The organism is Scytonema hankhaensis NUACC26, assembly GCF_045865695.1.
Taxonomy (GTDB): Bacteria; Cyanobacteriota; Cyanobacteriia; order Cyanobacteriales; family Nostocaceae; genus Scytonema.
This window is the reverse complement of the sequence record NZ_BAACAP010000220.1, coordinates 1-57,671: the sequence shown is the minus strand read 5'-3', so window position 1 is coordinate 57,671 and position 57,671 is coordinate 1. Positions and strand designations below refer to the sequence as shown.

Here is a 57,671-nt window from a genome sequence, read left to right as displayed (position 1 = left end):
AGGCTTTGTACGGGCGCGGCGGCCTTGCGCCCCTACCCCTACTCCCTACTCCCTACTCCCTAACTGACTTAAGTGTGCTAGGCTAACTTGGTTCTAGAGTGTTAGAGGTCTTTCATATATGGCAAAGGTGCGGGTAGGATTATTATTTGGGGGTCGGTCGGGAGAACATGAGGTTTCTATCAATTCCGCACGAGCGATCGCTGGTGCGTTGAGTACGGGGCAAAATGGTAGCAAGTATGAAATACTGCCTTTCTACATCCAAAAGGATGGGCGTTGGTTAGCGGGAGATTCGCCACAACAAGTTTTGGCATCAGGACAACCACTACAGTTATCTCAAGGAACTGACGTTGAAGGAGCGGATACCAGTTCTCAATTATTTGTTGCTCAAACTCAGGCTTTGCAGCGTTGGGAATCTCCCGCTCAAGTTGCAGAAGTCGATGTTTGGTTCCCGATTCTTCACGGTCCTAATGGTGAAGACGGTACAATTCAGGGGTTACTCACCTTAATGCAAGTTCCTTTTGTCGGTTCTGGAGTCTTGGGTTCGGCACTTGGGATGGATAAGATTGCTATGAAAACTGCTTTTGCTCAAGCAGGTTTACCCCAGGTCAAATACATTGCTGTTAACAGATCGCAAATTTGGTCAAATCCTTGTGTGTTTCCCAAGTTGTGTGATGAAGTGGAAGCAACTTTGGGCTATCCCTGTTTTGTTAAGCCTGCTAACTTGGGTTCATCGGTGGGAATTGCAAAAGTGCGATCGCGACAAGAGTTAGAAACTGCTTTGGACAATGCTGCTAGTTACGATCGCAGAATTATTGTAGAGGCTGGAGTTGTCGCACGGGAATTAGAGTGTGCGGTTTTGGGTAACGACCAACCTAAAGCTTCGATTGTCGGTGAAATTACTTATAATAGTGACTTTTATGATTATGAAACAAAATATACGCAAGGAAAAGCAGATTTACTGATTCCCGCGCCTGTTGGAGAAACAGTTATCCAGCAAATACAAGAAATGTCATTGCAAGCCTTTGCAGCAGTGGATGCAGCCGGATTGGCAAGAGTTGATTTTTTCTACGTTGAAGCGACAGGAGAAGTGTTGATTAATGAAATCAACACTTTACCAGGTTTTACAGCAACAAGTATGTATCCCCTTCTCTGGTCGCACAGTGGCGTTCCTTTCCCAGAACTCGTTGATACCCTCATTCAACTAGCTCTTGAAAGACAGTGACAAGGAATCACCTGACCGATTACTCCGTTTGGGCTATAAAATTACAACTCTTTGTAGTAGGTAGGGAAGACAGCCCACCAAAGCGCTTTGGTGGGCTGTCTTCCCTACCTACGTGTCATGGTAATCTTTTGGTGATTCGGGAGTAATAAATATCGAGATGTGCTATGGCGCGTCTTTGTTGAGTTACGAAATATACTTTATTTAAGAATACGAAATGAAGAAAATTCAATAATCCTTATAAAAAAAATTACTAAAACATAAATATCGCTACGGATACGATATGCTGAACCCTTAAGTAAAATTTAGTATTTGAAGACACTTTCAGACTTTAATTCACTATGGAAACCAGTCAGAGCGTACAGCAACAAGTATCTCAAGCAGAAGTGCCGCCGCCGATTTTGAAGAAAAAAAAGTCTAAGCCAGCAATGAGTAGAAATACTCTAATGCATATGTTGGCAAAATATCCCTTATTTTTGCCCGTAGGGTTGTCAGCAGTTTTTCTCGCTAGTGGTACTCTTGCCCTGTACAGTCTGGGTTCTGTAGGAAAAGTAGAGGAAGAAGAACCAGAAGTATTAGAAGCAGAGGTTGTTCAACCAATTAGTAGTACTCCAGCAGAGGCGGAGAATCCCATGCCTTTATGGATGATACTGGCGATCGCTCTAAGTTGCGGAAGTGGCAGTTTGGTGTTGTTCCTACTGTTAAATCGTCCCGGAAAGCGTCAAATAGTGACAAATCACTTTAACCGCTATCAGGCACGTTTAAAGCAACGTCACCAAAAAATGGCACCCCGTCCGCCAAAAAACAAACCAGTTTTGGTTCCAGCAAGAATGGCTGCTGTTGCAGTACCTATCGGTCAAGCACAGCCAGTCGTGACAGTTATGCCACCAGAAAACACTATGTCTCGCAATTCTGGTCAAGAAGCTCTCACAAGTGTGTTTGATATTCGCAAACACACTCCTCTATCTACAATTTTGCGTAAGGATTAGAAAGATCGCTTTATGGGTCTTTTTAATTCCACTAAGCTAATAAGGATTTGAATCGAATATCTTTATGGATATTGCCAAAATCTGGATTAGTTTTCAGATTGGGTAAATATTTATCTGGACACAAATCAATAGCTCGTTGTAAGTTTTTGATAGCTTCTTCAGTATTATTTTCAATATTGTAGCACCGAGCTAAGTTGTACCAGATAACATCATCATTAGGCTGTAATTCGGAAGCTTGTTTGTAACTTGCCAGTGCTTCAGAGTGACGTTGTAATTTTTCTAAAACTACACCTCGACTGAACCAAGCTTTATAGTAGTTTGGCTGAATTTCCAAAACTCGGTCAAAGCTTTTGAGGGCTTTTTCATAACGCCCCCACTCAAATAAATTCATACCTCGATTGTGCCAAGCCATTGTATTTCTCGGATCGAATTCAATAGCGCGATCGTAGCTGTCAAGCGCATCTTTGTAGCGTCTCAACTGTTTGAGGGCGTTGGCTTTGTTGTTCCATGCCCAATAAGCATCGGGTTGAAATTCTAAAGTTCGCTCAAAGCTTTTGACTGCTTTGTCATATTTGCCCCAGTCACATAAAGTTAAACCGCGATTGTGCCAAATAGTTCCAGCTTTGGGGTTTAGCTCAACGGCGCGATCGAAGCAGTCAACGGCTTCGCTGTAACGTCCCAACTTTCCTAAAGCAATGGCTCGGTTGTGCCATAGCCAGCAATCAGCAGAGTGAAATTTTAAAATGAGGTCAAAACAGGCGATCGCTTCCTCATGACGCCCTAGAGAACCCAAAGCAAAACCTTTTTGGGACAAAGCTTCGGGGTAATCGGGTTTATACCTCAACGCTTTATCGAAACTGGCGATCGCTTCTTCAAACTTTGCTGCTTTGTTTCGACGCAATCCTTGGTTATAGAAAAACTCTGCCTCTAAGTTCACTGTCAAGTTCATAAATTTAGCATCTTGCTTTAGATAGATTTTTCTATTTTATAGATTCCCCAAAAAATAGCACGCTCTAACAAGTAAAGCTAAAAATACTTTGGGAGAGAGGGTGGACACGGGATAAGGGGTAGAATGTTCTTCCTCATCCGCAGTTCCTACTTTCATAGAGTACCCACCATCTACGAGGTTCTAACGAGAAACTCTATCGAATGACGCACACCTACCTCAAAAGGTTCAGTTTGAGGCTTACAACAGTCTTTACCAGAAAGCAACCATACTCTTGTAGTACGGGCGTCCCGCCCGTAAATTAAAGAAGGCAAGCGAGAACGCCCACCCCACATAACAGCAGGAGACGAAAAGTATGATAAAAATATTGAAGATTTGAATGTGAGCGGTATGCTTGCTAACAGCAAATTTTCAGCCGCAGTCTAAATCTTAGGTAGGTATGGGACAGTGGTACGATTAAAGTTATGGCAGTGGCTTGTCTTGGCAACACCCATTGGTGGGATCGTTGGTTTTCTACTGATAGCAGCCGGGTTCCAAATTCATGAGTGGAGCATCAATTGGATCTGGGCTGTCTTTATCCTGGTATTTGTGGGTTGGCGGTGGTTGTTGGTGAAATGGACTCAACCGCTGGTTGGTCAAGTGGAAGCTGTAGTAACGGAAGTTAGCAAAGAACTTGAATCTGCTACAGCCGCTACATCTGGGATACCAATGGGAACGGATGCTGCAAAGCAAGCAGAAGTGGCTCTACAAGAGATACTCAAATCTTCGCTAAACGATCGCCCGATTTGGGAAGACTGGTCAACTTTTTGGCAGCGCTGTCAGGAACTTGTTGTAGCGATCGCTCAGATTTACAACCCACAAGAAAAGTACCCCTTGTTGAACATTTACGTTCCCCAAGCTTATGGTCTCATTCGGGGAACGGTAGATGATTTGGATCGGTGGATGCAGAATTTATCTCCTGTTCTCAATCAAGTCACGGTTGGGCAAGCATTCCAAGCATATGAAATGTACCGCAAGTTAGAACCTTCTGCTCGAAAACTTTTGCGAGCGTGGAACTGGGCGCAATGGCTATTAAATCCAGCAGCAGCAGTGGCTAGAGTTGTGAGTCAGCGTTCCGGTAACCAAGCGACTCAGCAGTTGTTGGTGAACTTGAGTCAGCTTTTGAGAGAAGCTGCTTTGAAAAACTTGTGCCAACAAGCGATCGCTCTTTACAGTACTACAACATTGCCCGTCTCAGCGCCTTCTGTTGCTGCATCAAGTTTACCTAAAGTCAAAACTCAAACTTTGCAAGATCTCTTAGCTCAAGCAGAACCTGTAGAAGCAGTGGAGCAAAAACCCGTAAGTATTCTACTCGTCGGACGAACGGGATCTGGCAAAAGCAGCTTAATTAACACCCTTTTCCAAACAGATTTAGCTGCAGTTGATGTTTTGCCTAGTACAGATCGGATTCAAAATTACCACTGGCAAAGCCATACAGGAGAAACGCTCACACTTTTGGATACTCCAGGTTACGAGCAAGTCAACCGTAAAGATTTACGAGAGGTTGTGCTAGATTATACGAAAAATGCAGATCTAGTATTACTAGTGACACCTGCTCTCGATCCCGCTTTGCAAATGGATGTGGACTTTCTGAGAGACTTAAAAGCAGATACAGCAGATTTACCCGCAATTGCGGTTGTTACTCAGGTCGATCGTCTCCGTCCCATTCGAGAGTGGGAGCCTCCCTATGATTGGGAATGGGGAAATCGTCTAAAGGAAATAGCGATTCGAGAAGCAACAGAATACCGCGCTCAACTTTTAGGAGACTTTTGCAATCTCGTTTTACCCGTCGTCACTGCTGACAGCAAAACGTCTCGCATTCCGTGGGGAATAGACGCACTATCATTAGGGTTGATAAATGCGATCGCACCAGCCAAGCAACTCCGTCTTGCTCGTTTTTTACGCGATCGAGAAGCTCGTACCATAGCTGCTGCCAAAATCATCGAGCGCTACACTTTTCAAATGGCAACAACTCAGGGGCTTGCAGCATTTTTGAAAAGCCCGGTTTTACAATTTATTTCTACAATGTCAACAGGCTCGCCAACTCTCGCCAATTTACTAGCCGCCCAAATTCCAGTAGAACAATTGCCAGTTGTCATTGGCAAACTTCAGATGGCTTATGAGATTTTCTCGCTATTAGATACAGGCAATCTTAACAAATTTGACCTCCTGTCACTTTGGCCGTTGTTACTAGAAAATTCTGCTTCTAGCGATCGTAATGCTTGGGCATTTGGTCATGCTTTAGTTGAGTATTGGACACAAAATTTGACGGTTGAACAATTGCGAGAGCGGTTTGAGTCCTATTTGTCAGAGTCACAATGACTTGATTTTCATATCTTTATAAGATGATGTTTGTCAAGTTTAATATCCCCCTAAATCCACGCCACTTGCTTTATGGCTTTGATTTGAAACTCACTTCACATGAAGCCTTACATGGCTGCGAGAAAGAAATTAGTATTAGCAGCTGGGAAACTTGTGATGAGTGTCATGGTTCGGGTAGAGATAATCGGGATGATATGTGTATAGTTTGTGTTGGGGAAGGACGAAATCAAGTTGTGAAAAAGTTGAAAGTTGTTATTCCTGCTAATGTTGCTTCTGGGGATATTCTAAAAATTGCAGGTGCAGGTGATGCTGGTGGTCAAGGTGGAGATACTGGTGATTTATACATACATCTATTAAGCTAAATACCTGCCTTTTCTGCCTAGAGAGCGAGGAGTATTCCTAAAAAAGCAGCATATTATGAGGCGTATTGGTTGAGACGCAAGTTGGTTTGAGCACTATGTTGCTACAAACTGTTTGCGTGTTGCCGTAATATAATCTGATGGAGAACCTATGGCTACGGATATATCGAAAATTCAAGAACATCACCCTGTTTATGCAGAAGGACCTGGTGGTTTAGCAGGTGCGTCTGATACCCATATTGGTACAGTAGACAAAGTAGAAGCTGGCAAATACATCAAGCTCACTAAAAATAACTCACCGGATGGTCAGCATCACTGGTTTCCCATTGATTGGGTGAGGGCAGTTGATGAGCGAGCTGTGTACCTCAACAAAACCATAGACGAGGCAACGTCAGGTCTAATAGATCGACAACCTGAAGGTATTTAGAGCAAGTTCACAAACTGGAAACGATGCTTTGAAGTTTCCAGATTTTATCTACAAAGAATGAAACAGCCCTGCCCTCTCCAAAGGGGCTGTGTGTATAGTATCCGCCTCTTGGTTCTCGATTTAAAGGAGTGTTGTATAGCAATACTAAATCATTTATAAACAATTTTAGGTACTGTAGGTAGGGCTATGCCGCACAAAAGACTTGATGGTGGGCATTGCCCACCCTACGTGTGTTTTATAAATCAAATAGGATTGCTGTAGTACAACAGGAAATTTAAAATGAGAATTTTTGTTTCAGGTCGTCTTTGTTTATTCGGAGAACACAGCGATTGGGCAGGAAAATACCGCCGGATTAATCTTCAAATTGAAAAGGGCTACACCTTAATTGTTGGTACTAATCAGGGAATTTATGCTGATGTCAAACCTAATTCTACTGAGTTAATTATTCGTTCTTCTCTCAATGATGGCACGCTATTAGCTCGGAAATTACTCAAGCAGCAGCCCAAGCAATACAACTCGGAGATGCTCAACTTCTTGGAGCTTTAATGACAAAAGCCCAGGCTGAATTCGACCGGCACGTAGCTCCAGCTTGTCCTTCTCAATTAACTACAAAGAAACTGCATCTCCTTCTCCATCACGACCCTCTAAAACCTTATATCTTCAGAGGAAAAGGTGTAGGTTCTCAGGGTGATGGCACTGCACAACTAATTGTTAAAACTCAAGAGAGTCAAAGAAAAGCTACCCTTAATTATTAAACGCGATTTTCCTCAAATGCAAGCCTTACAGTTAATTATACCTCATTTCACCGAATGATACGGACTGTCATCAGCGATCGCAAGGCAGAGGTAGAAATTGACACGCAAGTTAAGTTGAGTAAATTATAAAGTTATGTAAAACGAACACTCATATTGAGTCGATCTGCCGAAAGAATATATCAAAATCATTAAGTTTTCTCATTGTTATGGTGTAGCAATTGATGATACTTAGGGTTCCAAAGACTCTTGACAACTAGTTTGACAAAAAATGAGAATGCTTTACAAAAATTATTTATATCAAGAAAACATGACAAAAAGAGTATCAATAAGTTAGCAGCTTTAAGGAAATAGAGTCAACAATAGCCTTAATTGAAGCTAGAGATTTGCTGACCTATGCAGCCAATTCGTACTTTTAACGTATCTCCATCATTACCGCAGCGACTTGAACCGCTACGGAAGTTAGCGTATAATCTTCATTGGGATTGGAACGTTGACACCAAAGACCTATTTCGTCGTTTAGATCCGGATTTATGGGAATCTAGCCGTCACAATCCTGTTTTGATGCTCGGTACAATCAGCCAAGCGAGATTGATGGAAGTTGTGGAAGATGAGGGCTTCCTAGCGCAAATGGATCGAGCAGCCCGTCAGTTGGAAGATTATTTTAACGAGCGCACTTGGTATCACAAGAATAGGGATAAGGGATTGGGGACTGGGGATAAGGAACAGAGTCATTCTCCTAATCCCCCTTCGGGTATCTCCTCCGGAGACGCTGAGTCACTAGCGCGACACGCTTCGCTATCAGGGCTGTCTCACCAATCGCCATTGCCCCTTATCCCCAGAGGGGGCCCCGAGTTCCCCAATCGCCAACCTAAAGAATGCTACGCCTATTTTTCTGCTGAATTTGGACTTGTCGATTGTTTGCCGATCTACTCTGGAGGGTTGGGAGTTCTCGCCGGGGATCACCTCAAATCAGCAAGCGATTTGGGTTTACCTTTGGTTGGTGTAGGTTTGCTTTATCAGCAAGGCTATTTTGCTCAATATCTCAACGCTGATGGTTGGCAACAGGAACGCTACCCCATCAACGACTTCTATAATATGCCCTTGCAATTGGAACGCAATCCCGATGGTTCCGAACTACGAATTGGGGTTGATTATCCAGGACGAACCGTTTATGCTCGTGTTTGGCGCGTACAAGTGGGAATAGTCCCTTTGTATATGCTCGACACTAACATTGAGCCAAATAACCCTTACGATCACGACATCACAGACCAACTCTACGGTGGCGATATTGATATGCGTATCCACCAAGAAATGATGTTGGGGATCGGTGGTGTCCGAATGCTGAAAGCACTTGGATATGATGTCACCGCTTATCATATGAATGAAGGTCATGCGGCTTTCTCAGCATTAGAGCGTATCCGCATGCTCATTCAAGAACAAGGGCTGAGTTATGTCGAAGCCAAACAAGTAGTCGCTTCTAGTAATATTTTTACTACCCATACACCAGTACCTGCAGGAATTGACCTGTTTCCTCCAGATAAAGTTTTGCATTACCTGGGATACTATGCCGATGTTTTTGGTTTGAACAAAGACCAATTTTTAGCGTTAGGACGAGAAAACGCTGGCGATTTGTCTACACCATTCAGTATGGCAGTGCTAGCGCTGAAAATGGCAACATTTTCTAATGGTGTGGCACAATTACACGGAGTCGTGTCGCGACAAATGTTCAAAGGTTTGTGGCATGGCGTACCTGTTGAGGAAGTCCCTATTACAGCAATTACAAACGGCGTGCATGCTCGTAGTTGCGTTGCGAAATCCACTCAAGAGTTATACGATCGCTACTTAGGACCGAGTTGGTCATCAGCACCAACCGATCATCCTTTGTGGGAACGAATGGACGCGATCCCCGATGAGGAGTTATGGCGCAATCACGAACGCTGTCGCTTGGACATGATTATGTACGTGCGGGAGCGTTTGGTGAAGCATTTACAGGATCGTGGGGCTTCTCCTCTAGAAATTGCCCAAGCACGAGAAGTTCTCGATCCGAAAGTTCTCACTATTGGTTTTGCCCGCCGCTTTGCTACCTACAAACGTGCTACCCTTTGGATGCGCGATATCGAGCGAATTAAGAGAATTTTATTTGGCAATAAAGACCGCAAGGTACAGTTTGTCTTTTCTGGTAAAGCACACCCCAAAGATATTCCAGGTAAAGAACTAATTCGTGAAATCAATCGCTTTATCCACGAACACAATTTGGAAAAGCAAGTTGTGTTTGTTCCTAACTATGACATTTACATTGCCCGATTGATGGTGTCTGGTTGTGATGTATGGTTAAACAATCCACGTCGCCCACGGGAAGCATCCGGGACAAGCGGTATGAAGGCAGCAATGAATGGCTTGCCGAATTTAAGCGTTCTAGATGGTTGGTGGGATGAAGCTGATTACGTCCGCACTGGTTGGGCAATTGGACATGGGGAAATGTATGACGATCCCAACTACCAGGATCAAATCGAAGCAAATGCTTTTTACGATATCTTGGAAAAGGAAGTCGTGCCTTTGTTCTATGACCGAGATGTGGATGGCTTACCTCGTCGCTGGGTTGATAAAATGAAGGACGCTATTCAATTGAACTGCCCATTCTTCAATACGGCGCGGATGGTGGGAGAATATGCTTTGCGGGCTTATTTTCCAGCAAGCGATCGCTCTCACACTTTGACCGCCGATAACTATGCCCCTGCTAAAGAATTAGCTGCTTGGAAAGAAAATTTAACTGCACATTGGTACAACATAAGAATTAAAGACATTAACATATCTTCTGGTGCTGAGATTGAAGTGAACCAGACTGTTAGCGTCAAAGCTAAAGTTGATTTGGCAACTTTAACAGAAAAAGATGTGCGATTGGAACTTTACCAAGGCGCTATTGATGCTAATGGAGAGATTGTCAACGGCATACCTGTGGTGATGAATTACCAAGGGGAAGATAAGGATGGATTGAGTATTTACACGGCTGATGTTATTTACACAACATCTGGTTTGCAGGGTTTGTCTTTGCGCGTGTTACCCAAGCATAGATACCTTTCTAGTCCTTATGAGCCACGATTGATTGTTTGGGCGCAGTAGGAGGATTTTGGATGCGTGGATTTTAGATTTTAGATTAATAATCTAAAATCTAAAATCTAAAATTCTATTGGGGATGATAATGTAACCAGTCGTGCGATCGCCTAGTACTTGGTTGCGTTGTTCTCCCCAATACCACCAGTAGGCTGCTACGTATGCACAGATAAGGCTATCGAGTTTGTCTTCGGTTTCTTTAAGGGCTATGCCTGTAGTGGGAATTTCTGGAAGTAGCTTTTGAAAACGGGCAAGATGTTTGCCCCACAAGCACAAAGGAGGATGGAGTCTAGGTAGGATGTCTGTGATGTAATTATAGAGTTTGATAAGTTCTGTGCGGCGATCGCTGAGGCATCCTTTTTTGTATTTAAGGATGCGTTCTAAACCGAAGAGATGCACGATCGCTGGATGGGGAAAAACTTCGATTTGGTATCTCCCTGGTTTTTGTGGTTCAATCGTTGGGGCGTGTTCAAAACCACGGGCTTCGAGTTCTAGTCCAAAATTTACTGTTCGCTCAGCAAAAGGTAAGCTAAGATTTGCTGGGTAGCATCCTGCATGATATTTTCCAAAGTATTTGTGAGTTAGTTTATCGGGTAAACGGCTTCCTGTCGTATTGGGGATCAACGTAGGTGCGTCTACAGCGATGATGGCAGGTTCTTCTGGCTTAAGGCAAGTATCAATCCAAGAGAGAATGTCTGTAATCAGTTCTTTTCGATCTAAGTCTATTATTTGCAGTTTTTCGTCTGTCAGTTTTAGGTAGCATAAGCCGCTTGGTTGGGATTTCCAGCCTAAGTCGATTCCAAAAAATTTCATTTTTGTCCATCAGTAGATGGGCTTATTGTCGCATTTTTATTCGGTACTTTAACAAAGAATTAACCGCAGATGAACGCACCCAAGGACGCAGATAAATTTGTACCTCAGTAAACTAGGAGATGCGATATGTTAAAATTTGAGATAAGTTTGTTATTGATGTTTAAACTTCAGCCTTATGGAAATCCTTATTGAGTCAACCAAAGAATTTGAACAAGACTTGGAAGCATTCACTCAGCCCGATAGAACTGTAATTGTTAATAAAATGAATCAATATTTTCAGCGTATTCTAAACGATAAAAACTCTTTATCTCATATACATTATCTTGAACAGTTAAAAAAAATCAATATAAATAGTTATGATTCTTCCCTATATTCTCTGATAATTGCTCCTACAATTAGGGTAATTATTACTATCGATGAAGATCCAATTTTTGATAGGATAATTATTACTTTATTTAGAGTTGTAAAAGCCGTAGAAGCATCAGAAGCATATACTGCTGTTGCAAATTCTATTTATAAAGAGCTAATATTAAATAATCAAGAAGCTGAGCTTCAGACTAGCTAATGTCACAAATTAAACCTCTTTTGGATGAATATGGTATTATTCATGAGGCAATGAAAATTTTACCAGATGAATTTAAAATTGATTTCCTTGAAGCCTTAGCTGAGCTTGAAGATAATGAGTGTCACAGAAATAGAAATTTCCCTAAAACAAGACTGCATAAAATAAAAGGTGTTAAACAAGCAATCTATCGTGCTGACATCGATAAAATATCTGGATGGCGAATTCATATTCAATATATTGACGGAAAAATTCACTTAAAAGACATCATAGAAGGTCAACGTCACGATGAGGTCATAGAAGTTATTAAATCGAAAAAAGATAGGTACGAGTAGTGACGATCTTTATATCCACGAGGAATGTGTAGGTAGTTCGCCATGAATACGGTAGATGAAGTGGCGCTAAAATGCTAGCCTATAGAAGAGGCATGGATGTTCTATAAGCCAAAGCGTAAAATGCGATTCGGTATCGGATGAAGTAAAAAAACCGAGATTGCTATGCGTAAGATGTGCTTTCATTGTTAAGAAAGAGCGTCCGCGAAGCGCAAGCTGAAAGAGCGCTTATCGCCTTTGGTCTCAACTCTACACCACAAAGTAGCAACTACCCTAGTGTAAAGTACACTTGTCAAAATAGTTTCAACATGACTCGATATGTGTTGAGACTTCTGAAAACTTGCGTGTAGAACTGATGTTATCCCTCCTTCATAACAGTTCTTTACAAAGTTTTACCACTTGTTATGCAGCTATTAACACGTCAAACAAAAGTTGTCGCCACTGTCAGTCCTGCTAGTTCGCAAGAGGCAATTGCGGGTATGATAAAAGCAGGAATGAACGTAGCTTGCCTAAATTTCTCTCATGGAAGTTATGACGGCCTTGCCCAAACAATTGCTCGAATTCGCTCAATAGCAGAGGAACTAGACACTCCTGTAACCTTATTACAAGAACTGCGAAGCTCTGAATTACCTTCTCTGAGTAACAAAGATATTCAAGATTTAGAGTTTGGTTTATCTCAGGAAGTTGATTATATTGCTTTGAGTTTTATAAGAAGTGCTGAGGATGTAAGGGTTTTAAAGAATTTACTACAGCAAAAAGGTGCAGCCGATACAGCTGTCGTGGCTAAAATTGAAAAACTGGATGCGATCGCTCATTTAGAAGAGATACTGAATGAATGCGATGCTGTGATGATAGCACCAAGGGATTTTGGTTTAGGGATGAGTCAGGAGAAACTTCCTCTGTTACAAAAACGCATTATTGAACTGTGTAACCATAAAGGAATTCCAGTTATCAGTGCAATACAAATACCAGAGAGCACAAGCCATAATCATTCGACTCGTACAGAAACCAGTGATATTGCCAACGCCATCACAGATGGTACTGATGCAGTTATGCTCTCAAATGTATCACAAACCAATGAAGCATCTGTTGAAGGCGTACAAAGATTAGTGAAAATTGTAACAGAAACAGAAGCAGAGATAGAATTTCTTAACAATCCGCCTGCAAAAACTGATGTGACTCATGCACTCAGTGTAGGACTCAATGCTATTTGTAAAGTGTTACCCCCTCGATGTATTGCTACGTTTACAAGTAGCGGTTACACAGCCCGATTAGCAGCCGGAGAACGTCCCAAAGTCCCCATTATTGCGCTTACACCCAACCCTAAAGTTTACCGCAGTTTAAACCTTATTTGGGGAGTCCAACCAGTTTTACTTAATCGAGAGGTTGAAACTTTTGAAGAATTGACAGCACAAGTTGAGGAAATGTTGCGCGATCGCAGTTGGGTTGAACCGGGTGATAAAATTCTTATTTTAGCTGGGATTCCTACCAAACATTCCCAAGGAACAAATTTTCTCAAAATTCATATAATTGCAGCGAGCGGTAACCAGTGACCAATGACCAGTGACCAGTGACCAGCGATCCCTGTTATGATTCATCTTGATTGACAAGCTTTCAGTTCTTCGAGTTCATCAGGATGAATAGCTAAATAATTAGCGCTCCAATTACAACCGTTCTTCCATAAACTCTCAAAATCAAATTCCAAAATTTTGATAACGGTTTAATTAATAGTATATTAAAATGCAGTGTTTATCAAATAAGACTGACAATGACAGATAAAAATCCACCAACTGCATATGATTCTCCTTGGAAAGATATCCTACAAATATACTTTGAAGAATTTATCTTATTTTTCTTGCCAAATGAGCATATATATGTTGATTGGACAAAACCAATTGAATTCTTAGACAAAGAATTAGAGGAAGTTGTTAAAGACGCTGAGATTGGACGCCGTTTTGCTGATAAATTGGTAAAAATATATTTAACTAACGGAGCGGAAGAATGGGTACTTATTCATGTTGAGGTACAGGCTCAAGAAGATTCAGATTTTCCAGAAAGAATGTATGTTTATAGCTCTCGTATTTATAGTAAATATAAAAAGAAAGTAGTTTCAATCGCAGTTTTGGGTGATGATAATCCTAATTGGAAACCATCACAATTCGGTTATAGTTTATTTGGGTATAGATTAAATGTAGAATATCCTGTTATCAAGTTATTAGATTATCAACAACAGCAATCCCAACTATCAGCAAGTAATAATCCATTTGCGATCGTAGTATTGGCACACCTAGCTGCACTTAATACCCGTAGCGATCGAACATTACGCAAACAAGAAAAGCTAGCTTTAGTACAGCGATTGTACTCGATGGAGTTTGAGGAACAAGATATTCTCAATTTGTTTGCTTTCTTAGATTGGATGTTGACGCTACCATTAGATTTAGAAGCAGAGTTTAAACAAGAAATTAAACAACTGGAGGTAAGACAGGCAATGAAGTACGTTACTTCTGTTGAACGCAGCGGTATTGAAATAGGTAAAAAAGAACACGCAGTATCGTTAATAGTACGGCAACTCAATCGCCGTGTAGGTAATGTTGATGACACGATAGTTAATCATCTACGTGGGTTATCAGTTGAAGAGTTGGATACATTGGGTGAAGCATTACTTGATTTTACTTCGATGGCTGATTTAACTAATTGGTTGGAGCAACAGTAGTTTCATCGTATTAATTCTACGTTATTAGGATGATATGCTTCGGATACCCTCTTACGGGTTTAGTTGAAAGGCAACAGATGCAAGTCACTTGATTTCTACTAACGGCAAATATTACCTGAGTTTTTGTTAATAATAAGAATTGTGAAGAGAGAGGGGAGGTAGAAGCATCTGTCAGCTGCTTCTACTCCCCCTCTTATTTGTAATTATCATTAATATAGCAATCCTATCTAATTTGTAAAAAAATCTAAGGACAGAAACAATTACAAATCTGTCAAACTACAAATGCGATCGCAAGCTTCATACTTTGAAATTCTACTTAAGTTGTTCCAGCGAATAATCCTACCAACAGAGTTGCTACCCTTGATATTACTTACTTAAATGAATCCTTAAGAATTGGACATGGGGGGAATGGAAGTTTATTTATTCTCGCGAAATCCAATGATTTATCTGGCTCTGGTAGCGCGGGTTAAACAGGTAGCGATCGCTTGATGTGCAGTTATTTCCATTTTGGCAAGTGATTTTGCCACTTGTACAGTTATCCTTAAAAGTGTCGCTCCTACAAATGAATTTACTTCAATTTTGGTGTGGGAGCACGCGAAGAAAGTTTTTGAACTTGAACCAAATATGAGAGCGCTCTAACACAATCTTCATCTAAATTTTTTGTAAAATCCGGAAGATCAGTTACCAAAGCTGTAGAAAAAATTAAGCACAGACATCTTGATTATCAAGTTATCCCCCTTGATTTTTCAAATCGAGTCTACCGTAGGTGTTCCTTTCTAAATAGAAAATTTTGAAGGGGCTCGTACCCTCAATTATATCTCATGAATTATTGATGATTCGACCAAATCATTATATCCCAAGCGACTCCGGTCAACATTTTGAAGGTGTACACTTTAGCCATACTATAATAACTAATGACTAAGAACTTTCAAATTCAATTGAGTTGGAAAGATCCAGCAACAGGAGGACACAGAGAACCTCATTTGAGTTTACCCGTAGCCTTGGGTCGAGAGTTTTCTAAAATGCCTGTCGAACTTGAGGGTAAGCGCGTCGCACGGATGGTACTTAAGAGCAACCAAATTTCTCAATACCATGCTTTAATTGACTTGAAACAAGATCGTTTAGTGGTTATAGACCAAAATAGCGCTAACGGTATCTTGGTCAACGGTGAACGTAAAACAAGCTACATCCTGACTAGTGGTGATATTTTGCAAATAGGTTCCTGCACAATTACTGTTACTTTTGACTCTAGTGCATTCCTACAAGATTCTACCAATAACAATACTTCGATCCCATCTTTCAAAATTCCCACAGATCATCACCTTAGCTTAACAGAGATATTTCCTGTTATCTCAAACAAACTTGACTTACACCAAAGTGGCTTTCTTATACCGGGTATTATCACAGTACTGTCTGTAGTAGCGATGTTAGCTACTAGAAATAGTGAAAAATTTTTCTACATTTTAGCAGCTTACTTAGCTAGCGCAAGTCACTACTTTATACACAAAATTTGCCATAAACATAAACCTTGGTGGTTACTAGTCAGCGTCGGTCTAGCCACAGGGTTACCACTTTTAGGAGGATTGCATCTATTCTCATCTCATAAAGATGATGACTTTTTTGGGATAGTTGTTAAAACTTTTTTGGGACAAGGATTATCGGAAGAAATTTTCAAAGCATTCCCAGTAATCTTAGTTTACTTAATAGGTAGACTACTGACATCACCTAAAAGAGAGAGTATTGGAATATGGGAGCCAATAGATGGAATCCTTTTAGGAACAGCATCTGCAACGGGATTTGCATTAGTCGAGACTATGATGCACGTGCATGAAGAAATTGAAAAGAGCGGTAATTTTGCAGGATTAACACTTTTAATTCCCCAAATTTTAGGAGATATTTCTGGACAAGTAGCATACAGTGGCTACTTTGGCTATTTCATTGGTTTAAGTACCCTGAAAAAAACATGGCGTTGGCAGCTTTTAGGAATTGGCTGTATCACTACAGCTACTATACATGCTCTTGGGTCTATCGTGACGATTTTGCAAGAGCAACACCAGCAAAAATACCTTACCAGTATATGTTTAGCATCGATCGGCTCTGTAGCTTACGTCTTTTTGATAGCAGCAATTCTCAAAGCCCGTCAACTTTCGCCAAAATCACCAAAATCTAGTATTTCTCATTAAGATCCAGAAAGTGATGGAAATACAAATGGATTCCGCACTTAATACGGTTAACCGTACATGAATAAGACGGTGGATTTTTACTAAAGATTGAGCGGTTATCTGCACTTCTACTTTAGTCGAGAAATTTGTCAAGATAATCTTGTTGCTTGAGAGCGTATGAATGAGAAAAAAATTTTTGACACAAGTATTTCAAAACGGTATTCGTAAAGTTTTACGCAATCCTAAATATCGGTTATTTGCAATCATTGCTGGATTATTTTATTTAGTGAGCCCGTTAGATATCTTACCGGATATTATCCCCATCTTCGGGTGGATAGATGACGGTTTGATAGCTAGCTTCGTTGTGGCGGAAGCTTCTCAAATTCTTGTTGAAGAGATAAAAAAACGCAAACAAGTCACTCCTACTGAATCCAATTCCAGTCAGACATCGGCAACCATTGATGTTAAAGCTATAACAATTTCATAAAAGTTATATTTGTTGGTTAATTTAAATAACTTGTAAGTGCGATAAGTCAAAAGCTTATCGCATTTCATTTATCGCTATTATTTTATGGTACGGTTATTATCAATGCTGAGGGTAGTTAAAGCCGAATAGCCAAGAATTTTACTGGAAATATCATAAGAATATAAAGCAAACGAGCAAAAGCACAATTATCTAATTATTCGTAACACTATGACTCTCATTCGTTACAATCCCTGGCAAGAAATGAACGCGCTCCAACGTCTGTTTGAAGAAACAAGAGTCCCCTTTGAAAGAGACTTTGTTAAAGTTCCTGCTGCTGAATTGACTCAAACAGATGATGCTGTTAACTTGAAGTTAGAACTTCCTGGTATGGATGCTAAAGATTTAGATATCCAAGTCACAGAAAAGGCTGTTGCTATCAGTGGAGAGCGCAAGTCCGAAACCAAGACTGAAGACAAAGGAACAACAAGGACAGAGTTCCACTATGGTAAGTTCCAACGAGTCATTCCTCTACCTGTAAAAATTCAAAATACTAATGTCAAGGCTGAATACAAAGACGGTATTTTGAATCTGACTCTCCCTAAGAAGGAAGAAGAAAAGAATAAAGTTGTCAAAGTTAATCTGGAACAGCCTGCTGCTTAGTTGACTGTTTAAGCGATCGATTTCCTTACACTTAGATAATTATCAAAAAACCTCGGTAAGTCTGATGCTACCGATGTTTTTTCTCAAACATCCTATGCGATCGCTTTCTTTTCCGATTTTTGTTTTTTTAATCATTATTTGGATGAAATATCTCTACTAACGAAAACAAATCCTCGTGTTTTACCCGATACCGAATCAATAGTGTTCATTGCTTTCCATAAATCTGCTGTTGTTACCCAAACAGGTGGATATTTATAACGAGACACGTCCAAAATTAAAAATCTATCTGTTTGTTTATTGTAAGCAGCTAATGGCGAAATATGTCCGCCTTTCTCTTGTCCAATTTCTTTACGTAAATAGTTAGTCAAAACAAAATTTTCCGGCTGTTTTAAATTTTCTGATGCTTCTTTGCGAAACTGTTCTATGCTGGTATTACTAGCATGATGAACTTGTACTTTAACACCATAACTTACTAATAGTTGTCCCATCTGCTCTAGTGTCATTCCCATGCGAGAAACAACTTCAGGGCTAATGACTTTTTGCGTTGCTTGGTTATTAAAAAAGTTTTCTTGAGTAAATACACGATAAGGCTTGTACTCTGGTGCTTCTGGTGCAGGAATTCCTAAACTATTCAGCACCATTACTATACTAGCAACCCCACAATAAGCTTGATTATTTTGGGTCACAAATTGGGTACTTAGAGGAAAAAAATCTTGTCGATAACGACTTTTAAGTAATAGCTTTTCCCCTTCAGGTGTAGTAAAACTAATTAAATTTGTTTTCAATGGTAGAGTTTGGGCAACAACACTCCCACCAGTCAAGCATATTCCAAAAACTATAGCTTTTAGGGATGTTGTCTTAAAATTGAGTTGGCCAAACATAAATTTTAACTACTGTCAATAATTCAATTGTAATTGATAGTATTTGTCAAGTTTGTTAGGAAAAATGCTACTAGTCGGAAGCTCTAGATTTTGTGTACCCCCCGCAAAATTTGGAGAATTATCTCGATTGTTTGTTGCAAGTGAGTCCGCCCATCTGGTAGTGTAGCTTTCGGGTCCATATATCCCCCTGGAACTTGATGTCCGACTGGTCCGGCAGAAATGATAGTAATCTTACCTTTGCGCTTGGCTTGATTCCAGTAGGACAAAGGGAAGATTTTCCAGCGACCGGGAAAAGCGATCGGACCGAGCCGCTCAACAGTGTCTTTGTCGCCCACAACGTGGTAAAGTTGCTCCAACTGCAAAAAATCGTTGTTGGCACTCATCACCCCACCCAGAGAAATGACATCAATTGGAGCGCCAATCGATCGCTTTAAGTAGGGAGCAGAAGCAACGGACATTTCTCCCCCGCCACTGTAGCCGATCAGGGTAATGGGTACACCGCTTCCAGGTTTATAGCCTTGGTTGATTAAGCCATCAAAAATGACTTGAGCAATACCCTGATTGTAGACAGGTCCGTAGCGTTTATCAGAAGACACCGCCACAATAATTACGTTTCGCAGGTTCACCAGTATTCCCAACAAAGCCGCCGGATTTGTCAACCGCGTTTTGTCTGCCAACCGCCACAAAAATGCTAGCGGGCGATCTTCATTCAGAGGCTTGTTCAGCACCGAATACATCATTAATCCCTGCACTAATTCCACACCCGAAGGTAAAGCAGGCTCTAGCGCTCTCAAAAAATCTTCGATATCCGGCGTATATTCCTCCCCCGATTGACCAATCCCATCGAGATAAACAACATAGCGATTGACAGATTTACGGCTGGTAGATTGGGCGAGGTCTGACGATGCAGGGGCTGTATCGAGATCGTCGTTATACCAACCAGCCCACCACCCCAGCGATTCCAATGGTGCAAGAATTCCAGCAAAGACGAGCGCGACTACTCCAATCCAAATCAAATCGAAAATCAGCTGCCATAAACCGTGTTGGTACCAGCTAAAGAGACCGTTACGAATCGGATACAGCAGCACCAGGATAATCGCAAAGGCGATCGCCATCACCACCAAGCTCAACGCCAGCTTTATAGATTGCGGAATGCTGCGCGTTTTCTGGTCGAGTTGCACCAGTGGATTAGATGTGTTGGTGCGTTGAGTGATGTTGAGGGGAGTTGAGGCGCTTGGCTGAGCCGTCAGGGTTTGAGCGACAGTACGGGCTTCCTCAGGCGCGGAACGATCGGAAGCTTGAATGAATTCCCGAACTTCGCGGAGCTGAGTTTGAGATGCAGCAATAATTGGTTCCGCCGGTCTGTTCCCCGCTAACAGCTGCTCGACGAGCTCTTCGTGCGTATCGGCTAGAGCGACTCCGGCTACGCGATCGGCAAGATTGCGACCAAGAAGCGCAATTGGCTGTCCGATCGTACCTTCTAAAAGCTGCTTCACCGACCAACCCAGCGCGACATAAACGACAGCAGACCCAACTTCAACTCCAGCAACCGCAGCCAACCCTACGACCATTGCTAATAGGTTCCAGACGGAGAGCAGGTTGCCGATCGGAGATCCCAAATAAGGCAAAGCTCCCAAAAAGCCAAACAGCAGGGGAACATAGCCCAATCCCAATACTGTAGTTAAGGTCAGGAATGGTATGTGTATCGATCCAAGCAGCAAACAAATAAGCCAGGTACTTAGTGTTAGAAAGAGAAAGCCAACCGTAAACAGAACCGCACTCAGTAATAAGCTAAACGCAAATCGCCCCGGCTTAACGCGGCTAATGAACAGAACAATGCTTTGCCCGACAGCAAGCGATAAACCAGACAGCAGTACGACAAGCAATGCTAACCAAAGTCCATTGGGAAGCGTTGCGACCTGTTGGAAAGCATTGAATTTGAATGCAAACGCACCCCCAATTAGTTCATGCCATTGATTTGACGCTGTGTCATTCATTATAGATCTCGTTATCGAAGATTCCAGTATATAATATGTTAAATTGGAACCCCCCACAGGTGCTAGTAGTTCTAAGCTGTTCTATATCTATTTTGTATATTAAACCTTCTAGGCGCAGAGTAAGAAAGGGAAGAGTTTAGTGCTTCTTATCAAACTTTAGAAATATGCAAGTTAAACTTGATAATAATTAGAGAAACTCATGACCAACACTTCAAATTTCAATCGATTCACGTATGTAGTCGGAGCAGATCGAGATACGCAGAATGAATTGATTAGTTGGGTCGTCAAATCACAGGAATACATCAACCAGTATTTTGGAGGAGATAGAAGTAGGATAATGAGAACAACATTTGGAGATTGCGTGTCAAAAGTAGAAGTGCTAACAGACTTAGCTATCGATGACAATTATGCACCTGATTTCCGAGGTGTAAGAGACGTAAACGGTCGTTTACAAGCAGGAGCAATAATTTCCAGACAAATTGATATACTTTTCCCTTATACTGAAGAAAGAGTCTATCTATCAATAGACCCATTTACTACACCTCCTTGGAATTGCTTAGATTTAGAAGGCGTAGAGTTACCAGAAAAAATCAAAGGAGCAGCAAGATGGTTAATGTCAGAAATAGTTCAAGAAATAATAGATACAGAAACAGAAGGAGTGACTAAAGTACTATCGATTGAAAGATCTAAAGATTTTTACTTAAACATTGGGTTTCAAGAAAATCCTGATTACCCGTCTGAATTAGTTTTAACAAAAGAAGCAGCAATCGCTTTTTTACAAGAACAATCATATCGCAGATGAGAAAGATAATGACAAGTCAACAATACCAGCCCACAACAGAAGATTTGAAGCGATGGGAAAGATTAGATGAACTTGGTATGACCGCAATGTGTGGTACACCCATGTCAGATGAAGAATACGAACATAAACTTCAATCTGTTATTGATGGTAGCTGTTTTACTAAGTACCTAAATAAAATATTAAAGCAAAAGCAAGAACTTCAGGATAGGTTGAAAGGCATCGAACAAACAGAACAAATGCTAAGGGCAAAAATTGCAGAATTTCAAAATCAAAAGGCAAGTTAGGAATCGCGCAGGAATAACTTACCTAATAAGTTGACGCCATCAAAAATGACTTGAGCGATGCCCCGATCGTAGATATCTCCGTAAAATGGTGTAAGGGCGCTCTTGCCACTGCGCCCCTACCAAAACTTGCGGGTCATGCGTAATTAATTTCTGGAGATGTCTTAAAACGCTGTTTTTCCTTTGCATAACGTAATGCAGCTAACTGAGTCTCTAACTGTGCTTTAACTTGATGTCGATAGGTGAAAAAGTGCTCTCCAATACCCAAGGCTGTTAAATAATCATAGACAAGACGGGGTTTGGCAAGAGATATGGCTATTAATTGCCACCAATACCTAAACCTTGTAGAACGTACTACACCCTGACGCCAGCACAATGCTGCAAATAAGCGGATTTCATGCCAAGATATTGGGCGATTGGTTTTCCCACGCCATCCCTTCATCATCATCATGTGACGGAAAGTTCGTTTGAGGTAAGGCATTGGTTCGTAAATAGACCAAAAAGCGTCAATGTATTCCTCAGTAATTTCTTCCACTGGGCGTGTTGGCACAAAGTTCATAATTGCACCTTGGTGGAATGTTCCCAATCCATCAAGCAATCTTCCTTCTTGCTGCAAGCGGTTCCACATAGCAGTGTTTTGCAATGCTTGTAGCAAGCTAAATTGTCCTTGGGGAATTCCTGTCTCTTCTATAAACTCCCGAATCCTTTTACCCGCACCAGGACGTTCGTTGTCAAAGCCAATGATGAAGCCAGACATAATCTGCAATCCGGCTCGCGTAATTTTATGACAAGACTCTATTAAATCTTGGCGCGTGTTCTGTACTTTGTGAATGCCCAATAGGCTATCTGTATCTGGTGTTTCAATACCCATGAAGACAACAGTGAAACCAGCTTTCACCATTAACTCAATGAGTTCATCATCTTCTGCCAAGTTCAAAGAAGCTTCTGTAACTAGGATGAAAGGATAATTGTGTTCCTCCATCCAAGGGATAAGCGATCGCAAAAATACCTTAGCATTACGTTTATTCCCAATAAAATTGTCATCTACAACAAACACATACCGCCGCCAGCCCAAATCGTAGAGGACTTGAAATTCCTTTAGCATTTGTTCTGGTGTTTTTGTACGGGGCTTGCGTCCATACAAGTTGATGATGTCGCAAAACTCGCACTGAAAAGGACAACCGCGTGAGAACTGTACGGTAATTGCTAAGTATGCATTCAAGTCTAGTAAGTCAAAGCGGGCTATGGGAGTCTGAGTGACATCCGGTTTTTCCGTAGCGCGGAAAATTCCCCGTTCGTCTCCCCGTGCTAAAGCTTCTAAAAACAGGGGAATAGTGCATTCCCCTTCATCCAGAATGAGATAATGAGCACCTGCTTCTAGAGCAAATTCCGGTACTGATGTAGGGAATGGTCCACCCACTGCAACTTTTTTACCTAATGCAATTCCTTTTTGAATCAATTCCCGAAAATCCTGTTTCTGGATTATCATTGCAGAGATAATAATTAAATCGCACCACGCCCAATCGTCTTCTGTTTCCAGACGGACATTACGGTCTACCAATCGGATTTCCCAATCAGCAGGCAACAATGCAGCTACTGTAATTAATCCCAAAGGTGGATTTGTAGTGCGTAAACCCGATAAGTTGAGCGTTTCCTGGTAAGACCAGAAAGAATTAGGCATTATAGGCCAGAGGAGTAAAGCTTTCATAGAGCACACACCTCGGAGTGTCAAAAATACTTAAACTTTAGGTTACTGCTACTTTGCCTCAAAAGAGTTTACGTTTTGTCTATTTTTGTAAACGAATTGTGAGTGACTAATGGCTAATGACTGAGATTTATTCTGTGTGGATTCCGTGTAATCCTTGAGAGAAGAACCAGTGATAGAGTTTAAAGGGGAAATACAGGGAAGCTGCTAGGAGTAAGAGATGCTCCCAAACTGTTTGGCGATCGCAGGCTTCCCACTCTGAAATTTTACTTAAGTAAATTTACAAAGTTCGCAAATTTTTTAAACAGATACTTTGCGAATGGAATTCGCGTCTACACAGGCAAAACCCACCTACGTGGGTTTCAAAACCTGGATTTTTCGTGAGTCCGCACAAGAAGGACTTCGTTTATATAGTAGCGAATTATATTCGCCGAGGACTTTTAAAACATCCTCTGAGAAGTCAGGGATTTGGACAAGATGAATTGTCAGTAGGATAAAGTTTTGTTTCAAATTATTTATACAAGAGATTATAGATTTTTCAAAATGTATTGATGTAATTTTCTGTGTTTTCTCTGAGGACACTTTTCTCTATCTGATATTACGATATAGAGTGACCTATAGAACTTGCTATGACAAGTATTGCTACTACATCTAGTTATATCCACATTCGACTTGGGAACAGTAGCACTTTACATTTGCCGCAAGTATAATTTGGTACAATGACCTTTGATTAAGCTAAGTTGCTAAGGTCTCAATTAGTAATAATTGATACTAGTTATCTAAACAGTTTGATAATATTTGGAAAAATGTCTTCAACACAACATTTTAATGATTTTTTAACTCCCGAAAATTTTCATCTGGCTTATCAACGCTTACAAACAGCACATAGAAACCTGTATAAGGAGCTTTTAACATCTGTCACACACATCACTCAGATTTTTGAAAAAAAAAGAGCGATCGCAATGGTTTTGCAGCTTCATGATTTGAGTGGACGATCTCTAAAAATTTGCTCTTTTCTTTGTATTTGCATTTTTAACATATTTGTGATTTGTTACACGCTCTAGTAGTTGGGTTTCGTTCCTCAACCCAACCTACGATGTCTTAATGTTTACTTTATAAAATATCTCTTAGAAGCTCTGCTTGCGTTATGAGGATGCTATTATAATGTTTTCTAACCTGCTAAGGTACAAACTTATCAGCGTCCATCTGCGTTCATCTGCGGTTAATTTTTTCTTTCTTTAATCAAGAGGTTATCAAATGCAAACCGTGAAAGCTAAAGCAGCTAATAAACAACTCAACACATTTGAGCAATTTTGCTCCAATAATATTATTCTCCCTTTAACTGATGAGATAGTTGTTCAAGCAGCTAATATCTATGCAGAACTAAGGAAAAAAGGAACTCCTATCGGGGATGCGGATATTTTGATTGCTGCTTCAGCAATGGTCAATAACATGGCGATTGTTACTAATAATCAATCCCATTTTTGTCAAATTTCTGGCTTGACTGTACATAACTGGTTAGCTTAACTAAATGTCTCTTCTTACAGATTACACTTGGCAAACTAAATATGATTCTGACACGACACTTTGAGCTTAATTAAAGAATTCTACGAACCTGCTCTGAATTGTGCAGTCAGATCCGATCGCTCTACAGGTTTCTTTTCCGCTCGCATCCTCACCCTCGCCGCATTGGGAATTAGAAGGTTTAATCCGCAATCACGGAGTTATGCGATTAGTCATCGGCTACGAAAACGATCTCCTCAACAGCTATCCAAGCAAGCCTAATTAAGATACAATTTATATGCTGTTTAAAAAAGTAGACAGTCTTGAATAATCAATTTGTAATTAAGGAAAAATTACAAACCTCGCTTGCAAAAATTAATACCCAAAGCGATGGTTCTCCTATAACCGATTTGCAGCTAGACAAAGCTCGTTCTAGCGAAATCGAGCAATTGACAATAGAACTTGAAAGTGTCAATCCCAATCCCAACCCTCTACTCCATGCAACTTCTTTGTTAGATGGAGCTTGGCAATTACAGTATTCCACTGCTAGAGAAATTCGTTCTCTAACCTCTCTCCCATTGGGATTAAAGTTAGGTAAAGTTTATCAAGTCATTGATGTTACAAATAAATCGTTTTTCAACTTAGCTCGTGTGAAACATCCTCTCGGGCTGGTGTCAGGATATGTTAAAGTGACAGCTCGTTTTGAGCCAGCCCAAGCAGATTCATTAGATTCACCGAACAACCGTATCAATGTTTATTTTGACAAACGCTACCTGTCGATAGAGAAGATTCTTGGTATTACAACTCCCCAACTCAATCCATTTAAGGTTGTTCCAGCGAATAATCCTACCAACAGAGTTGCTACTCTCGATATTACTTACTTAGATGAATCCTTAAGAATTGGACGTGGGGGAGATGGAAGTTTGTTTATTCTCACAAAATCCAACGGCTCTACTAATTTTGAATAATTCTAACAGCGATCGCACTCCCCAATATCCCAATGCCCAATCTATTGTGTTGGTTGGGTAAAACAAGGTGAGACTCAATAATTCGATGAAATGTTGGGTTTCGTTCCTCAACCCAACCTACACTCTCCTTAATGTTTACTTTATAATTCATCTCTAAGACAACTGATTGGTATTAGCAAGAAGTTGCTCTAATTCAGCAATTCTAGCTTGCATTGCATCTACTTCTTGTTGGGAATAGCGAATGGGAATATGCTGCGGACAATTCCAGTTCCATGCCTCAATATGAAATAAAATAGCTCTTTCAATTTCTGCTTCGTATCCAGAGATTTTCAAACGTTCAATCAACTGAGTATCGCCTTCAACATAAGTTGCTCTTCCCCAAATTTTTAGCCGTTTGCGATGGCGATAGTCCATTAAAAACAAAAATGCTTTGTCGTTTTCTGAAAGATTCCCCACTGTAACATACTGGATATTTCCCTTGAAGTCTGCAAAACCTAGTGTTTTCCTATCCAGAACCTTTAAAAAACCAGGGCTACCACCACGAAACTGAATGTAAGGATATCCATTAGAACTGACAGTTCCCAAATAAAAGCCATCTAGTTGAGCAATAAAATCTTCAATTTCCGGTGTAACAGTATCGTTTTCTGGCCCATTTTGTTCAAATCGAGCATAAGTCTCCCGCGATCCTCTTTGTTCTTGAGCAGCTTTCACAGCAGGAGTAAAGGCAATTTGGGTAAATTTGCGTGACATAAATTTTTTCTTTGATTTGTAGAACGGTCATTCATTGACTGCGAATTCCTACAATCCCATCATAGGAATATAACCTGGTAGCTGCTTGACTCTTTCTATCCAACTGAGAACGTGTTGATAAGGTTCCAGTGAAATTTTGCCATCAGGTGCTAGAGCAACGTAGGGGAAAACTGCTATATCTGCAATAGTTTGGCGTTCGCATTCCAACCATTGACGAGCGCTCAAATGTTGGTTAAGCTGTGTCAGAATAAATTCTGCTTTTTGGTTTGCCCAGTCAATATTGACATAAGTGGCATTGAACAAATAATATCGACGAGCAAATTCTGGTCCCTGACGAATTTCACATGCTGCTGTGGATAGCCAACGCACGACTCGGCTCAGTGCTACAGCATCAAGTGGCAACCATTGTTCGTCACCATATTGACGAGCTAAATATATCAGTATTGCCTGTGCATCTGCAAGCGTAGTATCGCCATCTACAAGCACGGGAACTTGACCAAAGGGATTAATGGCAAGAAATTCGGGAGATTTGTGTTCTCCCTTCATCAAATCAACTTTAATCCATTCGTACTCAATGTTTAAAAGCGATAGCAAAAGCCTTGGTTTGTAGCTATTGCCAGATATTTCGTGACCGTAAAGCTTAATCATGAGTTTATTGTACCAATCGTTCGGTATACAATTATCGTACCAATCGTTCGGTATAATGTCAATAGATCGATTTGTAATTCCCATATAAATGGTAAAAGATACTTACATCCCTTGTTTGCTGCAATTATTTCGACAGTATGGTTATGATGGCACAACCCTATCCAAAATTTCTCAAGCAACAGGTCTAGGGAAAGCAAGCCTCTATCATCACTTCCCTGGAGGTAAAGATGAAATGATGACGACTGTATTGGACTTTCTCAATGGCTGGTTCGAGCAACATATCTTAAAAGCACTGCGTTCGGAAGGAGATGCGCGGACTCGATTGGGTAGAATGTGCGATCGCGTTCTAGAGTTATACGAGGGTGGACAACAACCCTGCTTGACAGCCGTAATCTTGATGGGGTCTGGACGAGATGTTTTTCATGCCAAAGTACAAACAGTCTTGCGTGCGTGGATTGATGCGATCGCGGATGTTTTAATAGAATCAGGGTTAAAAGAGTCGCTAGCAAAAGAACGAGCAGAAAATGCCCTCATAATAATTCAAGGAGCCTTAATAGTGGCACACGGGTTAGACGATTTAACTCCCTTTAAGCGTGTTGTCAAACAATTACCGCAAGAACTTTGCTCTTGAGTTGTAGGAAGACGAAAAACCTTATTTGGGCATTATAGTGCCTTCAATACTTATTCCTCCCTTCTGCCCTCTGCCCTCTGCCCTCTGCCTTATTAGAGGAATCTAATTTGAGTTCAAAAGATTTGGCTCACATTTGTGGAAGCGAGTCTACTGTTTTAGAGATTTTAGATGGTAAACAGAGGCTTACAGAGGCTCAAATTAAAGAATTTGCTACTTTTTTCCAGATTTCTCCTAGTTATTTTGCCAATGAATAAGATTTATTTTAAAATAATGTCGCAATATCCTACGTACCAACTACTTTTGCTCGCACTCTGTTACTACCGAAAGAATCTGTTATGTATCTGGAATGTTGTGACCTTCTGGTATCTTTGCTTGTACAGATTTAACTTGTTGAATGGGAATCTCAATGATGAATTTTGCTCCTTCTCCTGGAGATGAAATACAGTCTAAACGTCCTTGATGTTTTCCCGTAATAATTTGATAGCTAATTGACATTCCTAAACCAGTTCCCTTACCTGCTGGTTTGGTCGTAAAAAAAGGTTCAAATAGACGCTGTTTAACTTCTTGCGACATTCCCAAAGCATTATCAGCAATTTCAATCGCAACCCAATTTGAGTTGAGTAACTTCGTGCGAATAACGATTTGTGGGCGATTGCGTCGAGCGATAACAGACGGATTTTCTAAAGCGTCGATCGCATTAATGATAATGTTCATCAACACCTGGTTAAGTTGACCTGCATAACATTCTACTAAAGGTAGTTGACCGTACTCTTTAATAATTTCAATTGATGGATGGTTCGCTCTAGCTTTAAGGCGTTTTTGCAAAATCAATAATGTACTTTCAATACCACTGTGGATATCCACAGTTTTCATTTCCGCTTCATCCAGTCGAGAGAAGTTTCGCAACGATAGTACAAGATCGCGAATGCGATCGCATCCCATTTTCATGGAATCTAGCAATTTTTTTAAGTCCTCAGTGAGAAACTCTAACTCGATCGCCGATCTTGCTGACTGAATGACTTGTGTGGGATCGGGATATTCTTTTTGATAAAGTTGCAGCAGTTCTAGCAATTGTTGAATATATTCTTTAGCATGGGTAATATTACCATTGATGAAGTTAACAGGGTTGTTAATTTCATGAGCCACTCCAGCCACTAGTTGCCCTAAAGAAGACATCTTTTCAGTTTGAATGAGTTGCGCTTGCGTCTTTTTTAATTGTGTTAGTGCTTTTTGGAGTTGTTGATTTTTTTGAGTTAATTCCTTCTCGCGTTGTCGCAAAGCTGCTTCCGCTTTTTTGACAGCAGTAATATCTAAACCCATTTCCACAACCATTGGCTCCCCGTTCATATTCTTGAACGGATAATCATAAATCTGATACACATTACCTGTTTTACTATCAACCCATTCCCAAAGTTGCGGAGTATTACTGTCAAAGACGCGAAAGGTGGGACAGATCGGACAAGGTTGTTTCAGTCCAGCGATCGCCTCATAACAACGTTTCCCTGTAGGGTCTCCAAATACTTCCTGGAAGCGTTTGTTATAAAATCCTACCTCATAATTATTAGGTTGTAGATAAAGGAAAGCAGGTAGCTGATTCAGTAGGTTATAAAGACTTTGGCGTTCGGTTTGCAGTGCTTCTATTTGCCGCGACTGCTGGTTGATGTCTTTTCCTATTGCATAGATAAGTCCCTGTTGGGAAGTTGATAGACTCCAAGACAGCCACCGATAACTACCATCTTTGTGAAGATAACGGTTATCCCAGTGTAAATTTTGTTGTGGTTCAGTTGGTAGCTGACTTGTTACAATATCCTCTGGATGGACTAATTCTAACCAAGGACGCCCGATTAAGTTTTCTGGTTTCCATCCTAATACTTGTTCCCATGCTGGATTCACTTGCTGACAACAACCATCGAGAGTGATGATACAGAATAGGTCGGCGGAAAGGTTGAAAAAGTCTTCTAGATTAAACACAGTAATCTTGTCATCCAAATTCTGTCCTCAACATAACTAAATATATCCACTAGTTACAATGTCAAAATTACTGAAGAATTCTAAATATGAACGCTTTAACTACCTTTAAGCGTATTATGAAACAATTACCACAAGAACGTTATCTCAAAATAGCTCACGTTTTATCTATTTTTGTAAACTAATTGTTAGTGGTTAGTAGGGGCGCGGCGGCAAGAGCGCCCCTACAGTAGTTAGGGTGAATAGTTCTTCCACTAACCACTAACCACCAACCACTAACAACTCACAGTAAAATTCATGAGCAACAAGCAACGAGTCCTTTCCGGCGTTCAACCTACGGGCAATTTACATTTGGGTAACTACTTGGGTGCTATCCGTAACTGGGTGGAAATTCAAAATCAGTATGATAATTTCTTTTGTGTGGTGGATTTGCACGCCATTACTGTACCGCACAATCCAGCAACTCTTGCATCTGACAGCTACACGATCGCAGCCCTCTATCTTGCGTGTGGTATCGATCTCAGCCATTCCACTATCTTTATACAATCTCATGTATCTGCCCATAGCGAACTGACTTGGTTGCTTAACTGTATCACTCCCCTCAACTGGCTTGAGGACATGATTCAGTTTAAAGAAAAGGCAGTGAAACAGGGAGAAAACGTGAATACGGGTTTGTTGGATTACCCGGTATTGATGGCTTCTGATATATTACTGTATCAAGCAGATAAAGTGCCAGTGGGTGAAGACCAAAAGCAACATTTGGAATTAACACGGGATATCGTTAACAGGTTTAACCATATGTTTGCCAAACCGGATCGCCCTGTACTCAAGTTACCAGAACCCTTAATTCGCAAGGAAGGTGCTAGGGTAATGAGTTTGACCGATGGGACTAAGAAAATGTCAAAGTCCGATCCGTCGGAATTGAGCCGGATTAATCTGTTAGATTCTCCTGATGAGATTGCTAAGAAAATTAAGCGGTGTAAAACCGATCCAGTTCGCGGATTGGAGTTTGATAATTCAGAGCGCCCTGAAAGTAACAATTTATTAACATTGTATATGCTGCTTTCAGGCAAGACTAAGGAAGAAGTTGCAGCTCAATGTCAAGATATGGGCTGGGGACAATTTAAGCCTATGTTTACAGATGTGGTAAATGAAGCATTGAAACCCATCCAGGAGAAATATCAGGCGATTTTGGACGATAAAGGATATCTTGAGTCACTATTACGTGAAGGAAGGCATAAAGCTGAGACTGTTGCCAACGAAACACTGACACAGGTTAAAAAGGCAATGGGTTATTCCTTACCACTGTAGCATTTTTACCTGATTAATTTTAGATTTTAGATGGACTGTACATCTAAGGTCTAAAATTAACCTCTTCCAATTTTATGGACAACATCTTGAAAACGACTCCCTTAAATTCATTTCGTGCCGCCGTACAAGCAGGGGAGTTTCTCGTAACGGCTGAGGTTGCACCTCCTAAAGGGGGAGATCCAACACACATGATTGAAATGGCGGCGACCCTTAAGGGGAGGGTTCATGCCGTCAATATCACTGATGGTAGCCGTGCCGTGTTGCGGATGTCTTCGCTAGTGGCATCAGCTATTTTGTTACAAAACGGAATTGAGCCGATTTGTCAGATTGCGTGTCGCGATCGCAATCGTATTGGCTTGCAAGCCGATCTTATGGGCGCTCATGCTTTGGGTATTTATAATATACTCGCTTTGACTGGTGACCCCGTAAAAGCAGGAGATCACCCGGAAGCCAAAGGCGTGTTCGATCTAGAGTCAGTCCGTTTGTTGCAAATGATACAAAAACTTAATTACGGTGTTGATTGTAACGAGCAACCTCTCACAGATGGAGCGCTTAACTTATTTCCTGGTGCAGCTGTTGACCCACAATGTAACAGTTGGTCGGGTTTGCAAAGCCGATTCGATCGCAAGCTAGAAGCAGGCGCACAGTTCTTTCAAAGTCAGTTAATCACAGATTTTGAACGGCTAGACAAGTTTATGGATCGAATAGCTAGTGGTTGTAATAAACCGATTTTAGCTGGAATTTTTCTTTTAAAATCAGCTAAGAACGCTCAATTTATCAATCGATGCGTACCGGGTGTGAATATTCCCCAAGACATCATCGATAGATTAGCAAAAGCAAAAAAACCTTTAGAAGAAGGAATGAAAATTGCTGCCGAACAAGTGCATATAGCGCGTCAATTGTGTCATGGAGTTCACATGATGGCAGTAAAGCGTGAAGATTTGATTCCGCAAATTTTGGATTTGGCTGGGGTTGCGCCTGTCAGTCGTATTAAGTCCTGAATAACATCAAATTTAGTTTTTTCACAAGGGATATCTAAGAAATAAATTCCCCTCGGAATGTGGGATGGGCTTCTAGCCCGTCCTATGTTAATGGCAGTCCGGAAGAGGGTTATTTCCCAATACAAAATTTGCTAAAAATTTTATCTAATACTGATTCTGTGACCTCCTCTCCAGTAATTTCTCCGAGTGCTTGAATTGCACCTCGTAAGTCAATTGTCCAAAAATCAAGAGGGAGTTGTTGAGCGATGGTTTCCCGTACTTGTTCTAACGACATTTTTGCTTTGACGAGTGCGGCTGCTTGTCTTTGGTTAATGGCTAAATCTAAGTCAGAAGCTCGTACTTTATCGACTTTGACTTTTTCCAAAATCGCTGCTTCTAAAGCATCAAGCCCTTGCTTTTGAGCAACGGCTGTCTTGACAACGTGGCTAATACTTTTGGGATATTGAACTTCTTCTGGTGATGCTAAATCGATTTTATTGATAACTAAAATCAAAGAACGGTGTTGCACTTGTTCGTAGATTTCTCCGTCACCTGCTGTCCAACCTGTTGAAGCGTCTACAGTTAACAGCACCAGATCCGCTTCACTGGCAGCACGTTGGGAACGTTCAACCCCAATCTTTTCGACGCGGTCTTCTGTTTCTCGAATTCCGGCTGTGTCTAAGACTTGTACGGGAATTCCACCCACAACTAACTGTGATTCTACAACATCGCGAGTCGTACCGGGTAAGTCAGTCACAATGGCGCGATCGCTTCGACTCCAAGCATTCAATAAACTCGACTTACCTACATTTGGGCGTCCGACGATGGCGACTTTTAACCCCGTGCGAAGCAGTTCGCCTTTATCAGCAGTTACCAAGATGTTGGCTATTTCTGTGGAAACTCTCTCTATGTCCGAGATAATTTGAGTTTCATCTAATGGCGGTAAGTCTTCCTCAAAATCAATTCGGGCTTCAATTTCTGCTAGTATATCCAAACAACTCGCCCGTAACTGACGGATGGGTTGTGCTAATTTTCCCTGCAATCCTGCTAAGGCTGCTTGTGCTGCTTGAGGCGATCGCGCACCTACTAAATCGGCAATACTTTCTGCTTGAGTTAAATCCAGTCGCCCATTTAAAAACGCCCGCAAAGTAAACTCTCCTGGCTGAGCTAGTCTAGCTCCATTTTCCAAACAGAGTTGCAAAACCTGCTGTACTGCCATAATACCTCCATGACAGTGAAACTCCACCACATCATCGCGAGTATAGGAACGAGGCGCTTTCATAATCAGCAAAAGAGCTTCATCTACAACTTGTCGCGTTTGTGGATGGCGGATATAACCATAGAGAATGCGGTGACTTTCCCAAGCTTGACGCCCTGGTGCGCGAAACAATGTTTTAGCAATGTGTATTGCTTCCGTCCCGGAAACACGCACGATACCAACACTGCCTTGTTGAGGGATAATAGCAGTTGCGATCGCGGCAATAGTTCCAGTAGTTGCAAAGTTTTCTGACATTCAGTTACGATTTATAGTGAATTGCAAAAAATTCGACTTATCCTAGTTCAAGTGTACCGATTCAGAAGTCATGTATCGGTGAAAAAGGGCATTGGGCAAGAGGCAATGGGCAAGTAATTCTTTGTTACCATAGCTCACATCTTAATTATTAAGCCAGATACCCACAAGAAATAGCCCATAACGCTTGTCATAAAAATAATTCTTTCTTTCCCAATCCCTAATCCCTAATCCCCAATTCCCAATCCCTAACCCCCAATCGCTAAAGGAGTAAATCGTGGAACAACCGAAAATCAACTGTGCGGAAGCTTGCGTCAATGGCTGTGTTTTAGGGGATGAGTGTCCTAATACAGAGTTTAAAGAAGCTACTTCAAAGTTCCTTGAAGATACTCCCTTAGACCAAATGATAGAAATAGCTGAAATAGCAAGAATGAAAAAATTGATGGAACCTCCTAAATGGGTATTTCCAGAAGATACCTGATTGAAAGATAAAAATTTGTATTGACCGTTGAGACAACTTACGTAACAGTTTTTTGCAAAGTCGCAATAACTCCATACATCTCAACTGGATCGAGAACTCGTAGCAGGCTGCTTTGAGTCACAAGTCCGAGTTCTTTGCCTCCATCCCAAGACACAACTAATCTTTTTGTGTGTCGCCGATGCATTTCTCGCAAAGCAGTCAAAAGAGAATCTTCAGGGCTTAAGAGAAAAAGCGGCGTACTCATAACAGATTGCGCCCGAACTTTTGTAAAATTCATTTGCAGTGCTTGGAATTGGACGATATCTCGCTCGGTGACAATTCCTACAGGAATATGAATGAAGTGTCCTAATTCTAGTTCTGGGTATTGCTCGGTAATGACAACACAGCTAATTTTATACTCTGCCATGACTTGAGCTAAGCTCAAAACTGAAGCAGTGACTGGCGCACGAATGACTTGGGTTGTCATCACATCTCCTACACGCATAAGCTTAAGGAGATGGATGGGGCGTAAAATACTGCGAATACTTTCATGAGAAACAACACCAATGAGTTCTCCCTTATGTCCCAAAATCGGTAGATGACGAATGCGGTAGCGTCGAAATAAAAATAGAGGGGCAAAAATATCTTTAAAAGTTGTTTGGGAGAGTGTAATCACTGGTTTTGTCATGACTTCAGCGATTGTCACTTTTTCAAAAGGTATGCTTGCTGCTGTCAGTCGTACAATATCCCGTTCTGTAAAGATTCCTAACAACTCCGTTCCCTGCATCACCAGAACGCAACTAGAACCTGTCTCATAGATAGGAAACCCATATTCGTGTGAATTGATACTAGATAACGAACAACTGTGAATTCGCCGTTGGTTCATTAAAGCAATAACATCGATTAATTGCGTGTCACTCGTAACCGTGAGTGGATTATAATCTATTGCTGCTTCTATCTCTGGCTCACTTAGCTGTAGGTCATCAAATTGCATGGCTAGTTTTACAAAGGAACATGGCGCTATGTTTCATAATGTACCAAGTCTTAACAGAATTCCTCATTTATTTATTTATTGTTTAGATTAGTAACTTTTCTTATATCCTACATCCTTGTTAGATATTTATGCCTAGTACCACTTGGAATCGTCATCACGTTCTTTCTCTTTCTGACTTCACAAGCGATGAATATAACACTGTCTTACAAACGGCTGCTAGTTTTATGGAAGTCTTGTCTCGCAGGACAAAGAAAGTACCAACTTTGCAGGGACAGGTGGTAGCAAATTTATTTTTTGAACCCTCTACTCGGACTCGTAGTAGTTTTGAACTAGCTGCCAAGCGGTTGTCAGCCGATACTCTCAACTTTGCCTCAGCAACTTCTTCTATAACAAAAGGAGAAACGATTCTCGATACGGCAAAGACTTACTTAGCGATGGGTACTGATATTATGGTTATTCGCCATAAGGAAGCAGGCGTTCCACAGGCGATCGCAGCTGAAATGGATCGTTTGGGAGTACGAGTCAACGTTCTTAATGCGGGTGACGGTCAACACGAACACCCTTCCCAAGCACTGCTTGACTTATTTACTATTTGTACTCTCTACGATGTTGATGAACCCCACATCGAGCTCCTCAAAGATAAAAAAATCGCCATTGTTGGAGATATCGTGCATTCGAGAGTTGCGCGATCGAATATTTGGAGCTTGACTGCTAGCGGTGCTCGAGTACATCTCGCTGGACCTCCCACACTTTTACCAAAATCATTTGCTGATTATGGAGAAGACCAACCAGGAAAATTGTTTCTTCATTGGGAGGTAGAACCTGCTTTGCAAGATGCTGATTTTGTCATGACCCTACGCTTGCAAAAGGAACGAATGACCGCTCATTTATTACCCTCATTGCGAGAGTACCATCAAATGTATGGTATTACACATTCAAGATTGGAACTATGCAAACCAGATGTCAAAATTTTACATCCCGGTCCCGTAAACCGTGGTGTTGAAATCAGTTCTGAAGTCATGGACGACCCTAAATATAGTCTCATTCAAAATCAAGTCAGTAGTGGTGTCGCCATTCGTATGGCGTTGTTGTACTTAATAGGCAGTGGAAAGAGTTAGTGGTCACTGGTCACTGGTCACTTGCCTTCTTCAAGACGCTGCGGGGAGTAAGTCTACTGCTTCTGTATTCTTATGCTCTTTCAGAAACAAATGCCCCAACGCAAACAAAACTTCTGCCTTTTCTGTGTCTGTCGCTTGCATGATGAGCATTTTTAAACTCACAGAAGAATCTATCGAAAGACGAGATTTTGCAGGGTTTTTAGCTTCCTCTGGGAGAAAATTTAATACAGCAAAGTAATCGCCAGCTCTTAGGTCTTGCTTACCATTAATAAATCGACTGAGGCTACTTTCGTTAACTCCCGTCGCCTCAGAAATCTCTTTGGCGGTCAATCCACTTTCCCTAATCGCCTTAATCAAAATTTGCTGGTGATCCATCTTCTTGCTAAATAGCAATTTTTGCTATACTATTTTCTCATTAGCAATTTTAGTAATGAAAAAATATCTGTTTGTTATTTCAACAATAACAAATCAGCTATTGAAGTGCAATTTTCTAGTTGTAAGTTGCACGGAAATCAAGAATACGCCCTTGTCTTGAGAGACAGGGGCACAAACTTTGCAGTTTTTATCTACCAGTATTATGACTCAAAACAATTCCCAAACACAAGGGATCTATTACCTAACGCAAGCAACCTGCTCATTCGTTTGGGAGGAGATGCTTTGAAATGTCTTCTACAGAATGTAACCTCACATAAAAGCCATACAGGTTTTGTACGAGACAACCCAACAGCACAGTATCGATCGCAGGAACCAGCCTCCACCGATTCTTCTGATGTTGATAAGCAATTAGATTCAGAGGCTGCTTGCGATTCTGGTAACTCATTACTGGGGGGTAGTGGAAATAGCCCTAGTAAAAATCTCGAACAGCCCAGTCCCTGTTCTAGTAAAAACAACCCCAGTAATAACTTACCAACCAGTAAAAATCGTAGAAATCATGGTGAAGGTAACGGTACGATTCACTGGCGCACCATAACTAAAAATGGAAAAGATTACCCGCAAGCTTACTATCACTGGAAGGAGAACGGTCGAAAAAAAAGCAAGTACATTCCCAAACAGTTGCTAGAACTGGTTCAACAGGCAGAGGAGCAGAAACGTCCAGTTGTAGAAATTCTGGCAATACTCGGTGGAGAAATTTTACTGGTGGGTAAGGAAAACAGCCCTAGTAAAAATAGCCCTAGTAATGTCAAAGAACAGCAAATACCCACCAGTAAAAATAGCCCCAGTAAAACGCGGCGACATAAAGGCTTAGGCACTGGCTCTCTTCAATGGAAGACCATTACCCTCAATGGTAAAGATTATCCCCAACCTTGGTATCACTATGAGGTTTGGAGCGAGGGTAACCGCATTACCAAAAAGAGCAAGTATATTCCCAAGCGATTACTGAGCAAAATTCAGGAGTTAGAGGCACAAAAAGCCTCGGTAACTGAAATTTTAGAAGTCCTTGGGGAAAAGATTTGAGTCACCCAAGTTTCATACTCCCTTCCCGATGGGAAATTGTAGACTGCCTCTAATGCAATCTGCAAGCATTAGGAACTTTCATAGCTGCATCCCCTCAATAATCTGACTTTTTCAATTCCTATATTTATTATTAAATAGAATAGCTTATCAACGAAAAATCAAAGTTTTTATATAATATAAAAATAATTTTTTATTAATTCTAAAATTGTTAATTATCATTTATTTTTTAGGTTACAATATTAACTGTAAAGGAAGTAAATCCTTTACAGTAAACAAAAAAAAGGAGGTAAAAAACCTGAGTAACAATGGTAAATATGGCCGAAACGTATTTGACCCTATTGTTGTCTTGTTACGGTTATTTCGCAGTGTTTGGGAACGCCAAAACATCATAACTGGTGAGTCAAACGTTATCGATGATGATGAAGCGAGAGAGGAGCTAGAGGATAAGTTAGATCCTCCCTCAAACGAACAAGATAACTAGACGCAAGCGCTAGTTAATTGCAGCCCCTAATCCAACTAGGGGCTGTTTCACTCACTATTCTAACATCTGTACTATGAATGATTTAGACGCATATATCGTTGCACCTATTTATTATCGTGTTGTACGCCGTTGCGGTACTCAATGGCATTTTGTCAAAGGTGAATCTTTTTACAATCCACTTAATTTACCATCTATGTCGCTGGATGATTTATTTACTTCTTTTGGTATAAGTATGCGTGAAGCAGCAAGCCAACTCCGTAAGATTAATGGTGGTGAAGAAGGATTTTATCTTATTGATATTATGCAGAAACAATATTATTACTGCGGTTTTCATCCTTCTTGTGTTAAAGACAAATTAATTGAGCTTGGTATTGGTACAAGAGAACGAATAACCTGAGATTTTGTAAAATCACAATAATTTATAAATCAAAAATTGGAAAGTTGAAAATGGCTCAACCTCAGTTAAAGACCTTTTTACAAAAGGTTGACGACTTCCTTTATCTGTGTGAGTAATGCCTGATTTTCATCGAGAGTACCGACAGATGTTCTGAAATAGTACGCATCTAATCCGGGTTTTAAACCAAAATCTTGTACAAAAATATTTCTCGTTTGGAGTGCTTGAACCATGCGCTGCTCGGTAGAGATAATCTACCACTGTCTCATTGGCAACTTGCCTTTTTCAAGAAGCTGCGGGAAGTAAATTTACAGATTCCCTAGTAATGACAAGGAAAAGCAAATACCCACTAGTAAAAATAGCCCTAGTAAAACGCGACGAAACAAAGGCTTAGGCACTGGTTCTATTCAATGGAAGACCATTACCCTCAATGGGAAAGATTATCCTCAACCTTGGTATCACTATGAAGTTTGGAGCGAGGGCGATAAGCTGGGTACAGCTTGCGCTTCGCGATCGCATTACCAAAAAGAGCAAGTATATTCCTAAGCGACTACTTAGCAAAATTCAGGAGTTAGAGGCACAAAAAGCCTCAGTAACTAAAATTTTAGAAGTCCTTGGGGAAAAGATTTTATCTTATTGATATTATGCAGAAACAATATGATGGGAATTCCCACATACCCCTCCACGCTCCCGCGCCTTATACCTTAATTTCTTCTACCACATAGCTGTCCTCTGCCCTCGCTTGCCTGCCTTCGTTTTGACATTTATTGTTAAAATATGCAACTCTATAAGAAATGCTTACAGAATATTCAAGAGGTATTGTATGAACGTACATCTGGGAGAAACATTTGATAAGTTCGTTGAAGAAATGCTTGCAGGGGGCGAGTATCAGTCACAGAGCGAGGTGATTCGTGCAGGATTGCGCCTTCTCAAAGAAAAAGAGGACTTGCGTAAGTTAAGACTTGAAGAACTGCGTCGGGAGATTCAAAGTGGCATAGACAGTGGTGTATCAGAACCTTTCAATATTGAGGAAATCATTCAAGAAGCGAAAAGAGAACGGAAAGGAAAACTGACCGCATGAGCCGAATTATCAGAACACCTAAAGCCAAAAACGATCTTAAGGAAATTTGGAACTATATTGCAGATTACAGTGAGGAAAGAGCTGATTCTTTGTTAAAAATATTAGATGAAAAAATGCAGACACTGGCACAATTCCCATTAATGGGGAAAGAACGTGCTGAAATTCTTGATAGGCTACGGAGTTTTCCAGTTAATAATTACATTATATTTTATCGTCCTATCGATAATGGAATCGAAGTTATTCGAGTCCTCCATGAAGCAAGGGATATTGAGAGTCTTTTTGAGTAAAGTTTTCTATTGGTGATGAATAGCAATCTAGCAAAAATCTTCACACAAGAGTAAATCGGCACTTTAAACAATTAAAGACCTTTTTGCAAAAGGTTGACGACTTCCTTTATCTGTATGAGTAATGTCTGATTTTCATCGGGAGTACCAACAGATGTTCTAAAGTAGTAAGTATCTAATCCTGGTTTTAAACCAAAATCTTGTACAAAAATATTTCTGGTTTGGAGTGCTTTAACCAAATCTCTTGAGGGAATTCCAAGTGGTTTTGTATGAACTAAAAGAAAGTTGGTTGCAGAAGGACAAACAAAGAACCCAAGGTTTTCCAGTTCTTTGGCTAAGTATTCCCTATCTTGGCAAATTTGCTTAATATTAGAATGGACATACTCCATGTCCTCTAGTGCGGCGATCGCACCCACTATAGCTAGCCTATTCACGGAAAACATTTGCGCTGCTCGGTAGAGATAATCTACCACTGTCTCATTGGCAATTCCGTAACCCACTCTAAGTCCCGCCAATCCAAAGCTTTTTGACAAGCTACGTAAAATAATAAGATTTGGATAGCGATCGACAAAATCTGCCACTGTTTCGTGACAAATTTCATAGTAACACTCATCGACAACCACCATACACTTTACACGCTCCAGAATTTCCTGGATCGTCTCTCGTGGAATCAGATTAGCTGTGGGGTTGTTGGGGTTAGCAATAAACAAAACCATCGTTTTGGGAGTGACTTTCTGCACTATTGCTTCAACATCAAGCCCAAAGTCTGTAGTTCTATGAACTACAATGGGATTTCCATTAACAACTTGAGTGCTGAGAAAATACACAAAAAAGGTTGGAACTGGGATAATAACTTCTTCTCCCGGCTTGACAAAGACTTTAGCAATCAGTTCGATCAAATCGTCCGAGCCATTACCGATAAAAATCTGTTGTTCCTTTGCACCAGTGTACTTGGCTAATGCTTCTCTGAGCGTTCCTCCTAGTATCTCTGGATATCGATTGATTGTCTTTAGTGCATCTGCGATCGCTTCGATAACATAAGGTGAGGGCGGGTATGGTAGCTCACCTTTATCCAGACGAATAGCATCATTCCCTTTAGCAAGTCTAGGTTCTTTCTGTCCTATACCTTTAATATGTTCGTTAATTAAATAATCCATATTGCTAATAATATTTAAGGGTTATTCCCTAGTAACATTGGTAACTCTAGTACACTGTTTAAGATAACATCACAGCCTACATCTTTGAGCATAGTTTGTTGCTTATCTGCCATCTTATCTCCAAATACACCTGTCAATACCCCTATAGATAGACATCCTGCCTGTTTAGCAGCAACAACATCACTTGTTGCATCCCCAATATAAGCTGCATACTTACGCTCTAAAGATTGAAATTCTTGGGAACAGAAAACTCCAACGTTTTCATCGGGATAAAGTGCTTTAAGTACGACAAAAGGGTGGGGTTTTCCGAGTTTTTGACTGTTACCAGAACGAGACAGAATTGCCTCGCCGGCTAAAACCTCATCATATGTAACAATACGTTTTTGGTCAAAGTATTCGAGTAGCCCTAGCTGAGATAAGGGCTGAAGCACTTCATTTCTCGGTCTTCCCGTTGCAATTCCTAAAGTATAGTTATAGCGATCGCGTAAATCTTGCAATACTAATCTAATACTTTCTAAGTCCAAGATTGTATCCTCATCAGGAAGAACTCCATTACCCTTTGTTTCATACCATTCTTGGAAGTTATGATAGCAAAGCTGCCACAAATCTGCTTTTGGTTGAAGGTAACTTAACTTTGCTCCCAACATTTTTTCTGAGAACAAACTAACATACTCAACAACATCTGTTCCTGTTAGAAGTTGTGTTTCCTCCCAGAATCTCGCGATTGGAGCATCATTAATTGTTGAGTTATATTTATTTTTTTGTAGTAGACTTCTCAATCTTGCCAATTCCTCTTTGATAGGGAGAGGATTTTTGAAAATACTAGACCAAGCCTCTGGATAATTTGCCTTCACACCGTTAAGAATTCCCAGTAAATGCAGAGACATGACAAAAAATGTTAAATCCCAGTTCGAGTTAACAGCCCGTCTTTTTAATTCATAAACAAACTGACTGGATATCACCTTTTCACCAACTAACGTCAATTTGCTTAAAAAATCCTCACCCTCATCAAAGTAATTTTTTAACCCAAGGTAACTGTCACTAGTTATCAAATCCCAGACAGTTAGACGAGCCGTATTCCAATATTTTTTTTCGCTCGTGATAACCCCATCCAAATCAAAGATGAGAGTTGTGAGTTGCTGATACATATAACAAGAATGAAGGTTGAAGTTACTCAGTAGTAGGGTGGGCATTGCCCACCATCTAATTATTCGCTCTCATCTAATTCAGAATCAATCGAGCTTTTCGTTTCTCCCTGAATATCGCTTCCCATTTCAACCGTCATAGCTAGCCCTAAAAGGGTAATTTCAGGAGGAAACTTTTGAGTATCGCTCAGATTCATTGTTAGAAAAGGACAACAAAATAAAGCTAACTTTAAATACTTTTTCCAATACGGATTCAGCCATTCTCTAGATTTTAGTTCTTTTACTAAAGGAGTCAGAACACGCTGAATTTTTGATTGCAATAAAGCTAGCCTAACTTCTGAAGGGGCAAAGTTATGTTTTACAATAATCGTATTTTCTTGAATTTCCCAAGAAATAGAAAGTGTTTTGGCAATTTCATGAGGAAAATACATCCAAATAGCAAAAACATTATGAAACAACGGTTTTGCCAAATCTAAAAATGGCGAATGACGACCGGCAAAAGCTGGATCGAAATAAACTAGAGAAGAATTTTCGCGATCGACAAATACGTTTCCATTATGAGCATCTCCATGCCCAACGATAGATGGAGTTTCAGATTGAGAGGGGTCTAATACCTCAATAGCTTGTTCTACAAGACTAGCAATATTCTCTTTAAATTCAACTCCATTAATAATCCAGTTCATTTTTGCCAACGAAGAAAAATGAATGGTATGTCCGGGCAAAACAATATCTGTATTTTCGTAGAAACTTGTAAAGCGTCCGCCAGTCAGTCTGTGAGAAAACAATTGGTGAATTGGTGCTTTTTCATGTTGCTCTGCTGTTAAAGGCTGGAGTGTTTCTAAATAAATCTTCCAGATCTCGTCATCAGATTTTTGTTGCAGAGAAACAATAAAATCTGTATTTTGTTGGTTATCCAGTTCCAACTTCCGAATTGTATCAAATAGTGATGGATATTCAACATATTCGTAAATAAGCAGTTGCTTACCCCATTCATTGGAACTAAATATCGGTTGAATAACTGGATAACCTGCTTCTGCTAATATAGTCGAGTTATAGTACTCGTTAATAATACTTTTTGGTTCTACATGAGTTTTAAAAAATAGCTTTCGTCCATCATCTGCCAGCAAAAATCCATTGAGAGAATTAAGAGAGACAGCTAACGGTCGAATTGTGACTTCATTTATTTTAAAAGGCAGAATCGCATTCAGAAAGTCTTGCATTAATGCGTTTGCAGCCTTAACATCAGAAAATTGGAGAGATTGAATATACTGCAAATCTTTGTCTGACAAATTTTCCTCCTTGAAACTCTACTTCGCCTCACCCTCGTTCCCAGGCTCAGCCTAGGAATGCCTTAACGGAGGCTCCGCCTCCCGTCTTGATGCTACCACGCGAGGCGGCAGCCCCGAAGAATGCATTCCTAGGTAGAACCACCGGAACGAATGGAACGAGTGGACAACGGAACCAGTAACCCGCGAGGCGGAGCCTCTCGATCTGCATTCCCAGGCTCAGCCTGGGAACGAGTGGGAAGCCTGGGAACGAGTGGGAAGCCTGGGAACGAGTGGGGAGCCTAGGAACGAGTCGATGAATTCTTCTTCCCAATCCCCAATCCCCAATCGCAACCTAATCCAATAAACCTTCCCTTTCCTGAATTGCCATAGCATGGGCTGCAAAACCTTCGTAGGTTGCGAGTGTTTGAGTTGTGTGTTTCAGTTTTGCAAAACCTTCTGGAGTCAGGTAGCCAATTCCCGCCCGCTTGAGGAAGTCGAAGACTGACACAGCCGAATACGATCGCGCAAAGCCCCCTGTTGGCAGAATTGCGTTGACTCCCAAGCAATAGTTACTGACAGGTATTGGCGTGTAGGGACCGAGTAAGATTTCTCCGGCGTTCTTGATCTTACCTAGTACGCTGAAAGGTTCCTTGACTAAAACCTCCAAATGTTCTGGAGCATACTCGTTGACAAAATCAAGTGATTCTTCTAGGCTCCGCGTGAGTAAAATACCACCGTAAGAAGAAAGCCCTTTCTCACAAAACTCGCGTCTCCACTCTGGAAGTTTACTTAAATACTCAGCTACATACTGAGTAGCCTTGAGAGCAAGTGATTCATCATGGGTAACGAGTAATGCTGCTGACTCAGGACCGTGTTCTGCTTCAACTAACAGATCGAGGGCTGCAATTTGAGGATCGGTATGTTCGTCAGCTAAGATAATGGACTCACTCGGTCCGGCTGGTAGCCCTACATCTACTGTTCCATATAAAATTCTCTTAGCTGCAGAACCATAGACATTACACGGACCTGTAATTTTGTCAACTTTGGGAACTATTCCTGTACCCAAAGCCATAGCTGCGATCGCTTGTATTCCACCTAGCCTGTATACGTCTTTGACTCCTGCCATTTCAGCAGCTACAAGAGATGCTGGTTCCACCTTCCCATTTTTATCTGGAGGGGTACACACAACTATTTTGCTAACACCAGCCACCTTTGCTGGTATTGTTAACATGAGCATCACTGATGGAAAAGCACCTTTTCCTCTTGGAACGTACAGCCCCGCACTCGCGATCGGTGTCACTTTTTCACCTGCAAAAATTCCACTCTCAATTTCTGCCAGTTGAATTTCTTCAGGCATCTGTCTTTCATGGACTTCTTTTATATTGACAAATGCCTGATGGAGGGCTGACTTGATTTCAGGTTCGATAGATTCGCGAGCATCTGCAAACTCTTGTTCGCTGACTTTCAGGTTTTCTAGTTCTGCCCCTGCATAGTCAAATTTTCTTACGTATTCAATTAAGGCTTCATCGCCACGCTGCTTAATTTGGTCGATAACCTCTTTTGCAATGGAGAGGGCTTGTTCGATATTTAACTCAGCTCGTCTCTTCAATGCAGAGAGATCTTGAGATGTCATTTCTGCTAGTTTGAGAGTTCTAACCACTAGATGCCTGCCCTCACTCATTTCTTCAAGGTTAATTTTAATTGGGTGAAAAAAGAGAATTTCATTATACTACCAACTTACAGGGTAATTTGTATCAATATTTAAATGCTTAAGTAGGGTGGGCAATGCCCACCACCTACTTTTGGCGAGCATTGCCATCCTCAGTTATTTCGATTATTCTAGAAATATGACTAATGAAGAAACGGCTCGCTATGCAGATATATTTGCTGCACTGGGCTCAGAAGCACGACTTGAAATTATGCGACTACTGTTTGTAGCTTACGCAGTCAACCCACAAGGCATGACGGTGGGAGAGATTCAGGACAAGCTCAAAATCCCGAAATCCACCCTGTCTCACCATTTGGAAAAGCTACGAAACGAGGGGTTAGTTAACAGCCGCAAAGATAAGCAATTTCTATGGTATTCAGCAAATGCTGAGACGATGGAGGATGTGCTTGCTTTTTTAACCACAGGGAAAACAAGAGGCGATCGCACGGGTATTTTGGGCGATCGTTCTGCTCAAGCTACCAACAAAACATCTATAGAGGAAGGATTTATGTTTGAAAGATTTTTTGAGACTATCTTTCAAAAACTATTTGGATTCATGTCTAACAGATTTCGCCTTCAAGGATATGAAAGATTTACCCAAAAAGCCATCAATGCTATATTTTTTGCCCAAAGTGAGTCTCGCCGATTAGGGCATGAGTTTATTGGAACAGAACAAATTTTAGTAGGCTTGATAGGCGAAGGAAGTAGTATAGCCTCTGAGATGCTCGCGTCTGTGGGGGTAAATTTAGAGAAAGCACAGATTGAAGTGGAAAAAATTATAGGTAGAGGCAAAGGTTTCACACTTTTAGATATTCCCTACACGCCCAGAGCCAAGAGAGTCTTAGAACTATCGGTAGAAGAATCTCAAAAACTTGGTATTAATTATATTGGAACAGAACATTTATTATTAGGTATTCTTCGTGAAGGTGCAGGAGGTGGGGGAGTCGCAATAAAAGTGCTGCAAAACCTGGAAATAGACCTAATTTCTTTTGAACAACGGTTGCGAAGTGCTTTAAGTTAGATTTGCGATCGCGACCCAGATGTACGCGGTTTTGCTATCAAAGTGATGAATGTTGCTGGTAAAAAAGTTTTAGATGATGAACAAACTACCCAAAACTTCGAGAAGTTCTTATTATGCCGCCGAAATTTGATAGTCAATTAGAAACCTTTTACGCTAAAAATCGTAAAGAATGGCGGCAATGGTTGGAGAAAAACCATCAAACTTCTGTTGGTGTCTGGTTTATCTACTATAAAGTCAAAAGTGGTAAGCCAAGCGTTCAATATAGCGAAGCAGTAAAAGAAGCCCTATGCTTTGGTTGGATTGATAGTAAAGTTAAGTCATTAGATGAAGAACGTTATATGCAAATCTTTACACCCAGAAAACCTAAAAGTGTATGGTCAAAATTAAATAAGCAGTATATTGAAGAACTTATAGAACAAGATTTAATGACTCAAGCTGGTCTTGAAAAAATTGAAAATGCAAAGCAAGATGGTTCTTGGAACAAATTAGATGCGATCGAAAGTTTAATCATTCCGACAGACTTGAAGCAAGCATTAGAAGTTAACGAAAGTGCTAACCAGTATTTTGAGGCATTTAGTAAAACATCGAAAAAAAATATACTCTTTTGGATTGACAGTGCTAAACGCCCGCAGACAAGATTGAAAAGAATCGAGCAAACCGTAAATTCAGCAGCGCAAAACAAAAATCCGTTGGCACAATAAAGTTTTAGTTTCAAAGCCCAATAGAATTACTCCCTTTACCCCCGCCCATGGACGCTCAACAAGTTGGCGGTTTCAATCCCTAGTAGGGAGTAGTATAAGTTGCAACTTCTACTATCACTGGAGGATTAAAGCTTACAATCCGTTTCAATCCCTAGTAGGGAGTAGTATAAGTTGCAACCTATTAGGTGGACTGCCGTTGTTAAAGGGGATGCTGTTTCAATCCCTAGTAGGGAGTAGTATAAGTAGCAACTTTCTTGTTCACCTACTGGTTGTTTATTAATTAGTTTCAATCCCTAGTAGGGAGTAGTATAAGTAGCAACCCACTTCTTATTTGTACCTTTCAAATAATACTCAAGTTTCAATCCCTAGTAGGGAGTAGTATAAGTAGCAACTTGAAGTTTGAAATACTTCATCTTGGTATTCAAGTTTCAATCCCTAGTAGGGAGTAGTATAAGTAGCAACTCTTTATAAGAAAATCTATCTCGCTTTAAAATCTGCCTGTTTCAATCCCTAGTAGGGAGTAGTATAAGTAGCAACGCCGAGTAACTTCACCCCCCACAAGAGTATCAGCGTTTCAATCCCTAGTAGGGAGTAGTATAAGTAGCAACATTGCTCACTCAAGAGTAAGAAATCAGAAGATAGGTTTCAATCCCTAGTAGGGAGTAGTATAAGTAGCAACATTATAGTAGAATATGACAAGATGCCTATGCGCTGGAGTTTCAATCCCTAGTAGGGAGTAGTATAAGTAGCAACCTCCCATTCGGTCACAGGTTTGTTACAAATCAAAGTTTCAATCCCTAGTAGGGAGTAGTATAAGTAGCAACGTAATCGGGCATTCTCTAGGTGGTGCGATCGCGCGTTTCAATCCCTAGTAGGGAGTAGTATAAGTAGCAACATAAATGGATTTTCCGCAAATGGCGGAAGCAATACGATGTTTCAATCCCTAGTAGGGAGTAGTATAAGTAGCAACCAATTTCTTCATTTTAATTAGGCTCCATATTAAATGTTTCAATCCCTAGTAGGGAGTAGTATAAGTAGCAACGAGGAGACAACAAAATGCTTAATTTTTTAGACAACCTGTTTCAATCCCTAGTAGGGAGTAGTATAAGTAGCAACGCGATCGCATTGGGAATAAGTAAGCCTGCTGTTATGGTTTCAATCCCTAGTAGGGAGTAGTATAAGTAGCAACCTAATCAGGTATTCACGTTATGTCTAGTTTAACAAGTTTCAATCCCTAGTAGGGAGTAGTATAAGTAGCAACTGCTTTAAGTCTTTACCTGCAAAGGTTTTAACTTCTGTTTCAATCCCTAGTAGGGAGTAGTATAAGTAGCAACTTGTAGCTTTGCACCCAATACCCAGCCGCAGGTTTCAATCCCTAGTAGGGAGTAGTATAAGTAGCAACCTTTCGATATATTGTCACCCTTGAGTTTTGCTATGTTTCAATCCCTAGTAGGGAGTAGTATAAGTAGCAACCCATCCGCATTAGCGTAATCAGTCCATCTGTTAAGTTTCAATCCCTAGTAGGGAGTAGTATAAGTAGCAACCGGATAAAGTCTTTATTCAAGTCGCGGTAAACTTTGTTTCAATCCCTAGTAGGGAGTAGTATAAGTAGCAACGCCAAAGAGCAAGAACTTCCAAGTTTTGTAAAAGGTTTCAATCCCTAGTAGGGAGTAGTATAAGTAGCAACATTGTCGTTGTCCATGGAATGAATTATAAGATTTTCGTTTCAATCCCTAGTAGGGAGTAGTATAAGTAGCAACAAGCACACAATTTAAGTTACAGGAAGATAGTTATAGTTTCAATCCCTAGTAGGGAGTAGTATAAGTAGCAACCTCTCCATGATTTTCAGCAAGAGTATCGCGAAATTCGTTTCAATCCCTAGTAGGGAGTAGTATAAGTAGCAACCTCATTTGCCAGCGTTAATTTAGTTCCGGGGGGTGCGGTTTCAATCCCTAGTAGGGAGTAGTATAAGTAGCAACATTTATGGGGGTGCGGCGATCGTGCTGGTCGTGGATGTTTCAATCCCTAGTAGGGAGTAGTATAAGTAGCAACGTAGTAGATTCGGTGTTTGCTAGCGTAAAAGCTTGTTTCAATCCCTAGTAGGGAGTAGTATAAGTAGCAACTAATTTCCAATTCCGGCTGTGGGGCATAAAATTTAGTTTCAATCCCTAGTAGGGAGTAGTATAAGTAGCAACATCTTTGACCAAAGATGGGATCGAAGTCCCAAGCGTTTCAATCCCTAGTAGGGAGTAGTATAAGTAGCAACGGCACTTTTCTTGTCGAGCTAAGACAAGAATACCCCGTTTCAATCCCTAGTAGGGAGTAGTATAAGTAGCAACCTTCCCACATTTCAGGAATGATGCACGCCGATAATCCTTTGTTTCAATCCCTAGTAGGGAGTAGTATAAGTAGCAACCTCTCGCTAAAAAGAAAGAAATTGTTGCTTTTATCGTTTCAATCCCTAGTAGGGAGTAGTATAAGTAGCAACAGCTTTGAGTTGAAAAGCTTACTCTATGTGATTTTCAAGGTGCGGTAGCGCGGATGGTCTAATCATATCACGATCGCGGATGGTGATGACAAGAGAAAATGGCTGAAAAGCTTATTTAGTAAGGAGCGCGGATGGTTTTTCTTTTTCAAGGGACTTAAATCCTTACACATCAAAGGTTTGAAGCACTTTTTCTAGGAAGTGATTTTTTTACACCTACCCATCCGCGCAGTCATGCTTGCGAAGCACCCCCTAGACTGGTGCTTCCACTAACCTCAAAATTTTAAAATAATTTGAAGTTCTGATTTCCTGGTTTAAGGAGCAAGATATTGTCTTCAAGGACTTCATTTGCACGGGATCGTTTCACCTGGCTTACTTGATGACAGCTTTTTTCTCTTACATACAAGCCGCTCTCGGTCCTTTGATGCCTTTTCTACGTGATGAATTAGGAATCAGTTACACCGTTAGTGGGCTTCACTTTAGTGCATTTGCACTTGGAATGATTGTGGCAGGTTTAATCGATACCTCGATTAGCCAATACTGGGGTCGTACTTTTGGCTTGTGGGGAGGGGCTTTTGGCATGGCAGTAGGGGCTGTGTCATTAGCACTTAGCCATCAAGCCATCTTAACCATTACTAGTACATTCCTCATGGGTCTGCTTGGCTCTCTTCTGCAAATCACCTTTCAAGCCTCTGTTTCTGGCCACTATCATAAGCATCGCACTGTTGCTCTCACTGAAATGAATGTCGCAGCTAGCATTAGTGCAGGTCTAGTTCCCCTTCTGATAGGCGGCTTTGCCCAAATTGGATTGGGGTGGCGCAGTGCCCTCTTCCTTGCTGCAATTGCACTCACTGTAATCGCTTTCTTATATCGACAAGTATCTATCTCTATCTTTGAGCGCTTCCATACTGAAATAACTGTGTCAAATCAGAAACTATCCATGTCATTCTGGATTTATTGGATAGTGCTGTTTTTAGGAGTATCAATAGAGTATTGTTTATTCTTTTGGGGAGCAGACTTTCTAGAAACAACCATTGGCTTGGTAAAAAGTAATGCTGCAAGTGCCATGAGTGTTTTTGTTTTAGCGGGATTCATTGGGCGCGTTTTAGGGAGTAGGCTGAGTCGAAGAATTCAAAGTGAGGCGCTTCTACTAGGTGCGATCGCGATCGCATTTGTTGGTTTCCCAATATTTTGGCTTGCTGCTTTTGCTCCACTAAATATTTTAGGGTTGCTTATTGCAGGGCTGGGCATTGCTAACTTCTACCCTCTAATTCTCTCCCTTGCACTCGGTACAGCTGAGACACAACCCGATCTGGCAGCAGCTAATCTATCTGTGGGAGCAGGTGTGGCAGTTTTCATATCAGTTCAAACAGCGTTCTCCCATCCAATAGCGTTCAGCCATGCGGGTGTGTACGCGGAATCGGCAAGTCCAGCCGATCGCCCCGATTGTATGTCTTTTCTTACAAAAATGTTATTCTTAAGACCCAGCCCATAGGGCATTTCCCAGAATTTAGTTAAATCTTTTTATTTAACTCTCCTACGTTACCTACTGCACTACCTATCAGTGCAAAGCCGACCCAGCCAAGGATGATGCTGACAAGTGCTAGGGCGACGTTTGGATCGACAAGCAGCCCGAACACAACAGGTGGTTGAAAGTTGATGAGATTAGGATCGTTCGAGAAACCATACGACGTGTCTGGCCATACACCTGCAAGAACTAGCCCCATCCAGAAGGTGGTTGAGAGAAAGGCAGCAATAGCAGCCGAAGCGAGGTCTGTTGTTGGGCGCGTCCAAAGCACAGCTAAAGCACTTAGTCCCAAGCTGATAGCTGCAAAAAAGGACATCGCACAATGCAGTTTCGCATGCGGTAACCACAGTGGATTTGCCATATGCGCTTTCGCAAGTAGAAAACCGTCTACACCGATAGGCACAACTATGGTGAGGATAGCTGTGACAACAATCAAGTTGCGTCCCAGTGAAACTCGGTTCATGTGTTTTTTTATGTTGCAGTTTGCACTTTCTAGAGTAGCAATGGCTTAGGTACTGCACAAGCGATCGCACTCATTTTTCGGTCTACTGACAGTGTTTGTTGTCTCTCTAGAATCAACAATTAAATATAGTTGGTGGCTGAATGTGGAGTAGCGGTACTTAGTTTCATGATGTATCTCTAGAATTAACAATTAAATATAGTTGGTGGGGACTGATGAGTTTCAATTCCTAATGCTTATAGGTATAAATCGCAACTACTTTACTATCCAAATCACGAATAGCAAGTCGTTTCAATTCCTAATAAAAATTAGTATGATTTGCAACCAAATAGAGAGCGAAACTCGGAGAAATTTAGGTTTCAATCCCTAATAGGGAGTGGTATAAGTTGCAACGAACATTGGTTCTGTGTTCTAATTTTGAAGCCTTGTTTCAATCCCTAATAGGGAGTGGTATAAGTTGCAACACCCCACATCGCGTCCGTGCTTTTCCGTGCAAAGGGGTTTCAATCCCTAATAGGGAGTGGTATAAGTTGCAACAATATGAAAGCATCTAGTAATGATGTGAAGTGGAACGTTTCAATCCCTAATAGGGAGTGGTATAAGTTGCAACAGGCAGAGGGCAGCTATGCTGAGGGCGGAAGGGAAGACGTTTCAATCCCTAATAGGGAGTGGTATAAGTTGCAACAGCGAACCAACTATCAAATTTGCCTTGGTCGATCGCTAAGTTTCAATCCCTAATAGGGAGTGGTATAAGTTGCAACTAGAGCGACAAATAAAATGCAGTTGGCTGTACCGCTCCGTTTCAATCCCTAATAGGGAGTGGTATAAGTTGCAACGGTGCAACTCGACAAGAGTGCAAGCGCAACCTGCCTCCAATGTTTCAATCCCTAATAGGGAGTGGTATAAGTTGCAACTTGATGCTTTTCTCAATGGGATAAGATCTGCTGTGTTTCAATCCCTAATAGGGAGTGGTATAAGTTGCAACCTACATTCCCATTGCTTAGGAGTAAAGGGCATCTGGTTTCAATCCCTAATAGGGAGTGGTATAAGTTGCAACAATTTCTGCTAGCACTGATGCGACGGATACTGGAGCAGATGTTTCAATCCCTAATAGGGAGTGGTATAAGTTGCAACCACGAGGTCACAAAGCTTATGTATTTTCTGCTCCCGGTTTCAATCCCTAATAGGGAGTGGTATAAGTTGCAACGATGAAGTTATTACTCGGTTCATGCCTTACAGTTTCAATCCCTAATAGGGAGTGGTATAAGTTGCAACTCCAGCAACGGGATGAGGATGGTACCGTGTACAACTAGTTTCAATCCCTAATAGGGAGTGGTATAAGTTGCAACCTGGCGTCCCTTCACTTACCCGCACATTAATCACTGTTTTTGTTTCAATCCCTAATAGGGAGTGGTATAAGTTGCAACGCGGAAAAGCACATCAATAGACTATTATTACTAACGTTTCAATCCCTAATAGGGAGTGGTATAAGTTGCAACAATCTTCAAAAATTAAGCAATATATTTATAAAGTTTCAATCCCTAATAGGGAGTGGTATAAGTTGCAACTTGCGTTCCTATTCTTACTGCTGCTTGAGGAAAAGAATTGTTTCAATCCCTAATAGGGAGTGGTATAAGTTGCAACCTTACCTCCCGGATAGCTGAGGAAAAGGGTATTGTTTCAATCCCTAATAGGGAGTGGTATAAGTTGCAACTTTTACCAATTATTTTATTAATAAAAAGCCAAAGGGTAGTTTCAATCCCTAATAGGGAGTGGTATAAGTTGCAACAAGGTAAGTGTTATGGTGTTGCTTGGAGTAATGCAGTTTCAATCCCTAATAGGGAGTGGTATAAGTTGCAACGAAACCCCCAACAGATGCCAGGGGTGAGTAGGTTAAAAGCTAATTTGTGAAGTTTCAATCCCTAATAGGGAGTGGTATAAGTTGCAACGGAATCCTCCAATCTGGGATAGTAATGTAAATAATGGTGTTTCAATCCCTAATAGGGAGTGGTATAAGTTGCAACGTTTCGTCTGCCTTGCTTGCAAGATTTGATGAGTACGAGTTTCAATCCCTAATAGGGAGTGGTATAAGTTGCAACAAGCGCTTTAATGTTGCGCTCCAAACTAGAAGCGTTTCAATCCCTAATAGGGAGTGGTATAAGTTGCAACTTTGCTCCCGAAAATATTGTAGTAAGTGGAATTACGCAGTTTCAATCCCTAATAGGGAGTGGTATAAGTTGCAACGAGCGTTGATATCTCTGGCTATTCGTTCCCCACTCAGTTTCAATCCCTAATAGGGAGTGGTATAAGTTGCAACCCCTTTTTTCAACTTGTACTCCTCCAAAATGCAATGTTTCAATCCCTAATAGGGAGTGGTATAAGTTGCAACTTTCAGAGGGATTTGCAAAGCTTCCTCTACGAATTTAACGTTTCAATCCCTAATAGGGAGTGGTATAAGTTGCAACCTGCCACTAGGAAAAGTTGTAGCGATCGCCGATTTAACTGTTTCAATCCCTAATAGGGAGTGGTATAAGTTGCAACCATTGACCTCATCGACTGCTACGAGCAGTCATTTTTTTTGGGTTTCAATCCCTAATAGGGAGTGGTATAAGTTGCAACGTTATTACTTCTAGACGCCATATCACGATACAGAAATCGTTTCAATCCCTAATAGGGAGTGGTATAAGTTGCAACATTTTTTCAGGATCGATTTGAAAATTTGGATAATTAGTTTCAATCCCTAATAGGGAGTGGTATAAGTTGCAACGTGATGTTGTGAGCATCCAGGGACAGTACAACCTGTTTCAATCCCTAATAGGGAGTGGTATAAGTTGCAACAATCAAGATCAAGATTTGGCAGATAATTAATACAAGTTTCAATCCCTAATAGGGAGTGGTATAAGTTGCAACCTAGCTTTAATAATGAACGCCATTGGCATTAGCTGTTTCAATCCCTAATAGGGAGTGGTATAAGTTGCAACGGCTTGAACTTGAAAAGCTTACTATATGTAGTTTTCGAGGTGCGGTAGCGCGGATGGTCTAATCGTAGCACGATCGCGAATGGTGATGACAAGAGAAAATGGCTGAAAAGCTTGTCTGGTAAGGAGCGCGGATGGTTTTTGTTTTGAAATGGATTCAAACCCATATATATCAAAGCTTTGGACTACTTTTTTTGAGACTTAGTTTTTCTACATCTACCCATCCGCGCCGGAACGAAGATTTTGAAACCCACGTAGGTGGGTTTCGCTTGTATAGACGCGATTTCAATCGCTTACAGTGTTACCGCGATCGGTAAGATAGCGTTGTGGGTTTCGCTTGTATAGACGCGATTTCAATCGCCCAAAATAAGACCTAGCTACTCGCCAGTGATAGAGAGTTCATCAACCCAAACTCTGGGACAAACCCCACCAGGAGTTAATTCCGCCTCTTGTTCTACAAAAATAATAGACTTGAGAACTTCTAGAAAATCCCCCGCAACAGTAGCAGACTCAATACTAACCTTCTCACCTTTGTTTACGAGCCAACCATCAAACGGTAGAGAGAAAGAACCTTGTAAAGCTTTCACCCCAGCGTGAAGGGCTTGTAAATTATCAATCAATATGACATTCTCAGCAGTTTCCAAGTTCAATTCCTGTTCGGGAGTCGCAGAAGTTGCAAAGACATGATAGAAATTGGGGCTGACAGTGACTTTTGCACCAATATTGGCATGACCCGTTGGGGTTGCGTTCATTCTTTTTGCAGTCCCTGCACTGTGGAGAAAGTTGCTTAAAACGCCATTTTCAATGAGTGAAATTCGGCGAGTAGGAGTTCCTTCACCATCGAAAGCTTCTGCACCAACGTTAGCAGGATGTAAAGTATCATCAGCAACTGAAAGCAGAGGAGAAGCAATTTGCTTACCTAAATCATCAGGCGTCGATAAGCTTTGCTTGTCCAAAATACTCTGAGCATTGAATATGTTAGAAAAAGCACCCAGTAAACTCAAGAAAGCATCTGGTGAGAAAACAACTCGATATTTACCCGACTTGATTTTTTCATAATTCAAGTGGCTAATAGTTTTCTCTGCTGTTTCCTTAATACAACCGTTAATGTCTAAATCATCCAAACCCCTGCTAATTCTAAAAGCACCAGCACTCCGGGGTTTTTTCCCATCTTCTTCTGTTTTGCTATAAAGATAAACTGATGCTACGGAATGAGATTCAGTTCTCATAGCACCATCGCTGTTAAGATAAAAGCGATCGATATCTCGTTGCGCCAAATTATTATAAGGCACTCCTTCAATCGCTGGATGAGCATTCAGTAGTTCTGCCTCAGCTAATAATAAACTGTCAATCAGTTGAGCAACAGGGACTTGAGGCGCTTTTTCTTTAGAGGAATTATTTATGGCAACAGTCGCTTCTGGGCTAAAATCCGGCACATTTTCTTTTACACCAAAGAAACTTGCTTCATATGCAGTTTTCAAAGCTAACTCAAGCCCTTTGGGATCTACGTCTGTTGTTGTAGTAACACCCATTGTATTGTCTTCATTCCAGACGCGCACAGTGACACCCGAAAGATTGGAGGCTTTCACTTGCTTTGGCTCACCTCGATCTACTTGTACGCTGGTTTGGTCTGCACTAGAACCATAAATATCAAATTTTTTGATGCCAAGCTTTTCTGCATTTTCCTTGGCATAGGTTGCAATCTCAGTAATATTAGGCATGGTTTAGTTAGTTGTTAGTTTTTCTCGCTCCTAGGCTGAGCCTAGGAGTGTATTACTGGAGGCTCTGCCTCCTATCATAAGTGCCAGAGCCACTAGGAGGGCATTCCCAGGCGGAGCCTGGGAACGAGTTACTGGTCACTAGTCACTGGTCACTGGTCACTGGTCACTAGTCACTGGTCACTGGTCACTGGTCACTGGTCACTGGTCACTGTAATTACCTTCCACCTACGGTGATGGAATCAACTTTAATGTGAGGCTGTCCGACGGTAGTGTAAATACTGCCACTGACAGAACCACAAAAACCAGGTGCAAGGGATAAGTCTTGGGAACACATGGAAATTTTGTTCATAATTTCCTTGGCTTCACCAATCAAAATTGCTCCCTTCAGGGGCTTGGTAATTTTGCCGTTTTCAATCAAATATGCTTCGTCTACACCAAAGTTAAATTGACCTGTAGCACCAACGCTACCACCACCCATCTTTTTACAGTAAATTCCTTTGTCAATGGAGGCAAAGATATCATCAAGGCTGTAATCGCCTGTTGCAATATATGTATTCCGCATCCGGCTAGCTGCAGCAAAGGTGAAATTTTGACGACGACCGCTTCCTGTTCTAGGATGTCCGGTGCGCCAAGAACCAGCCCTGTCAGCTAAGAAGTTCTTCAAAACTCCTTTTTCAATCAACAAAGTTCTTTGTGCTGGCATACCTTCGTCATCCATGTCAATGGTACCAAAGGCGTTATCAGTGCGTCCTTCATCCCAAGCAGTTAGGCTTTCATGGGCAATTTTTTCACCTTTCTTATCGGCAAAAGGAGTGGTGTTGCGTTCGATTTGAGTTGTTTCGAGGAGGTGTCCGCATGCTTCGTGGAAAATAACTCCACCAAAGTGATTTGCCATCACAATGGGGTAAGTTCCTGATTCTACATAATCAGCGTAGAGCATTTTTCCTGCTGATTCTGCAATGTGTTCTGCTGCTTCTTTGTATTCCCAAGTTCTCAGGAAATTGGGGTCGCTGGTGTTACCACCACGTTCTGCCATGGAAGCACGATTGGCTCCATCAGCACACAGAAGGCTGAGACCTACCGATTGTGTTAAACGAATATCGCGAGCAAAAGTACCATCGCTGGCTGCAACTAACACTTCTTGCCAATCGCGGAAATATGTGCTTCGGCGCGATTGTATGTGGTTTGCCTTTTGCTTGAGTTGGTCGGTACTTTCAAGCAATAGTTCTCCCATTTCTCGAATTGAACTACACAGAGGTAGCCATCCATCTTTACCTCTTTTAGTGGCGTAGTCTCTCAACAGTTCGAGGTTGATTTCTGGGATAAAAGAGTTGGGTGCGGGGAGTTGCAACCCCATGATAGAAAGCCCTTTTTCTAACGCTGCTTTCAACCCAGAAAAAGAAAGGTCATTGGTGCTAACAT

55 protein-coding genes, 3 pseudogenes and 2 CRISPR repeat arrays are annotated in these 57,671 nt (G+C 41.1%); of the genes and pseudogenes, 38 read left to right on the top strand and 20 right to left on the bottom strand.

What is annotated here, in order from left to right; all coding sequences use genetic code 11:
- Positions 1-118: 118 nt before the first annotated feature.
- Positions 119-1,222 carry a D-alanine--D-alanine ligase family protein gene (locus ACKTT2_RS30445; protein ID WP_407893745.1) on the top strand — a complete coding sequence of 368 codons (1,104 nt, stop codon included), beginning with the start codon at positions 119-121 and terminating at the stop codon, positions 1,220-1,222.
- 338 nt (positions 1,223-1,560) lie between these two features.
- Positions 1,561-2,208, top strand: coding sequence for a hypothetical protein (locus tag ACKTT2_RS30440; RefSeq protein ID WP_407893743.1), 648 nt, complete (start codon positions 1,561-1,563; stop codon positions 2,206-2,208).
- 31 nt (positions 2,209-2,239) lie between these two features.
- On the opposite strand, the gene ACKTT2_RS30435 is transcribed toward ACKTT2_RS30440, so the two are convergent.
- Positions 2,240-3,157 carry a tetratricopeptide repeat protein gene (locus tag ACKTT2_RS30435; protein ID WP_407893741.1) on the bottom strand — a complete coding sequence of 306 codons (918 nt, stop codon included), beginning with the start codon at positions 3,155-3,157 and terminating at the stop codon, positions 2,240-2,242.
- A 444-nt stretch (positions 3,158-3,601) separates the two neighbouring features.
- Between ACKTT2_RS30435 and ACKTT2_RS30430 the strand changes: the two genes are divergently transcribed.
- The 6 genes from ACKTT2_RS30430 to glgP all read left to right on the top strand — a co-directional run bounded on the left by ACKTT2_RS30430 (position 3,602) and on the right by glgP (position 10,176).
- Positions 3,602-5,515, top strand: a complete 1,914-nt coding sequence (locus tag ACKTT2_RS30430) for a GTPase family protein (RefSeq protein ID WP_407893739.1) — start codon at positions 3,602-3,604, stop codon at positions 5,513-5,515.
- A 23-nt stretch (positions 5,516-5,538) separates the two neighbouring features.
- Positions 5,539-5,877, top strand: a complete 339-nt coding sequence (locus ACKTT2_RS30425) for a DnaJ C-terminal domain-containing protein (protein ID WP_407893737.1) — start codon at positions 5,539-5,541, stop codon at positions 5,875-5,877.
- Positions 5,878-6,025: 148 nt separating this feature from the next.
- Complete coding sequence (locus ACKTT2_RS30420) at positions 6,026-6,301, top strand: DUF2171 domain-containing protein (RefSeq protein WP_407893735.1); 276 nt, start codon at positions 6,026-6,028, stop codon at positions 6,299-6,301.
- 279 nt (positions 6,302-6,580) lie between these two features.
- The gene (locus ACKTT2_RS30415) at positions 6,581-6,847 is read left to right on the top strand and encodes a hypothetical protein (protein ID WP_407893733.1); all 267 of its coding nucleotides are present in this window, start codon (positions 6,581-6,583) and stop codon (positions 6,845-6,847) included.
- A complete protein-coding gene (locus tag ACKTT2_RS30410) occupies positions 6,847-7,056 on the top strand; it encodes a hypothetical protein (RefSeq protein ID WP_407893731.1) in 210 nt (69 codons plus the stop codon). Before ACKTT2_RS30415 ends, ACKTT2_RS30410 begins: the two co-directional genes overlap by 1 nt.
- Before the next feature lie 393 nt (positions 7,057-7,449).
- Positions 7,450-10,176 (top strand): alpha-glucan family phosphorylase, encoded by a 2,727-nt coding sequence (gene glgP / locus ACKTT2_RS30405; RefSeq protein WP_407893729.1) that lies wholly within the window; start codon positions 7,450-7,452, stop codon positions 10,174-10,176.
- A 42-nt stretch (positions 10,177-10,218) separates the two neighbouring features.
- Here glgP and ACKTT2_RS30400 read toward each other — a convergent pair whose 3' ends face one another.
- A complete protein-coding gene (locus tag ACKTT2_RS30400) occupies positions 10,219-10,980 on the bottom strand; it encodes a DUF429 domain-containing protein (protein ID WP_407893727.1) in 762 nt (253 codons plus the stop codon).
- Positions 10,981-11,155: 175 nt separating this feature from the next.
- Between ACKTT2_RS30400 and ACKTT2_RS30395 the strand changes: the two genes are divergently transcribed.
- The 8 genes and pseudogenes from ACKTT2_RS30395 (at position 11,156) to ACKTT2_RS30360 (ending at position 17,875) form a co-directional block, all read left to right on the top strand.
- The gene (locus tag ACKTT2_RS30395; protein WP_407893725.1) at positions 11,156-11,545 is read left to right on the top strand and encodes a hypothetical protein; all 390 of its coding nucleotides are present in this window, start codon (positions 11,156-11,158) and stop codon (positions 11,543-11,545) included.
- Positions 11,545-11,877: a hypothetical protein gene (locus tag ACKTT2_RS30390; RefSeq protein ID WP_407893723.1), complete on the top strand. Its 333-nt coding sequence runs from the start codon at positions 11,545-11,547 to the stop codon at positions 11,875-11,877. The genes ACKTT2_RS30395 and ACKTT2_RS30390 overlap by 1 nt, the downstream gene beginning before the upstream one ends.
- Before the next feature lie 401 nt (positions 11,878-12,278).
- Positions 12,279-13,427, top strand: a complete 1,149-nt coding sequence (locus ACKTT2_RS30385) for a pyruvate kinase (RefSeq protein ID WP_407893722.1) — start codon at positions 12,279-12,281, stop codon at positions 13,425-13,427.
- Between the two features lie 215 nt (positions 13,428-13,642).
- The gene (locus ACKTT2_RS30380; RefSeq protein ID WP_407893720.1) at positions 13,643-14,587 is read left to right on the top strand and encodes a DUF4351 domain-containing protein; all 945 of its coding nucleotides are present in this window, start codon (positions 13,643-13,645) and stop codon (positions 14,585-14,587) included.
- A gap of 320 nt (positions 14,588-14,907) precedes the next feature.
- Positions 14,908-15,057, top strand: a pseudogene (locus ACKTT2_RS30375) (PAP/fibrillin family protein); the annotation flags it as partial.
- Positions 15,058-15,501: 444 nt separating this feature from the next.
- A complete protein-coding gene (locus ACKTT2_RS30370; RefSeq protein ID WP_407893718.1) occupies positions 15,502-16,770 on the top strand; it encodes a PrsW family glutamic-type intramembrane protease in 1,269 nt (422 codons plus the stop codon).
- Between the two features lie 175 nt (positions 16,771-16,945).
- Positions 16,946-17,236, top strand: coding sequence for a YkvA family protein (locus tag ACKTT2_RS30365; protein ID WP_407893716.1), 291 nt, complete (start codon positions 16,946-16,948; stop codon positions 17,234-17,236).
- 207 nt (positions 17,237-17,443) lie between these two features.
- Positions 17,444-17,875 carry an Hsp20/alpha crystallin family protein gene (locus tag ACKTT2_RS30360; RefSeq protein ID WP_407893715.1) on the top strand — a complete coding sequence of 144 codons (432 nt, stop codon included), beginning with the start codon at positions 17,444-17,446 and terminating at the stop codon, positions 17,873-17,875.
- Between the two features lie 134 nt (positions 17,876-18,009).
- On the opposite strand, the gene ACKTT2_RS30355 is transcribed toward ACKTT2_RS30360, so the two are convergent.
- Both ACKTT2_RS30355 and ACKTT2_RS30350 read right to left on the bottom strand, forming a co-directional pair.
- Complete coding sequence (locus ACKTT2_RS30355) at positions 18,010-18,756, bottom strand: phytochelatin synthase family protein (RefSeq protein ID WP_407893713.1); 747 nt, start codon at positions 18,754-18,756, stop codon at positions 18,010-18,012.
- Between the two features lie 83 nt (positions 18,757-18,839).
- Entirely contained in the window at positions 18,840-20,753 is a 1,914-nt protein-coding gene (locus tag ACKTT2_RS30350; protein WP_407893712.1) for a hypothetical protein, read from the bottom strand.
- Positions 20,754-20,952: 199 nt separating this feature from the next.
- On the opposite strand from ACKTT2_RS30350, the gene ACKTT2_RS30345 reads away from it, so the two are divergent.
- Complete coding sequence (locus tag ACKTT2_RS30345; RefSeq protein WP_407893711.1) at positions 20,953-21,555, top strand: hypothetical protein; 603 nt, start codon at positions 20,953-20,955, stop codon at positions 21,553-21,555.
- A gap of 8 nt (positions 21,556-21,563) precedes the next feature.
- Positions 21,564-21,839, top strand: coding sequence for a hypothetical protein (locus tag ACKTT2_RS30340; RefSeq protein WP_407893710.1), 276 nt, complete (start codon positions 21,564-21,566; stop codon positions 21,837-21,839).
- A gap of 133 nt (positions 21,840-21,972) precedes the next feature.
- On the opposite strand, the gene ACKTT2_RS30335 is transcribed toward ACKTT2_RS30340, so the two are convergent.
- Positions 21,973-23,544 (bottom strand): B12-binding domain-containing radical SAM protein, encoded by a 1,572-nt coding sequence (locus tag ACKTT2_RS30335; protein WP_407893709.1) that lies wholly within the window; start codon positions 23,542-23,544, stop codon positions 21,973-21,975.
- A gap of 803 nt (positions 23,545-24,347) precedes the next feature.
- On the opposite strand from ACKTT2_RS30335, the gene ACKTT2_RS30330 reads away from it, so the two are divergent.
- From ACKTT2_RS30330 to ACKTT2_RS30315, 4 genes are all read left to right on the top strand, one after another.
- Complete coding sequence (locus ACKTT2_RS30330) at positions 24,348-24,605, top strand: hypothetical protein (RefSeq protein WP_407893707.1); 258 nt, start codon at positions 24,348-24,350, stop codon at positions 24,603-24,605.
- A 193-nt stretch (positions 24,606-24,798) separates the two neighbouring features.
- On the top strand, positions 24,799-25,068 hold the full coding sequence (locus ACKTT2_RS30325) for a PIN domain-containing protein (protein ID WP_407893705.1): 270 nt from the start codon (positions 24,799-24,801) through the stop codon (positions 25,066-25,068).
- A gap of 60 nt (positions 25,069-25,128) precedes the next feature.
- On the top strand, positions 25,129-25,326 hold the full coding sequence (locus ACKTT2_RS30320; RefSeq protein ID WP_407893703.1) for a hypothetical protein: 198 nt from the start codon (positions 25,129-25,131) through the stop codon (positions 25,324-25,326).
- Between the two features lie 41 nt (positions 25,327-25,367).
- Complete coding sequence (locus tag ACKTT2_RS30315; RefSeq protein ID WP_407893701.1) at positions 25,368-26,012, top strand: PAP/fibrillin family protein; 645 nt, start codon at positions 25,368-25,370, stop codon at positions 26,010-26,012.
- On the opposite strand, the gene ACKTT2_RS30310 is transcribed toward ACKTT2_RS30315, so the two are convergent.
- Genes ACKTT2_RS30310 through ACKTT2_RS30300 form a run of 3 tightly spaced genes read right to left on the bottom strand, consistent with a single transcriptional unit; the run spans position 25,999 to position 27,410 of the window.
- The gene (locus tag ACKTT2_RS30310) at positions 25,999-26,163 is read right to left on the bottom strand and encodes a hypothetical protein (protein WP_407893699.1); all 165 of its coding nucleotides are present in this window, start codon (positions 26,161-26,163) and stop codon (positions 25,999-26,001) included. The genes ACKTT2_RS30315 and ACKTT2_RS30310 overlap by 14 nt on opposite strands.
- A 2-nt stretch (positions 26,164-26,165) precedes the next feature.
- The gene (locus ACKTT2_RS30305; protein WP_407893697.1) at positions 26,166-26,762 is read right to left on the bottom strand and encodes a pyridoxamine 5'-phosphate oxidase family protein; all 597 of its coding nucleotides are present in this window, start codon (positions 26,760-26,762) and stop codon (positions 26,166-26,168) included.
- A 48-nt stretch (positions 26,763-26,810) separates the two neighbouring features.
- Entirely contained in the window at positions 26,811-27,410 is a 600-nt protein-coding gene (locus ACKTT2_RS30300; protein ID WP_407893695.1) for a glutathione S-transferase family protein, read from the bottom strand.
- Between the two features lie 88 nt (positions 27,411-27,498).
- Here ACKTT2_RS30300 and ACKTT2_RS30295 point away from each other — a divergent pair, with 88 nt between their 5' ends.
- Both ACKTT2_RS30295 and ACKTT2_RS30290 read left to right on the top strand, forming a co-directional pair.
- A complete protein-coding gene (locus ACKTT2_RS30295) occupies positions 27,499-28,041 on the top strand; it encodes a TetR/AcrR family transcriptional regulator (protein ID WP_407893693.1) in 543 nt (180 codons plus the stop codon).
- Positions 28,042-28,148: 107 nt separating this feature from the next.
- A complete protein-coding gene (locus ACKTT2_RS30290; RefSeq protein WP_407893692.1) occupies positions 28,149-28,295 on the top strand; it encodes a hypothetical protein in 147 nt (48 codons plus the stop codon).
- A gap of 79 nt (positions 28,296-28,374) precedes the next feature.
- Here the strand turns inward: ACKTT2_RS30290 and ACKTT2_RS30285 are convergent, their stop codons facing one another.
- Positions 28,375-30,030: a PAS domain-containing sensor histidine kinase gene (locus ACKTT2_RS30285; RefSeq protein WP_407893690.1), complete on the bottom strand. Its 1,656-nt coding sequence runs from the start codon at positions 30,028-30,030 to the stop codon at positions 28,375-28,377.
- Positions 30,031-30,306: 276 nt separating this feature from the next.
- On the opposite strand from ACKTT2_RS30285, the gene trpS reads away from it, so the two are divergent.
- Positions 30,307-31,320 carry a tryptophan--tRNA ligase gene (gene trpS / locus ACKTT2_RS30280; protein ID WP_407893688.1) on the top strand — a complete coding sequence of 338 codons (1,014 nt, stop codon included), beginning with the start codon at positions 30,307-30,309 and terminating at the stop codon, positions 31,318-31,320.
- Positions 31,321-31,394: 74 nt separating this feature from the next.
- Positions 31,395-32,321, top strand: a complete 927-nt coding sequence (locus ACKTT2_RS30275; protein WP_407893686.1) for a methylenetetrahydrofolate reductase — start codon at positions 31,395-31,397, stop codon at positions 32,319-32,321.
- A 109-nt stretch (positions 32,322-32,430) separates the two neighbouring features.
- Here the strand turns inward: ACKTT2_RS30275 and mnmE are convergent, their stop codons facing one another.
- Complete coding sequence (gene mnmE, locus ACKTT2_RS30270) at positions 32,431-33,813, bottom strand: tRNA uridine-5-carboxymethylaminomethyl(34) synthesis GTPase MnmE (protein WP_407893684.1); 1,383 nt, start codon at positions 33,811-33,813, stop codon at positions 32,431-32,433.
- 274 nt (positions 33,814-34,087) lie between these two features.
- Between mnmE and ACKTT2_RS30265 the strand changes: the two genes are divergently transcribed.
- Positions 34,088-34,291 carry a hypothetical protein gene (locus tag ACKTT2_RS30265; protein ID WP_407893682.1) on the top strand — a complete coding sequence of 68 codons (204 nt, stop codon included), beginning with the start codon at positions 34,088-34,090 and terminating at the stop codon, positions 34,289-34,291.
- 37 nt (positions 34,292-34,328) lie between these two features.
- Here the strand turns inward: ACKTT2_RS30265 and ACKTT2_RS30260 are convergent, their stop codons facing one another.
- On the bottom strand, positions 34,329-35,264 hold the full coding sequence (locus ACKTT2_RS30260) for a CBS domain-containing protein (RefSeq protein ID WP_407893680.1): 936 nt from the start codon (positions 35,262-35,264) through the stop codon (positions 34,329-34,331).
- A 128-nt stretch (positions 35,265-35,392) separates the two neighbouring features.
- Between ACKTT2_RS30260 and ACKTT2_RS30255 the strand changes: the two genes are divergently transcribed.
- The gene (locus ACKTT2_RS30255) at positions 35,393-36,382 is read left to right on the top strand and encodes an aspartate carbamoyltransferase catalytic subunit (protein WP_407893678.1); all 990 of its coding nucleotides are present in this window, start codon (positions 35,393-35,395) and stop codon (positions 36,380-36,382) included.
- Between the two features lie 30 nt (positions 36,383-36,412).
- Here the strand turns inward: ACKTT2_RS30255 and ACKTT2_RS30250 are convergent, their stop codons facing one another.
- Entirely contained in the window at positions 36,413-36,757 is a 345-nt protein-coding gene (locus ACKTT2_RS30250; protein ID WP_407893676.1) for a helix-turn-helix domain-containing protein, read from the bottom strand.
- Between the two features lie 105 nt (positions 36,758-36,862).
- Between ACKTT2_RS30250 and ACKTT2_RS30245 the strand changes: the two genes are divergently transcribed.
- From ACKTT2_RS30245 to ACKTT2_RS30235, 3 genes are all read left to right on the top strand, one after another.
- Positions 36,863-37,837 carry a DUF6788 family protein gene (locus ACKTT2_RS30245; RefSeq protein ID WP_407893674.1) on the top strand — a complete coding sequence of 325 codons (975 nt, stop codon included), beginning with the start codon at positions 36,863-36,865 and terminating at the stop codon, positions 37,835-37,837.
- A gap of 205 nt (positions 37,838-38,042) precedes the next feature.
- The gene (locus ACKTT2_RS30240) at positions 38,043-38,318 is read left to right on the top strand and encodes a hypothetical protein (RefSeq protein ID WP_407893672.1); all 276 of its coding nucleotides are present in this window, start codon (positions 38,043-38,045) and stop codon (positions 38,316-38,318) included.
- Between the two features lie 73 nt (positions 38,319-38,391).
- Positions 38,392-38,715 (top strand): hypothetical protein, encoded by a 324-nt coding sequence (locus tag ACKTT2_RS30235; protein ID WP_407893670.1) that lies wholly within the window; start codon positions 38,392-38,394, stop codon positions 38,713-38,715.
- A gap of 77 nt (positions 38,716-38,792) precedes the next feature.
- On the opposite strand, the gene ACKTT2_RS30230 is transcribed toward ACKTT2_RS30235, so the two are convergent.
- On the bottom strand, positions 38,793-38,945 hold the full coding sequence (locus ACKTT2_RS30230) for a hypothetical protein (protein ID WP_407893668.1): 153 nt from the start codon (positions 38,943-38,945) through the stop codon (positions 38,793-38,795).
- Between the two features lie 197 nt (positions 38,946-39,142).
- On the opposite strand from ACKTT2_RS30230, the gene ACKTT2_RS30225 reads away from it, so the two are divergent.
- The 3 genes from ACKTT2_RS30225 to ACKTT2_RS30215 all read left to right on the top strand — a co-directional run bounded on the left by ACKTT2_RS30225 (position 39,143) and on the right by ACKTT2_RS30215 (position 40,080).
- Positions 39,143-39,352, top strand: coding sequence for a hypothetical protein (locus ACKTT2_RS30225; protein ID WP_407893666.1), 210 nt, complete (start codon positions 39,143-39,145; stop codon positions 39,350-39,352).
- A gap of 183 nt (positions 39,353-39,535) precedes the next feature.
- Complete coding sequence (locus ACKTT2_RS30220; protein ID WP_407893664.1) at positions 39,536-39,793, top strand: type II toxin-antitoxin system ParD family antitoxin; 258 nt, start codon at positions 39,536-39,538, stop codon at positions 39,791-39,793.
- Entirely contained in the window at positions 39,790-40,080 is a 291-nt protein-coding gene (locus tag ACKTT2_RS30215; protein WP_407893662.1) for a type II toxin-antitoxin system RelE/ParE family toxin, read from the top strand. The genes ACKTT2_RS30220 and ACKTT2_RS30215 overlap by 4 nt, the downstream gene beginning before the upstream one ends.
- 71 nt (positions 40,081-40,151) lie before the next feature.
- Here the strand turns inward: ACKTT2_RS30215 and hisC are convergent, their stop codons facing one another.
- The 4 genes from hisC to hisD form a co-directional block, all read right to left on the bottom strand.
- A complete protein-coding gene (gene hisC, locus ACKTT2_RS30210) occupies positions 40,152-41,234 on the bottom strand; it encodes a histidinol-phosphate transaminase (protein ID WP_407893660.1) in 1,083 nt (360 codons plus the stop codon).
- Between the two features lie 14 nt (positions 41,235-41,248).
- Positions 41,249-42,427, bottom strand: a complete 1,179-nt coding sequence (locus ACKTT2_RS30205) for an HAD family hydrolase (RefSeq protein ID WP_407893658.1) — start codon at positions 42,425-42,427, stop codon at positions 41,249-41,251.
- Positions 42,428-42,441: 14 nt separating this feature from the next.
- Positions 42,442-43,668, bottom strand: a complete 1,227-nt coding sequence (locus ACKTT2_RS30200) for a phosphotransferase (protein ID WP_407893656.1) — start codon at positions 43,666-43,668, stop codon at positions 42,442-42,444.
- Positions 43,669-43,999: 331 nt separating this feature from the next.
- Positions 44,000-45,328, bottom strand: coding sequence for a histidinol dehydrogenase (gene hisD / locus ACKTT2_RS30195; RefSeq protein WP_407893654.1), 1,329 nt, complete (start codon positions 45,326-45,328; stop codon positions 44,000-44,002).
- A 166-nt stretch (positions 45,329-45,494) separates the two neighbouring features.
- Between hisD and ACKTT2_RS30190 the strand changes: the two are divergent.
- From ACKTT2_RS30190 to ACKTT2_RS30175, 4 genes and pseudogenes are all read left to right on the top strand, one after another.
- Positions 45,495-45,749, top strand: a pseudogene (locus ACKTT2_RS30190) (ArsR/SmtB family transcription factor); the annotation flags it as partial.
- A gap of 162 nt (positions 45,750-45,911) precedes the next feature.
- Positions 45,912-46,337 (top strand): annotated as a pseudogene (locus ACKTT2_RS30185) (Clp protease N-terminal domain-containing protein); the annotation flags it as partial.
- 152 nt (positions 46,338-46,489) lie between these two features.
- A complete protein-coding gene (locus ACKTT2_RS30180; RefSeq protein ID WP_407893652.1) occupies positions 46,490-47,077 on the top strand; it encodes a YdeI/OmpD-associated family protein in 588 nt (195 codons plus the stop codon).
- 69 nt (positions 47,078-47,146) lie between these two features.
- Positions 47,147-49,565: a CRISPR direct-repeat array (repeat unit 37 nt; unit sequence GTTTCAATCCCTAGTAGGGAGTAGTATAAGTAGCAAC).
- A gap of 376 nt (positions 49,566-49,941) precedes the next feature.
- Complete coding sequence (locus tag ACKTT2_RS30175; protein WP_407893650.1) at positions 49,942-51,057, top strand: MFS transporter; 1,116 nt, start codon at positions 49,942-49,944, stop codon at positions 51,055-51,057.
- Positions 51,058-51,076: 19 nt separating this feature from the next.
- On the opposite strand, the gene ACKTT2_RS30170 is transcribed toward ACKTT2_RS30175, so the two are convergent.
- The 3 genes from ACKTT2_RS30170 to ACKTT2_RS30160 all read right to left on the bottom strand — a co-directional run.
- On the bottom strand, positions 51,077-51,553 hold the full coding sequence (locus tag ACKTT2_RS30170; protein WP_407893648.1) for a hypothetical protein: 477 nt from the start codon (positions 51,551-51,553) through the stop codon (positions 51,077-51,079).
- Between the two features lie 353 nt (positions 51,554-51,906).
- A CRISPR array of direct repeats spans positions 51,907-54,531; the repeat unit is 37 nt; unit sequence GTTTCAATCCCTAATAGGGAGTGGTATAAGTTGCAAC.
- A 374-nt stretch (positions 54,532-54,905) separates the two neighbouring features.
- Complete coding sequence (locus ACKTT2_RS30165; protein ID WP_407893646.1) at positions 54,906-56,249, bottom strand: TldD/PmbA family protein; 1,344 nt, start codon at positions 56,247-56,249, stop codon at positions 54,906-54,908.
- 214 nt (positions 56,250-56,463) lie between these two features.
- On the bottom strand, positions 56,464-57,671 hold a 1,208-nt coding region (locus ACKTT2_RS30160), incomplete at its 5' end, for a TldD/PmbA family protein (protein ID WP_407893644.1).

Coding starts and splice junctions, on each gene's coding strand:
- ACKTT2_RS30215 (WP_407893662.1), top strand. CDS start 39,790: ATGAGCCGAATTATCAGAACACCTAAAGCCAAAAACGATCTTAAGGAA.
- ACKTT2_RS30220 (WP_407893664.1), top strand. CDS start 39,536: ATGAACGTACATCTGGGAGAAACATTTGATAAGTTCGTTGAAGAAATG.
- ACKTT2_RS30425 (WP_407893737.1), top strand. CDS start 5,539: ATGATGTTTGTCAAGTTTAATATCCCCCTAAATCCACGCCACTTGCTT.
- ACKTT2_RS30410 (WP_407893731.1), top strand. CDS start 6,847: ATGACAAAAGCCCAGGCTGAATTCGACCGGCACGTAGCTCCAGCTTGT.
- hisD (WP_407893654.1), bottom strand. CDS start 45,328: ATGAGTGAGGGCAGGCATCTAGTGGTTAGAACTCTCAAACTAGCAGAA.
- ACKTT2_RS30440 (WP_407893743.1), top strand. CDS start 1,561: ATGGAAACCAGTCAGAGCGTACAGCAACAAGTATCTCAAGCAGAAGTG.
- ACKTT2_RS30325 (WP_407893705.1), top strand. CDS start 24,799: ATGCAAACCGTGAAAGCTAAAGCAGCTAATAAACAACTCAACACATTT.
- hisC (WP_407893660.1), bottom strand. CDS start 41,234: ATGGATTATTTAATTAACGAACATATTAAAGGTATAGGACAGAAAGAA.
- ACKTT2_RS30360 (WP_407893715.1), top strand. CDS start 17,444: ATGACTCTCATTCGTTACAATCCCTGGCAAGAAATGAACGCGCTCCAA.
- ACKTT2_RS30175 (WP_407893650.1), top strand. CDS start 49,942: ATGACAGCTTTTTTCTCTTACATACAAGCCGCTCTCGGTCCTTTGATG.
- ACKTT2_RS30330 (WP_407893707.1), top strand. CDS start 24,348: ATGTCTTCAACACAACATTTTAATGATTTTTTAACTCCCGAAAATTTT.
- ACKTT2_RS30230 (WP_407893668.1), bottom strand. CDS start 38,945: ATGGTTCAAGCACTCCAAACGAGAAATATTTTTGTACAAGATTTTGGT.
- ACKTT2_RS30395 (WP_407893725.1), top strand. CDS start 11,156: ATGGAAATCCTTATTGAGTCAACCAAAGAATTTGAACAAGACTTGGAA.
- ACKTT2_RS30350 (WP_407893712.1), bottom strand. CDS start 20,753: ATGAATGACACAGCGTCAAATCAATGGCATGAACTAATTGGGGGTGCG.
- ACKTT2_RS30300 (WP_407893695.1), bottom strand. CDS start 27,410: ATGATTAAGCTTTACGGTCACGAAATATCTGGCAATAGCTACAAACCA.
- ACKTT2_RS30415 (WP_407893733.1), top strand. CDS start 6,581: ATGAGAATTTTTGTTTCAGGTCGTCTTTGTTTATTCGGAGAACACAGC.
- ACKTT2_RS30345 (WP_407893711.1), top strand. CDS start 20,953: ATGACCAACACTTCAAATTTCAATCGATTCACGTATGTAGTCGGAGCA.
- ACKTT2_RS30355 (WP_407893713.1), bottom strand. CDS start 18,756: ATGTTTGGCCAACTCAATTTTAAGACAACATCCCTAAAAGCTATAGTT.
- ACKTT2_RS30255 (WP_407893678.1), top strand. CDS start 35,393: ATGCCTAGTACCACTTGGAATCGTCATCACGTTCTTTCTCTTTCTGAC.
- ACKTT2_RS30235 (WP_407893670.1), top strand. CDS start 38,392: ATGAATGATTTAGACGCATATATCGTTGCACCTATTTATTATCGTGTT.
- ACKTT2_RS30250 (WP_407893676.1), bottom strand. CDS start 36,757: ATGGATCACCAGCAAATTTTGATTAAGGCGATTAGGGAAAGTGGATTG.
- glgP (WP_407893729.1), top strand. CDS start 7,450: ATGCAGCCAATTCGTACTTTTAACGTATCTCCATCATTACCGCAGCGA.
- ACKTT2_RS30305 (WP_407893697.1), bottom strand. CDS start 26,762: ATGTCACGCAAATTTACCCAAATTGCCTTTACTCCTGCTGTGAAAGCT.
- ACKTT2_RS30435 (WP_407893741.1), bottom strand. CDS start 3,157: ATGAACTTGACAGTGAACTTAGAGGCAGAGTTTTTCTATAACCAAGGA.
- ACKTT2_RS30385 (WP_407893722.1), top strand. CDS start 12,279: ATGCAGCTATTAACACGTCAAACAAAAGTTGTCGCCACTGTCAGTCCT.
- ACKTT2_RS30340 (WP_407893710.1), top strand. CDS start 21,564: ATGACAAGTCAACAATACCAGCCCACAACAGAAGATTTGAAGCGATGG.
- ACKTT2_RS30180 (WP_407893652.1), top strand. CDS start 46,490: ATGCCGCCGAAATTTGATAGTCAATTAGAAACCTTTTACGCTAAAAAT.
- ACKTT2_RS30420 (WP_407893735.1), top strand. CDS start 6,026: ATGGCTACGGATATATCGAAAATTCAAGAACATCACCCTGTTTATGCA.
- ACKTT2_RS30260 (WP_407893680.1), bottom strand. CDS start 35,264: ATGCAATTTGATGACCTACAGCTAAGTGAGCCAGAGATAGAAGCAGCA.
- ACKTT2_RS30445 (WP_407893745.1), top strand. CDS start 119: ATGGCAAAGGTGCGGGTAGGATTATTATTTGGGGGTCGGTCGGGAGAA.
- ACKTT2_RS30170 (WP_407893648.1), bottom strand. CDS start 51,553: ATGAACCGAGTTTCACTGGGACGCAACTTGATTGTTGTCACAGCTATC.
- ACKTT2_RS30225 (WP_407893666.1), top strand. CDS start 39,143: ATGGGAAAGATTATCCTCAACCTTGGTATCACTATGAAGTTTGGAGCG.
- ACKTT2_RS30335 (WP_407893709.1), bottom strand. CDS start 23,544: ATGAAAGCTTTACTCCTCTGGCCTATAATGCCTAATTCTTTCTGGTCT.
- trpS (WP_407893688.1), top strand. CDS start 30,307: ATGAGCAACAAGCAACGAGTCCTTTCCGGCGTTCAACCTACGGGCAAT.
- ACKTT2_RS30400 (WP_407893727.1), bottom strand. CDS start 10,980: ATGAAATTTTTTGGAATCGACTTAGGCTGGAAATCCCAACCAAGCGGC.
- ACKTT2_RS30165 (WP_407893646.1), bottom strand. CDS start 56,249: ATGCCTAATATTACTGAGATTGCAACCTATGCCAAGGAAAATGCAGAA.
- ACKTT2_RS30390 (WP_407893723.1), top strand. CDS start 11,545: ATGTCACAAATTAAACCTCTTTTGGATGAATATGGTATTATTCATGAG.
- ACKTT2_RS30370 (WP_407893718.1), top strand. CDS start 15,502: ATGACTAAGAACTTTCAAATTCAATTGAGTTGGAAAGATCCAGCAACA.
- ACKTT2_RS30275 (WP_407893686.1), top strand. CDS start 31,395: ATGGACAACATCTTGAAAACGACTCCCTTAAATTCATTTCGTGCCGCC.
- ACKTT2_RS30205 (WP_407893658.1), bottom strand. CDS start 42,427: ATGCCCACCCTACTACTGAGTAACTTCAACCTTCATTCTTGTTATATG.
- ACKTT2_RS30295 (WP_407893693.1), top strand. CDS start 27,499: ATGGTAAAAGATACTTACATCCCTTGTTTGCTGCAATTATTTCGACAG.
- ACKTT2_RS30380 (WP_407893720.1), top strand. CDS start 13,643: ATGACAGATAAAAATCCACCAACTGCATATGATTCTCCTTGGAAAGAT.
- ACKTT2_RS30310 (WP_407893699.1), bottom strand. CDS start 26,163: ATGAATTATAAAGTAAACATTAAGGAGAGTGTAGGTTGGGTTGAGGAA.
- mnmE (WP_407893684.1), bottom strand. CDS start 33,813: ATGTCAGAAAACTTTGCAACTACTGGAACTATTGCCGCGATCGCAACT.